This window comes from Pedobacter sp. 01N310 (assembly GCF_056399805.1).
The window spans coordinates 461,372-517,853 of record NZ_JBFTSB010000002.1; the positions used below are offsets into that span (position 1 = coordinate 461,372).

The following is a 56,482-nucleotide window of genomic DNA, read 5'->3' on the forward strand; positions in this document are numbered from 1 at the left end:
CCAATATTGCAAAGCTCACAACATTGGTGGTGGATTATGATGAGGCGAAACACGAAATCCTGATCAAAGAATCGAACAAAATATGGCCTGATCAGAAATTTCCGGTAAACACTCTTATTCCGGTACAAAGATTGGCCCTAACTGGCATGCTGATCGAAATTGATGCTACGGCTATTGGCTAATTTACAAACTGATGTTGTGTGTTTTTGGAAATGAAGGGTTCCGTTCTCTTGGAGGTTTTCAGTCCCGCTTTCCGTTCAAAGTCCTCGCTGCGCTGCGGGCTTCCGCTTCAATCGGGTTTAGAAACATCGCTTCGATGCCTTGGCACCATGCTAGGAGCAGACCTTTCATCCTAAACCTGATAGTAGCGGGCATCCCGATTCTTCATCGGGATAAAGCGGATGGCAGGGCTGCATTTGCCAAGAACCATTGCACGTTTGTTTCCAAAAAAATATAGCTATAATTAATTTGATGTTGCTAAAGCATTAATAATAAATTGAAAAAATTATACAGATGGAAAAAGGAGAACGCAAAAATGTTTATAAGGCTTACAATAAGATGGGTAAATGGTTTGCCGAAAACCGCTATGCTGGTTTAGAAGAGAAAACCTATTTGGACGATTTACTTAAGCGAGTGCCTCTAAATGCAAGTATTTTAGATTTGGGCTGCGGCAGCGGAAAACCTATATTGGAATATCTGATCAGCCAAAATGTAAACGTTCTCGGAATCGATGCCAGTACACAGATGCTAGAATTGGCCAGACTAAATTTTCCAGACACAAAGTTTATGCTGAAAGATATGCGTAAACTTGATTTAGATGAAAGATTCGATGCAATAATTGCCTGGCACAGTTTTTTTCATCTCCCGGCAGCCGATCAGCCTGGTATGTTCAGTATTTTTAGACGTCACCTTAAACCAAATGGCATTTTGTTGTTTACCTCGGGAACGGATAGAGGAGAGGTTTGGGGGTTGAACGGTGGTGAAAACTTATTCCATGATTCTTTAGACACAGATGAATATCGATCATTGCTTGAATCCAATCACTTTGAAGTGCTTAGCCATATCATAAACGACCCTGATTGTGGCGGTGCAAATGTTTGGATGACACAATATAAACCCCGATAATTTTGCCTTAACTTTGCAGCATGGCCGAACAGCAAAAAAACAATCCCTTACACGGTATCACCTTAGAAAAAATTGTAACCGATCTTCAGCTACACTACGGCTGGGAAAAACTGGGATCACTGATCAGGATCGATTGTTTTAACAACAACCAAACGATAAAATCGAGCTTAAAATTTTTAAGAAGAATGCCCTGGGCGCGTAAAAAGGTAGAAGAATTATATCTTGATACGTTTCATAAATAAGATCTAATGTGCTAGTGATCAAACTCAACATTTGTTCAGTTCATTCTAACATTCAACCATTCTGTCATTCAATAATTATCTCACCTTGCAGCCTTTCCTTTAAAACGCTCAATAATCAAAGCCCTCAGACTTCAGAAGTTTCAAAGGTCGGTGTAGGAGCGAACTTCGGAAGGCGGCCTGCCTAAGGGTTATTTAGAAAAAAAATATTTTTTCTGTCACACTTTTCAGTTTTTGGTGTCTTATAGTTGAAACCTTAAAAAGGGCTAATCAAACAAACCAACAAAAAAGACAATCTTAACTATGAAAACCTATTTATGGATATTGCTGTGCGTATTATCTACGAAAGTATTCGCACAACAGACGGGTAATATAAATGGAAAAATCATTGATGCGAAAACCGATCAACCTATTGAATATGTGGGCATTATTTTGTCCGGTAAAACTGATTCGACCAAAAAAGTAGGTGTAATAACCAACAAAGCCGGAGAATTTTCTTTTAATGCGGTTGCCAATGGCGACTATAAAATCAGGATTTCGGCCTTAGGATATAATTCCATCACCAAAAACATTAATTTGAACGGAAAGGCTGTTAACATTGGCACTTTAAAATTAGTAGAAGATGCCATTACCTTAAAAGATGTAGCTGTAAGTGGCCGTTATGCTACAGCCACTGTAAAAAAAGATACCATAGAATTTAATGCCGATGCTTATAAAACCAGGCCAAATGCAGCGGTAGAAGATTTATTGAAGAAGCTTCCAGGTGTAACCGTTGATAAAGATGGAAGTATTTTGGTGCAGGGACAAAAAGTTACCCGCTTAACTGTCGATGGTAAGGATTTCTTTGGCACTGACCCTAAAACGGCAACAAAAAACCTCCCTGCAGATGCGATTGCCAAAGTACAGTTGATTGACAGCAAAACGCTGGAAGCGAAAGCCACTGGCATTGACGACGGTCAGCGCGAAAAAGTATTGAACCTCACCATTAAAGAAGATAAGAAAAAGGGCTGGTTCGGTAACGCCAATCTTGCAGGAGGAACAACCGATAAATATGGAAGTTACTTAAGTGCCAACCACTTTAACAAAAACCTGCAGTTTGCTGTTCTGGGCATGAGCAACAATACCAATGATGCGAGTTTCGGTTACGATGACCTGAGTAGTTTCAGCGGTGGAAATATCGGAAATATTTTTGCCCCACCTGCGGGGGGAAGTTTCTCCATCAATAACAATAACGGCAAAACAACCATTGGCGGCAGTGGGGTTTTTGATAACAATGCCATTGGACTCTACACCACACATAGTGGAGGCGTAAACTACAGTAATTCCTGGGGCAAAAACAATAAACTGTCCATCAGTGGAAGTTATTTTACCTATTTTTCTTCGGGTTTAGGTAATAAATTATCCAATATCCAGGACTTAAGCGCTGGCGATATTTTACGCACCCTGGATAATACCGACCGCAATAGCAATAATCAAGCACACCGCTTTAATTTTAAGGCAGAATACCACCCTGATTCGTTAACCGATATGGTATTCCGGCCAAATGTGATCCTCAACAGTAACACCAACATCAACAACCGTACATTCAAGGCTAATTTTGATGCTACAGGAAAAGCAAATGATGGAAGCCAGTATTACAATCAGCATAATTTCACCCCATCCTTATTTGGCGAGTTTACCGTGCTGAGGAGATTGGCCAATAAAAAAGGCTCGGTTTCGCTCCGGTTAAATGGTACACAGAATACCTTTAATTCTGACTGGTTAAATCAATCGCTGCTTCATCAATATGTAAATGGTGATACTGCCGTTACCAATATCAATCAGCTAGCGAATCAGGAAAATGCCTCAAAAACCTATACCATCAACGGAAATTATGCCCGGCCATTAAATCAAAAATGGAGTGCCAATCTTGCTTACGGTTATACAAGAAGCATTGTTGATGCGCAGCAGATTACCTTTGATTATAATCCGACTACCGATCGCTACGAAAGCATTGTGCCATCCTTAACCAATATTTTCGATAACCATAACAGCCAACAAGTTGCAGGTTTAGGGTTTATCTACACCGGAAAGGATTGGACCTATAATTTCGGTTTCAATGCACAGGAAAGTTTGTTAAATGCCAATGTATTTAATAATGTAGGTGCCAATATTGGCAATATTGAAAAATCGTATTACAACTTATTGCCGCGTTTAACGGTCAATTTTAAAAATAAAGCGAATCAAACCATTGCTATCAATTACCGGGCAAGCGTTAATCTGCCTTCAGTTACCGATCTGCAGCCTGTACAGAACAATACCAATCCATTATATCAAAGAATCGGAAACCCTGATCTCGAAGGCCGGAAAAACCATCGCCTATCGGTAAACTTTAATACCTTTAGTCCAGATAATAACCGCTATTGGAATGGATATTTCCTCTACAACTTATCTTTTGATGATACCGGAAATGATATTACCTATAACAATGGTATCCAAACGGTGAAGCCGATTAACGTAAATGGTAATTATTACCTGCGAGCCGGAACATTTTTTGGGATGCCATCAAAACTTAAAGGTTTAAGGACTAATTATGGTGCAAATTTCTTCACTGAACATAGAACAAACTTTATCAGCGGCGCTAAAAACATTACCAACAGGTTCGAAATTGGACCAAATATTAACTGGAGCTACGATATTGATGATAAATTTAATGCTGGTATTTTTGCTTATGTTGCCTATACCAAAATAAATAATTCGGCCGAATTGGCGATCGACAATAAATATTTTACGCTAAATAACACCTTAAATCTAAGTTACGAGTTCATTAAAGATTTACGGATAGAAGCTGATTTGAATCATATCGGTTCAGCTGGCCGCGCTGATGGGTTTAATAACAATTACTTTTTACTTAACGCGGGCATAAACAAATATTTAATGAAACGAAGGGTAACACTGAGTTTAAAAGGTTTTGATATCCTGAACCAGAATACCAGCATAGATAGAGTTGTAAATAGCAGCCGGATTGAAGATGTAAGGTACAACAACATCACCCGGTATTTTTATTTATCGCTAAATTACAAGTTAACCAAAGTGGGCGCAAACAACCAAAGGAGCAACCCACGTAATACGGTAAATTAGCAAAATCTTTTAGGTTTAATAAGGCCGCTGACAATTACTTCTGATAAGTAAATGTTAGGGGCTTTGTGTTAGGTAATTATTAAAGAATCTCCACAAACTTTTGTCGATATTTTCTTTGTGTTAAATTAAGGCATTTTAAGGCGCAAATTTCTTAACGCCCATAGGAAAACATAAGGTAAGGATTAACTCACATCATCCGCAGAGTTTGTTTTTTAACATTTCATGTTGTTCTGATATGAAAATGATAAATTTCATGGTTTAATCAAACGTTTGCGTTGTGTTTAAGTGGTTTATGCATTCAAAATCGCATAAATTAGGTTCTTAAACAAAAAAGCAATAGCCAGGCAGGCCTTTTTTGAAATCTGACTCACGCTTATTGCGCAAAAATTAATGGTATATTGTTTAAGCATTCTAGTTAATCTTAAAAAGAAGATGGAGTTATCAGTAGCAGGCGATATAACCAAAGAAAAAACAACACTTAAATATCTTTTCTTCACCTTTCTTAAAATTGGCTGTGTAAGCTTTGGCGGACATATGGCTTTGGTCTCGCTGATTCAGCGCATTATGGTTGAGCAGGATAAAACCATTAATAATGAAGATGTACTAAACAGCGTAACAGTAGCTTCTTTTATGCCTGGTCCTATGGCCGTAAATGTTGTGGCCAATATTGGTTATTCTTTAAAAGGTAAACTAGGTGCTGCGGTGAGTATGTTCGCTGTTTTGCTACCGGCAAGTATTTTAATGCTTTGTTTGGCTTATGTTTATTACTCAAATGGGCTCAATATATCCTGGAGCTTGATGATGCAATATGTAGGGGCAATTGTAAGTATGATCATTTTGTCGACAGGATTACAGTTGTTTAAAAAAGAAATTTCCCTTAATTACGGTAAAATCTTTCTTTTTTTGATAGCTATAACGCTCGATCTGATTAAAGGGAATTACCTCGTAACAATTGTTCTTATAATCATTGGAGCCGTTGCTGGGCTGGTTTTTGATCAGAAAGAAAACAACTATACTGAGGCGATAACTAGTTTTAAGCGGAAGTTTAAACTTAGGTTAAAGTCATTTTCGTTTATTGCCGTTACTGTTTTGTTCATCAACCAGGTTTTATTTATTACTGGTGCATTTAAATCTTATCAAAGCATCTATTTTAAGATCGGAACCATTTTTTCAGGCATTAGCATTTCCTTATTTGGAGGTGGATACCTCGTTATCCCCATTATGCAGTCGTTACTGGTAAAAGATATGAAGTGGTTGAGCGCAAGGGAATTGATAGATGTAATCGCTTTTAGTCAGGTTACACCCGGGCCAATTCTGGTGAGCTCAACATTCATTGGTTTTAAGTTAGCCGGTTTTTTAGGTGCACTGGTTGCTACCTGTAGTATGTTTGTTCCATCTGCTATTTTAATGATTGTTGTTTCAAAAATCTTTAATAAAACCAAAGATCACCCCTTGATCAAAAGTATGATATCGGGAATTAAGGTGGTGGTAATCGGCCTGATCATATCATCAGCTATAAAAATATTATTATTGCAGCCACGAACACTTTTGGTTGGAGCAATGTGTGTAGTTTCATTAATATTAAGCTATAAGTATAAATTAAGCCCGGTATATTTAATACTCGGCGCTATTTTTTTGGGAACAGTATCGATTTTATATAATGGAAAGCTTTTTTAAACCAGATGGTATCCAGATCATCGGAACGCAAAGATCTGGTTCCAACTTACTCAGGGTAATATTAGACCAATCTAATCAGATTGCCTCTCCGCACCCACCTCATATTTTGGTCACTTTTGTGCCATTGTTAGAATTATATGGTTTTTTAACCGAAGCAAAATATAAGATATTAATTAACGATGTTGTAAATTATGTTAGGGCTAATCCTGTGCCATGGGATGGCGTTGAGCTGGATGAAGCTTGGATTTATGAAAATTCAAAAACTTACAGCCTTTTTGAGATTAACCGATTGGTATATGAAACTGCCGCAATAGCAAAAAAAGCTAAATATTGGTGCTGTAAGAGTATGGCCAATGTACACTATGCTGCTGATTTGGAAATGCATTCGCCTAATCTGAAATATATTTATTTATACCGTGATGGGAGAGATGTTGCCCTTTCTTTTAAAAAAGCAATTGTAGGCGAAAAGCATATTTATCATTTAGCTAAACAATGGCATAAAGATCAAAGTGCCTGTATCGAACTTTCGAAAAAGATCAGCAACGATCGTTTTTTCTCTTTAAATTATGAGGAGTTAATTGCAGATCCGGCAAAGCTTATTCAAAGTTTATGTAGGTTTTTGGCAATTGATTACGCTGAAACAATGCTCGATTTTCACAACTCAAAAGAATCGCTAGCCACCGCTAATGCCGGCGAAATGTGGGAAAATCTGGCTAAACCGATTATCAAAGATAATAGTGGTAAATTTCGGAGAGAATTGAGTACAGCAGAAATCGACATATTCGAATGTATTAATCACCAAACCTTAACCGATTTGGGCTATGTTTTAGATCGCCCTGAGAATAAAAATAAACTAATTTCTGGTGAAGAGGTAGAGCAGTATGGTGTTGAAAATGAACTTCTTAGGAAAGACGTCCTGTTAAGTGCCCGTCAATCTGATCTTGATAACAGAGGACCTCAACTGGAGATATTAAAAGAAATTAAGGCTAAGAATTTAGCCGTAAAAGTTTAGCGTAAAATGATAGGTACCATTGATATAAATGCCATACTAAGAATAGCTGTTGAGGCGGGGAAGGCAATTTTAACCGTTTACAATCATGATGAAGATTTTGAGGTATCAGCCAAAAGCGATTCTTCTCCTTTAACTAAGGCTGATAAAATTGCAAACGATATGATATGTCGCGACCTGAAACGGTTATATCCAGCCATCCCAATTATATCTGAAGAAGGAAAAAATATTCCTTACGAAGAGCGGAAAAACTGGGAAGTATATTGGTGCGTAGATCCGTTGGATGGAACCAAAGAGTTTATTAAACGAAATGGTGAGTTTACTGTAAATATTGCTTTAATCCGTGATGGGTTACCTGTGCTGGGGGTAATTTATATCCCGGTACAAAATTTATTGTATTATGGTGAGGCGTCTTCTGGAAGCTGGAAACAGATCCCCGGCGAAGATCCAATTCAAATTAAAGCGGTTAAGAAGAACAATGAATGGACAGCTGCGATAAGCAGATCACATGCAGATGGAGAAGAAAAAGCAATTCTCAGCAAATATCCGATAGTCAATTTTATTTCGGTAGGCAGCTCTCTTAAATTCTGTTTGTTAGCAGAAGGTAAGGCACAGATTTATTTACGCACCGGACCAACCATGGAATGGGATACTGCTGCCGGCCATGCCATTATTTTATTTAGCGGATGTAATATCAATACATTATCTGGTCGTGAAATGTTATACAACAAGGAATCTTTGCTAAACGAAGGCTTTTTGTGTAAGGTTGATTAATTTTAATAAAACTATGCCGCTTCAAACTACAACTCAAAATGGTTATGTAATTCCCAGTCAAAGAGGAATAGTAGTTTGGCTATTTGGATTATCGGGCTCCGGAAAAACAACTATTTCTACTTTATTAAAGGAAAAGCTCGAAGAAGAAGGCTTTTTCGCTATAACATTAGATGGAGATGTACTTCGGGAAGGTATTAATAAAGATTTGGGCTTTAGCGAAGCCGATAGGGCAGAAAACATTAGAAGGGCGGCGGAAATAGCTAAAATTATGATGATGAGCAATATCATTACGATTTGTTCATTCATCACCCCTCTTGAGCAATATCGGGCATTGGCCGCTCAAATTATTGGAGAACTGTATTTTGAAGTCTTTTTAGATTGCCCATTGGCAATATGCAAAGAAAGAGATGTAAAAGGTTTATACAAAGATGCTGACCAAAACCTAATCTCAAATTTTACAGGAGTTAGCGCCAGGTTCGAGCCTGCATTAAACGCCAATCTCATTATCAGAACCAATACAGAAAGTCCGATTCAAAGTAGAGATAAGCTATTTCTGGAGATCATTTCCAAAATCAGTTCCATGCCTTAATCACCTATTCTTAATTATCATGGCTTAATTTATATTGGTTTAATTCTAATCTACGTGGTTTTAGTACATCCAGGGTGTTTAGTCAATCGATTGCGCAGTGTTTTTGCATATAAATACACGCTTTAATTCCTAATATTATCCTACTAAGAATTAAAAGTCATTTTATCCTTTTAGCAACAATCAGCTATAACCAAAACCGCTATGATTAAAATTTACAAACCAACAAATGGGAATTGTAGGACATCTGTTCCTATACTAAGCCGCTCATTTTTTAATGCTCTTTTTAAATTTATTTATTGTTCTTTATTTATTATGATCCCCATTGCAGCCAGTGCGCAGACGGTTGTTACCGGGACGGTGAAAGATGAAAAAGGACTGCCGGCTGTTGGAACATCAGTAACAGAAACTGATGTGAAAAACGGAACATCGGTTGATGCTAACGGTAAGTTTACCATCACCTTAAAGGGCAAATTAAGGGTGTTAAACTTTACACTTGTAGGTTATAAAACACAACGGGTTACCATAGGTGCTTCAAATGTAGTAACGGTAAACCTGGAAGAAGATTTAAATAAGCTAAACGAAGTTGTGGTTGTGGGCTATGGTACACAACGTAAAACAGATTTGACAGGTTCAATCAGTTCTATCAAGAGCGACGATTTAAATCTTGGTGGTACTACATCAAATATTGGTCAAGCCATTCAGGGTAAGGCTGCAGGTGTACAGGTGCAACAAACAAGTTTTGCGCCAGGAGCCGGAATGTCGATAACTGTAAGGGGAGGTAATTCCATCAATACAACCAATAGCCCGCTTTATGTTGTGGATGGATTTATCTCAGATAATGGTAGTACCATTAACCCGAATGATATTGAGGATATCCAGATTTTAAAAGATGCTTCATCAGCAGCTATTTATGGTGCAAGAGGAGGTAACGGTGTGGTTTTAATTACCACCAAAAAAGGTAAGGCTGGTAGGGTAGCTATTGATTTAGATTTATCCAATGGTAATCAGTTTTTAACTTATAAGCCTGCATTGTTAAACGGCCAACAATACACTGCGATTCAAAATGCAACAGCTATTGAAGATAGTAAACCCGCGCCTTTTCCACCTTCTTTTGCAATCGCAAATACCAATTGGCTGGATGAAGCTACTCAAAATGCTTCGGTACATAACCGAAGTTTGAGCATTAGCAGTGGTGATCAGAATTCGAAAATTTATGTGTCAGGAAACTACATTAATCAGAAAGGTGTTTTAAAAGGCACAGGACTAGAGAAATATACAGCCAGAATTGGTGCTGAGAAAACCCTTAACGAACGTTTAAAGTTGGGCGCTAACTTTTATGGCTCAAGTTCGAAAGTATTGCAACAATCGTACTCGGCAGATATTACCGCACCATTATTTAGTTTATTAACCGCATTGCCAAATATTCCGGTTTACAATGCCGATGGAAGTTATTATCGTTATCAGGGTAAAGATAATGCATTGGCCAGTTTGTTAGAACCCACCAATACGAGTACCAATAAATTAGTAAATGGAAATATTTCTTTGGACTATCAAATTATTAAAGGTTTAACTTATCATTTAGGTACCGGTGCAGAGTATACCAACCTTAATGAGGGACAATACATACCTAGAACGTTAAGTGCAGGAGCAAAAAACGGCGGTATCGCAGCACAAAAAAGTTCAACCACATTTAGATGGTTGGTAGAGAACTACTTAACCTATAAATATAAAACTGGTAATCATGATTTTACAGCCTTGGTCGGTACATCTAGTCAAAAGGATGTGAATGATTTTCTTGCCGCAGGTAGTAAAGGTTTCGGAACAGACGAGTTCTTATTTTATAATTTAAGTGCTGGTGCATTACCTAATGGTACAGCTGTAACTATAAGCAATCTTGCGGGTGGTTACAATAGCTTTAAAGAACAAGCTACTTTTAATTCATTGTATGGAAGATTGAATTATGCTTATAATGATAAATTGTTAGCATCTTTTACTTTAAGGAGAGATGGATCTTCCAAATTTGGGGAAAATTTTAGATATGGATATTTTCCATCAGGAGCGATTGCCTATAAATTTACTGATGAAGAATTTATTAAAAACCTGAATACTTTTTCTAATTTAAAATTGAGAGCAAGTTTTGGTGTTACCGGTAATGATCGTATTCCTAATTACCTCTATTTATCAACCTTTACCAATTACAGTACTGTCCTTAATCCAGGTAGCCCTTTACAAATCGGAACTGAGCCTAAAACCCTACCAAATCCAAACTTAAAATGGGAAAGCACAACTCAGTTTAATGTGGGGCTAGACATGGGTTTTTTAAATGGACGTATAAATGCTAGTATTGATCTTTATGCTAAGAAAACTACCGATTTATTACTTAATATCCCAATTGAACAGTATTGGGGCTTTAATTCGCAATTGGTAAATGCTGGCTCGATTCAAAACCGCGGGATTGAATTTATGGTGAATACAGTAAATGTTCGTAATGATGATTTTACGTGGAATACTAATTTTAATATTGCGATGAACAGGCAAAAAGTATTGTCTTTAGGCCCAGTTAACCAAATTTCTGTAAATACGGCAAACCCAAGTGGCACGGTGTCTGGTCGTGAGTTTTCAAGAATGATGCCGGGTAGAGAACTTGGTGAATTATTTGGGTACGTTTACGCAGGTGTAATTAAAACAGGGGAGACTTATGCCCCACAACCTGGTTCTAAAGCCGGCGATCCAAAATATCAGGATACCAATGGTGATGGTAAAATTACACCAGATGATATGACCTATTTGGGAAATTCGACTCCCCGTTTTACCATGGGTTTTGGAAACGATTTTCATTATAAAGGTTTCGACTTAAATATTTTCTTCCAAAGTTCGTTCGGTTATTCATTATATAATATGAACAGATTGGTATTAGAATCTACTACTGGGGCAGATGCATTAAATAGATTTGTTGCAGGAGTTAACGAAAATACCGAAATACCTCGTGAGGGATATTTTTTAACAACGTTTGGTAGTTACGTAAACTCTCGTTTTGTAGAAGATGCGTCTTATTTGCGATTAAAATCTGTATCGTTTGGTTATAATGTGCCAACCAAATTGTTAGATCACATCAAAGTGATTAAAGGTTTAAGGGTGTATGCTGAGGCGCAAAATTTATTTACGATTACCAATTATACAGGAACAGATCCAGAGGTGAATTCGCATTCAGGTAGTAACTTTGGAGGAGGAATAGATTTTAATGCGTTTCCGGCATTCAGAACATTCTCTGCGGGTATAAAGTTAACCATCAATTAGTAATACTTTCCTGATTAATAGGATTAATAAAGATAAAAAGATGAAAAGATATAAGATTATTCTGGCAATTACTGCAGTTGTACTTTTGCAGTTTTCTTGTAAAAAAGATTTAGACCCAGTAGTGTATAGCAGCTTAACCAGTCTCAATGCCTTCAAAACAAAATCTGACGCCATTGCAGCCGTAAATGCTGTTTATGCCAGGTTAAAAGGGCCCGCAGTAGGCGATAACTTTGATTATTGGACGGTAAGGCATTTTGCCCTGACCGATTTAACAACTGATGTTGGGCATTGTAGCAAAGGAGGAGATCCAGGGCAACTTTCAAACGTGCAGTGGAATTCAGCAAATGGACTGATTGCTGAAGATTGGAGACAGATCTATAAATTGATTTCGAACGCCAATAACGCAATTTATAATCTCTCTAAAATGACTGCCATAACAGCCGAAGAAAAAAGCCAGTTTCTATCAGAGATTAAGTTTTTAAGGGCTGTAGCTTATATGGATTTAACCGATGCATGGGGCCCTGTAGTTTTAGCCACAGAAAAAGATTTAGAAAATCCAAAGTATACCGAAGCAGCCGCTTTAACACCACTTGACCAGATCGAAGCTTTTTTAATAAACGATTTACAAGGGATTGCTTCAACTCTGCCAGTTAATTATGCCAATAATAAATTCTATTCTGCTAATGATGTTGGCCGTGCCACAAAAGGTGCTGCGCTTAGCTTGTTGGCTAAATTGTACCTGCGCCAGCACCAATGGCAAAAAGTACTTGATGTAACCAAACAGGTAATGGATTTAAAGGTTTATTCACTTTTTCCAAGTTATGAAGGACTTTTTGCTGAAAGTAATCAATGGTGTTCAGAAAATATTTTCTCAGTATTAAGCGATGCAAATGTTAACGGAACGGAACTGTTGAACCACTTTGGTCCAGAAGAGCATCCTGTTTTAACCGATAGGTGGCAATATTATGCTGTAACCTGGGATTTTTACAACAGTTTTGACGATGCAGATGACCGGAAAAAACTTTTCTTCCCTGAATATCTGGGTGTTGATAAACTAATACACAAGCAAGCGCCCTCGCTTGGAGCAACCCCTCCGGCAGGTACTCTTTATATGCAGGATGTGGCTACGGCAAAGTATGCAGACCCTAAAGGTGCAAATACCTATTACGATGGGCATAGTGTTAACATTCTCCGCTATGCAGATGTGTTATTAAGTAGAGCCGAAGCGATAAATGAATTAAGTGGCCCTAATGCTGAGTGTATAGATCTTATTAACCAGGTAAAAGGAAGATCACATGCTAAACTATTGGTAGCTGCAAACTATACCCAAACCACACTTAAAGATGCACTTTTGCAGGAACGTGGCTGGGAATTATTTTATGAAGGAAAAAGAAGAGCCGATTTAATGCGGTTTGGCAAGTATGAGGCTGTTGTAAATGGATATTTAAAGCGTACCAGCCAAACACCAACGGTTGTGATGCCACGGGATCAATTTTTCCCATATCCTTTAAACCAGGTGAATATAAATCCAAATTTAAATAACGCTGGCAGACAATAATTTCATAATTTATTATGCTCAAAAAGAATATGTAGTTTTAACTGCATATTCTTTTTTATTTAAAAACTATCGCATCCAACCTTTTAATATTTTCAATTTTATGAAGTGCTTTTTAAAACTCGTCGTTTTACTGCTAATGTTTACTTTTTATGGATGTTATACGGGCGATAGCATCAAAGAAATAAAGGTAGGACTGCATAACAACAATGTATTAAAAATACAGATCGATGTAATTGCTAATTCGGCTTTAGATGCCTATGTAGAATACTGGCCTAACAAACTTGCCGATGCTAAAAAAGAAAGTACTGTGCTATCTAAAAATAAAAGCAATCACAAATTTGTACTGTGCAATATTATTCCCCAAACAAGTTATAGCTACCAAATTATTACCGTAAAAAACGGAGCAAAGAAAACGAGTAAAGCTTATACATTTGTTTCTAACGATTTACCGGAATGGCTTAAAGACCAGTTTAAAGCAAAAAGTGCCGATGATAAACTAATTCCTAAAGAACTTAAGAACGGATTAATTCTGGTTAATAAGCGGTATGCACCAGGAATGGCCTATCTCGTAGACTATAAGGGTAGATTGAGGTGGTACCATATGGTTGATAATGTAGGTTTCAAAGTAATCAATTTTACAAAAGACAAAACCTTACTTTCTATTTTGGGTGGCAATGATGAGCCAACAAGCTACGGTAGCCAGATATTGGAGATCAATTTAGAAGGAGATACTATTTTACACTTAAAAAAAGGCCAGGGAGATTTTAAACAGACCATTCACCACGAAATTTTAAAAAACCAAAAAGGGGCGTTAGTTACACTTTTTGTTGATCAGAAAATAACCGATTTGAGCCACATAGGTGGGAGTAAACAGGATACTATAAATGGAGATGGTATCTTGGTGATGGATAAAAAAGGAAAACAGATCTGGAAATGGAGCGTATTCGATAGTCTTGATCCTTTTAGTGATAAGGCTTTATTAAAAACAAAGAAAGATTGGATGCATGCCAATAGCTTAAACTACGATAAAGACGGGAACTACATCATTTCTTTTTACAACAACGGGCAAATTTGGAAAATTGATGCCAAAACAGGTAAGGTAATCTGGAAATTTGGCAAGGGAGGTAACATCAAAATGCCAGCCAATACCAATTTTTCGCAAGCGCATGCCGTACACATCAATGCAGAAGGTAATTTAATGTTTTTTGATAACGGAATAGAAAAACATCGGTCAGGAGCTTATGCTTTTAAGCTAAATGAGCAGACGCAAAGTGCAAGTTTAAATATGCATATTCAGCTGCCTCCTCAGATCTATAACGACCGCATGGGGAGCGCTTACATGATTAATAAGGATAACATATTATGCTGCAGTTCTAAAAGACATATTGTTGTACTCACTGATAGAAAAGGTGTATTATTGTGGACAATGGAAGCTTCTGTACCCGCATATAGAGGGATATTTGTAACTTCGGAGCAATTAAGTCCTTATCTTAAACCTTAACACATGAAAAAAACTTTACCGTTCATTTTTACAATTTTAATAATGCTGTCTTTTTCGGCCTGTAAAAAAGGCGACATTAAAACCTTAAACAGTATTGGTTATGGATCATCATTTGGCATGTGTGTAGGCTATTGTTCCAATAATTTACTCATTAGCGACCTGAAACTTACTTTTTCTAAATCAAAAAACGGGCAAACAGCTGACACCAAAACCTGTAGCAAAACAATCTCCGAAGCTGATATAAACGCAATCAAAAAAGAATTGAATTTGGAGAAGATTTCGGCCCTGCCAGAAGTAATTGGCTGCCCTGATTGTGCTGATGGAGGTGCAGAGTGGATTGCTATTAATGCCGATGGCAAACAGTATAAAATTACTTACGAGTATGGTAAAGCACCAAAAGAATTAGAAGCTGCAGTTGCACAGTTGAAGGTTCTGAAAGATAGTTTTAAGGATTGTAATTAAGACTTAGCTTTTATCACCTTGCTTTAATAATAGCACTTCTGATTTCGGTTCCTTCAAAGTTTATTCGTTTATCCCGTGTGCTTACCAGTTCGGAGAGCTCATATACATTTCTATACCCATAGCCATATAGATTAATATAAGTAGGAATATTTAAGGCCAATGAAATTGGGGCTATTTTTTTCTTTATTAAAACAGGCACAACTACTTTACTGGCAAAATTTGCCTGATCATCTATAAAATTATTATTGCAATAAATTAATATTTTGGCATCCGCATTTGGTATAATCCTTAACAGGTTTTGTTGTGTGAAATCAGAAAAATTTAGATGAATGGCACCCTTAACATGTTTGCGTTTAAATAGACTATCAGAACGTGTATCTAAGATAATGGTGCCTTTCTCTTCAGCCATTTTTAAAAATGTTGGTAAATCTACTAGCTTACCTTTACGATGGGCTTTAACCTCGGGTATGAGCTTTTCGTAAGCATCAAAATCTACATTAGCCTTTCTTTTAATAGTTGACGAAGTTTGTGCATTACATAGGCATGCAATGTTACAGAACACGATCGTGATGATTTTTATTTTCATTTTTCGAACCTTTAAAAGATTAATTAATTTCCACCTAAAATAATTGGCGCGCTTTTGCCATTACCCATAATAATAACTTTGGTGTTGGCCGATTTTGCAATTTCTTTTTGTGCCAATATCGATTCGTATTGGAGCTGGCGATCGCTTAAGCCTGTTGAAAGGATCCGTTGGTAATCGGCAATTCCTTGTGCTTCTACTCTTTTCCGTTCGGCTTCCTGGCGTTCTTTTTGAAGTACAAAAGTCATCTTTTGCGCATCTTGTTCTGCATTTATTTTCGATTCGATACTTGCTTTTACCGATGCAGGCAAGGTAATATTGCGCACTAAAAGCTGTTCTAATTCTAAACCTCTTTTCGCAAAACTTTTATTTATAGTTGCAAATATTTTAGCTTGAAATTCGTCCCGTTTGCTTGAATATAAAGCTACGGCATCATACGAAACTGCATTATCTCTTATTGCGGTTCTGGAAACTGGGCGAACAATTTTCTGCAGATAATCTGTCCCGATTTCCCGGAGTATATTTGGCGCTGAACTTGCCTTAACCCGAAATAGTACAGAAAGGTCTATCACTACTTCCAAGCCATCGGCAGATAATACCCGAAGTGCGTCATCACCTTCTTTATTCCCTTCATCATGAACACCAGACATGGTGTAGTTTTGAGTTTTAACATCAAAAGGTGTAACCTCAGCAATTGGGTTAATTACATTTAAACCGCTGTATAAAACTTCGTTGTCTACTTTTCCAAAAACGGTTTTAACGCCAACTTCACCAGCATCAATAACTTTAAACATAGAGAAAGATAAGCCGATAATGACCAGTACTACACCAATAATTTTGGTGATATTGCTGTAGCGGCCAATAACGTTATTTTGGTTTGATACCGCAAAACCAACAAAAATGATAATAATTCCAACGATACTTAAGAACATATAATTTAGATTTTTATTAAAGATAGGTATTTAATGCAACCTTTTATGGAATTAAAGCATGTGTGGTTTTAGGCTTTTTAAAGCATATAGAAATGGGCTGGGGAAAATTAGAACGTTAATAGAATCGGTTTACTTTGCTAACTAAACCCGATATACGTGGAAAGCGAATTCTTCACGAGCTTGTAACATTGGCGGGGCCGAACCCAGCCTAAGAATTGCTGAAACTGCTTTCCAAATAACAGTTTATAATTATGGAATGATGCTAAGAGGGCCCGAATATTATGGCGAGAAAGATTGCTTCACGCCATCGCCATTTCTTCCGCTTCGGTTCGCAATGACGATGATCAGAAAGAAAATTTGCAACTCCTTAATCTTCAACTGAAAACTGATAATTGCCAACTGAAAACTTTTTACGCTAACCCCTTGATTTTTAAAAAGAATTGTTCTACTTTTGCAGTCCGTTTTATGGGCTATCTGCAAGGATGCCGGGGGAGCGGTAAATTTTTTAATAAAAAAACATAAAAAAGCACAATGCCAACCATTCAACAATTAGTTAGAAAAGGTAGAGTAGCACTGGAGTTCAAGAGTAAGTCTCCAGCGTTGGACAGCTGTCCACAGCGAAGAGGTGTATGTACACGTGTGTACACCACTACCCCTAAAAAACCAAACTCAGCAATGCGTAAAGTAGCCCGTGTTCGTTTAACGAACGGTAAAGAGGTGAATGCTTACATTCCTGGGGAAGGTCACAACTTACAGGAGCACTCAATCGTATTGATCCGTGGTGGTCGTGTTAAAGATTTACCAGGTGTACGTTACCACATTATCCGTGGTGCATTAGATACATCAGGTGTAGCTGGTCGTAACCAACGTCGTTCTAAATATGGTACTAAACGTCCTAAACCAGGACAGGTAGTTGCGGCACCAACAAAAGGTAAAAAGAAATAATCGGGAGGAAATAAGAAATGAGAAAGTCAAAACCAAAAAAGAGAATTATTCTTCCTGATCCAAAATTTAATGATGTTCAGGTAACTCGTTTTGTAAACAATATGATGTACGATGGAAAAAAATCTATCGCTTATTCAATTTTTTACGATGCTGTTGAAATTGCTGAGAAAAAAGCAGGTGAAAACGGTTTAGAGATCTTTAAACGTGCTTTAACTAACATTATGCCAGCTGTAGAGGTTAAATCTCGTCGTGTTGGTGGTGCTAACTTCCAGGTTCCAACTGAGGTTAGACCAGAGCGTAAAACAGCTTTAGGTATGAAATGGTTAATTTTATATGCTCGTAAACGTGGCGAAAAAACCATGAAAGAGAAATTAGCTGGTGAAATCGTAGCTGCTGCTAAAGGTGAAGGTGCTGCTGTTAAGAAGAAAGAAGATACGCACAAAATGGCTGAGGCTAACAAAGCGTTCTCTCACTTCAGATTCTAATTTAGAATTAACAGATTAGTAAGATTACACAGATTTAATTAGAAGATTATACTGATTAGATAAATTACACCGATTTGTTTTAACATAATCGGTGTAATCATTTAAAATCAGATAAATCAAAAACATAACATGGCAAGAGATTTAAAATTTACAAGAAATATTGGAATCGCGGCTCACATTGATGCAGGTAAAACTACAACAACCGAGCGTATTCTTTATTATGCTGGTGTAAGTCATAAAATTGGTGAAGTGCACGAAGGTGCTGCAACAATGGACTGGATGGCACAAGAGCAAGAGCGTGGTATCACGATCACTTCTGCTGCAACTACGGTTGAGTGGAAATACAGAGGTCAGGCTTACCACATGAACATTATCGATACACCAGGACACGTGGATTTTACCGTAGAGGTAAACCGTTCGTTACGTGTATTAGATGGTTTAGTGTTCTTGTTTTCTGCAGTTGATGGTGTTGAGCCTCAATCAGAAACCAACTGGCGTTTGGCTAACAACTATAATGTTGCCCGTATCGGTTTCGTTAACAAAATGGACCGTTCTGGAGCAGACTTCTTAAAAGTTGTTAAACAAGTTAAAGATATGTTAGGTAGTAATGCAGTTCCATTGCAATTACCTATCGGTGCTGAAGACGGATTTAAAGGTGTGGTTGATTTGATCAACAACCGTGGTATCGTTTGGAATGAGCATGATAAAGGTATGACCTTTACTGAAGTGCCAATCCCAGAAGATATGTTAGATGAGGTTGCTGAGTGGAGAGAGAAATTATTAGAATCAGTTGCTGATTATGATGAGTCTTTAATGGAGAAATTCTTTGAAGATCCAAACTCAATCACTGAGCGCGAAATTTTAGATGCTTTACGTGCAGCTGTTTTAGATGCTAAAATCGTTCCTATGGTTTGTGGTTCATCTTTCAAAAACAAAGGTGTTCAAACCATGTTGGATTACGTGATGGAATTATTGCCTTCACCTCTTGATTCAGAAGGTGTAACAGGTACTAACCCAGATACAGGTGCTGAAGTTTTATTAAAACCAAGCATTAATGAGCCATTTGCAGCTTTAGCATTTAAAATTGCAACTGACCCATTCGTAGGCCGTTTATGTTTTATCCGTGTTTATTCGGGTAACTTAGAAGCTGGTTCTTACGTGTATAACACACGTTCAGAAAGTAAAGAGCGTATTTCTCGTATCTTCCAAATGCATGCTAACAAGCAAAACCCTGTGCCTAATGTGGCTGCTGGTGATATTGCTGCGGTAGTAGGATTTAAAGATATCAAAACTGGTGATACACTTTGTGAAGAGAAAAACCCAATCATTCTTGAGTCTATGAACTTCCCTGAGCCAGTTATCGGTTTAGCTATTGAGCCTAAAACTCAAGCTGATGTTGATAAATTAGGTATGGGCTTAGCTAAATTAGCTGAAGAAGATCCTACATTCAGAGTTCAAACTGATCAGGAAACTGGTCAAACGGTTATCTCTGGTATGGGTGAGTTACACTTAGATATTTTAATTGACCGTTTAAAACGCGAATTTAAAGTAGAGGTTAACCAAGGTGCGCCGCAAGTAGCTTACAAAGAAGCAATTTTTGGTACGACTCAACACCGTGAAACTTATAAAAAACAATCTGGTGGTCGTGGTAAATTTGCCGATATCCAAGTTATTATTTCACCAATTGATGCTGATTTTGAAAAAGGTGGTTTACAGTTCGTAAACGAAATTACAGGTGGTTCAATTCCACGTGAGTTTATCCCTTCAGTAGAAAAAGGATTTGCTGCTGCAATGGCTAATGGTGTATTAGCTGGTTATCCGCTTCCTGATATGAAAGTACGTTTGATTGATGGTTCATTCCACGCAGTCGATTCAGATGCTTTATCATTCGAGCTTGCTGCCCGTATGGCATATCGTGAAGCTTTACCTAAATGTAAACCTACTTTGATGGAGCCAATCATGAAAATCGAAATCTTAACCCCTGAAGAAAACATGGGTGATGTTATCGGTGATATGAACCGTCGTCGTGGTCAATTATTAGGTATGGATACCCGTAATGGATCTCAAGTAATTAAAGCTACTGTGCCGCTTTCTGAAATGTTTGGTTATGTAACGCAGTTACGTACAATCACTTCAGGCCGTGCAACTTCTACAATGGAATTTGACCACTATGAAGCTGCGCCTAAAAACGTACAGGATGAAGTAGTTGCTAAATCTAAAGGAAGAGTAAAATCTGAAGACTAATTAGTATTAAGATAAAGGTATCAAGTATCAAGATGGATTATCAGTCTTGATACCCGATACTAAATACTTGCTACTAAAAAGATAAATCCGGTTTCTGTTGTTAATAGCTCTAACAGGAAACCACAATTAAAAATAAGATGAGCCAAAGAATCAGAATTAAATTAAAATCTTACGATTACAACTTAGTAGATAAATCTGCTGAGAAAATCGTAAAAACTGTTAAGCCTACGGGTGCAGTTGTAAGTGGACCAATTCCACTTCCTACAGAGAAAAAAATCTTTACTGTTTTACGTTCTCCACACGTAAACAAAAAAGCTAGAGAGCAGTTCCAATTATGCGCTTACAAACGTTTATTGGATATTTATAGCTCTAACTCTAAAACAGTTGATGCTTTAATGAAACTTGAATTACCTAGCGGTGTTGAAGTTGAAATCAAAGTTTAATTGATTTTAAAAGAACAGAAAAGGTCTCGATGCAAGTCGAGGCCTTTTTTTATGCATTCAAATTTCAAAACAAAAGCAACGTTAGCTGGTTGTACTGATATGGCTAAGGAAGATAAAACGCACCAAGGATTACCAGTTGAAGGACAGGATTTTGCGGATCCTAAAGAAAAATTGAAAGAAAACCCCTCTTCACATGGGGAAGTGGCCAATCAAAAAGGCGGTGATTTTTCTGAACTGGAAGAAAGCAGAATGGAAAATCCGCCAAAGCATCGTGATGAAAATGGATCGACCAAAGATGATTTGGATAGTAGCACAGAGATAGATCAAAGTAAAGGTGTACAGTAGCCGCAAATGGATGCTAGGGTTCGGTTAAAGAGACAATAGGCTGCGATTTATATATTAATGTCGGAAGTAAACTTTTTTATTGTACCAATTGTTTAAATAAGAGGTATCTACAAAAAAAATGGCTATGGAAATGAATGAAAATAAAAATGTCGATCCTAATTCGGAGATTAACCGGAATGAGGAGGGTATTGAATGGGATAATGGAGAGGCTACTTATGGACATAAACGTGCCGATTTTAAGCGTAAAGATCAGCCAGATGAGTCGCATTTATTGAAAACAGAAAATGATCCTACACACGCCGTAAATGAAAATTTAAATAATTCGAATTTAAGTCAGGGTGAAGACATTGGAAACAGAAACAAGAATAACGAGAAAGGTTTGATGGGAAAAGATTTATAATCCAATTATAAAGAGATTATCCATACAGAATAATCCCTTTATAAAATTTATGCATTTTCCGGTAGATGGAAATTAATTAGGATTCCACAACTGAAATGCGTTAATCAAGAAGCAAATGCTCTTAAATCGTTAGTCTCTGATTTTTTTAGTTAATCTTTGTCGCGAATCCTACAGCGCTGCAAATTTCAAGAACTTATCGCCAATTTACAAGACGTCCTGCATTAATATATTGATATATGTCAATTTAATGTGTATTTCTACACTCAATTAATTGTCAGTATAAATCACTTGTCTGACGATAATCCTGTTTTATTTTTTCAGAATAATCCTTAATCCTATCTACATATTCTGGAGCTTTTTCCTTAAAGTCATCAATCAACGATTTACCATCAGTTATCCGCTTTTTTGTAGCATACTTAAAACCATACACAGCTGCTGCGCCTAAAATGGCATATTTTAATAGTCCCATAATTATCTGTTTATATTCCTGTATTTAAAGCATGGTTTTCATCAGCCTCATTAATGCTGGTTTTTGTCTTAAAATCGTCAGATGAACTTCCGGTATGACTTTCGGCACTCTGTATGGTTGGGTTTTTATCCGAACTGTTGTAGGCGTCATCACTAAGAGAATCTTTACCTTGCGTGCCAGAGTTATCCCGGCCGTCTTTGGCTAAAGGATTTCCCTTAATCAGTTCGCTTGGTTCTTTGCCATAACTGGTTACTACATCGGTGTCGTTACCTGCTTCGTAAGCTTTTTGTACATCAGATTTTTCTGATTGTTCATCACCTGATCCTACATAACCTTCAATATGCTCTTCCTTGTTATATATGTTCGTTTTCATAGTATTATAGCTTTATGAATAAACAGAACGCAGACTAAATAGTTTGAATCAGGATAAATGAAAAAATAGGCAGTAACAAAAAAGGCAGATATTTCTATCTGCCTTCGTTTTAACTTTTATATGGGAAATTCCGTGATATTTTTCGCATCATCCGTTCTACCATATCATCTGTAGAGCTCATAATGGAATCGTCCATTGTTTTAAAGAAACGCCACATTAACTCTCCATCAGCTCCGTTGTTTATGGTTAAGAACATGGTGCCTGTTCCAGATTTTCCACCAAAGCCACCAAATAAAACAGCAGAGGCGATTGCACCAGCTTCAGATTTCGTTTGCTCAGTTTCAAAACGCCCACCGATAACAGCATCAACACCAAGTATTTTGGCTAGTTCATCTTTAGTTGTTTCGTCTAACTTACCTAAAACACCTGCTTTTTTTAATAAGATGTTTGTTTTGTCAACATCCTGGAAAGTTACGGTATAATCAGAAGCTTTCCTTAACAAAAAAGTGTACATACTGGCCTGTATTGATCTTGCCATCGACTCTTCCTGGCTTTTGTTTCCTTCTGCACTGAAGTTTTTTGGTTGTTTCCGGTAAGAAATTTTTACCTCGAAAGGTAAGATGGCTACAATTTTTTGTGTTTTGATTGTCTCCTTTAGTTTCGGACTTTCGAAAATTTGCTTCGAGCCTTCAAATTGTGCTTTGGTTAAGACCGTAAAGCAGCATAAGATAGCGAGCGTTAATAAGATTTTTTTCATTATTTGTTTGTTTAATTTTCTGGCGAATATAAAAATATCTTTTAATTAATGTAATTTAAATTTTACCTGAGGCTTTATGCTTAACCATTTTCGCGTTTTGTTTAACTTGCGCCAAATTTTAAATGCAAACGGGATAAATGGAGTGGAAATATTTACTTTCGAATAAGAGATACGGACAAGAACAATATGGTGCCAGCACAGATCGGGCACGGTCTGATTTTCAGCGTGATTATGACCGGTTGATTTTTTCGTCTCCTTTTAGAAGGTTGCAGAACAAAACCCAGGTTTTCCCATTGCCAGGAAGTGTTTTTGTACATAACCGTTTAACGCATAGTTTAGAGGTTGCCAGTGTGGCCCGCTCCATGGCCAATATTTTTTTAAAAAGTGTAGAAGAGCAACAACCGCAACTGATTAAAGATGTTCCTTTAATTAACGAAGTGGGTAATATCGTGGCTGCCGCTGCACTGGCGCATGATTTGGGAAACCCAGCCTTTGGGCACTCAGGAGAAGCAGCTATTTCACGATATTTTACCGATGGCGATGGGAAAGTTTATCAGAAAGAAATGAAGGAATCGCAGTGGCACGATTTAATTAATTTTGAAGGTAATGCAAATGCCATCCGGATCCTTACCCATCCGCTAAAAGGAAAAGGCAACGATGCTTATGCGTTAACCTATTCTACTTTGGCTTCGATTGCAAAATACCCTTGCGCCTCAATTGCGGGTAAACAAAAGGGGGTGCTGCACCGTAAGAAATACGGTTTCTTTCAATCAGAAGAAGAAACTTTTAAAAAGATCGCAGAAGAGCTCAATTTGGAGAAAGAAGAAGGCGAATACCTCATTTACAAACGACATCCTTTGGTTTATCTGGTTGAGGCTGCAGATGATATCTGTTACAGCATCATCGATTTGGAAGATGCACACCGCTTAAAGATACTTTCCTATGAGGAGGTAAAGAGTTATCTGTTGCCTTTTGCCAATTCTACCACCATCGAAGATCGTTTAAAAAATGATTATGAAGACGACGATGCAAAAATCGGTCTGTTGAGGGCAAAAGCAATTAATACGTTAACCAACCAATGTGCAGGTATATTTTTTAGGGAACAAGAAAAATTATTGAAAGGCGAGCTTAATCAAAGTTTAACCGATTTATTGCCCGAGCCCTATATTTCTGCCTGGAAAGCCGTAGAAAAAATTTCTGTAGAGCGTATCTACAATTTCTCGTCGGTTATACAGAAAGAGGTTGCCGGTTATAAAATTATGGCCGGTTTATTAGAAGAGTTTGTTCCTGCACTTATTCATAACAATACACACTATTATAAAAAACTGGTTAAACTTATTCCCAAACAATATCATACCGATTTAACTGATATTTATTCTATCATACAGAGCGTATTGGATTTCGTTTCGGGTATGACCGATTTGTACGCAGTTGATCTATACCGCAATATAAAGGGAATATCTTTTCCTTCGGAAACCTAAAGATAACTTTCTGGCTTTACTTTTTATGTTCGATTAATTGCTGATTCATCCTGTTTTTCTTCTGATTTAGAGGGTTAAATCGGTCTTAAATTGGGTGTTTGTGTAAAACTGTGAAATTAAATTTTATTTAAGTGGTTGATTTGTAGTTCTTTAAAATCGTTTTAGTATTTGTAATTAGCGTTTCGTGTAAAGCGAATTGAGCAGCTTGTACTAATTGTTAGATTTGATCGTTAGGCTCTCTTATTTTTACGCCTGATGCTTTAGATCTCATCCCGATTCATGAAAAAACTTTTACTAATTGCTTTGTTAAGCATAGGGTTCACCTTAGCTATTAAAGCGCAGACACCCCAACAATTTAATTATCAAGGAGCGGCAAGAAATGCCAATGGCACCCCGCTGGCCAATAAAAATATAGCCCTGCGGATTAGTATTTTAGATGGATCTTCAACTGGAACCGTTCAATATTCGGAAGTAAGAAATGTAACGACAAATACTTTAGGTTTATATACATTAGCTATCGGGGCTACTGGTGCAAGTTCGGTTAACGGTACAATTGCTGGGGTAACTTGGGCGAGTGGATTAAAGTTTGTTAAGGTCGAAATCGATCCTGATAATGGTACAAATTTTAGTTTGGCCGGAACCGCACAATTGCTAAGTGTTCCATATGCCCTTTATGCTGCCAATGGGCCAACCGGACCCAAAGGAGATCCGGGTGTAGCTGGCCCTGCTGGTGCACAAGGTATTGCGGGCGTTGCAGGTCCGCAAGGACCTGCAGGAGCAACTGGTGCTCAGGGGCCAATTGGCTTAACTGGTGCTGCCGGTGCACAAGGAGCAGTAGGCGCAATAGGTCTACAAGGAGCGAAAGGAGATACAGGTGCAACGGGAGCTACCGGATTACAAGGTTTGCAGGGCATACCTGGCATAAAAGGGGATAAAGGTGACATAGGCCCAGTTGGCCCTTCAACAGGAGTAGCTGGCGGTGATTTAACAGGGAATTATCCAAATCCTACATTAGCTAATCTTCAGGGAAAGACATTAAATGCCACTTCACCAATCAACAATCAGGTGCTTCTATTTGATGGCACTGCATGGAAACCAGTAACATTGGATGTGAGTCAACTATCAGGCGCTAAGGCATTAACCTCAACTGATTTGAGTATTAGTGCTAATGGCGCTACGGCTTTATTGAAAGATGTAGTAATTGATATAAACACGGCGGCTGTTAGCACGCTTAAACTGGCAGATGGGGCAGTAACAACGGCAAAATTAGCCGACGCTGCAGTAACCGCTGTAAAAATTGGAAGTAAAGAAGTTAAAAACGTTAATATCGATGATGCCGCAGTAAATACACTACAGCTCGCTGATGGGTCGGTAACTACAGCAAAGCTTGCTGATGCTTCGGTTACGGTGGCTAAATTAACTACTGATGGGCTGAGTGATGCAAACAAAGTGTATATCACCAACGCAACAACCGGGAAACCCGAATTAATCAGCAGGACATTATTTGCAAATGCAAATGCCTGGGCATTAAAAGGAAATACGGGCAGCACCGATCAAAACAATAATTTCCTAGGTAATACAGATGATGTGGCCATCAACTTTCTGGTTAACGGTTTAAAATCTGGCCGTTTAGGCAATTCATCCGAAAACAATATTTCTTACGGTTATAAAACACTTACCGCGAATGTATCTGGCTTTTACAACAGTGCATTTGGTCGCGAAGCATTATCTGTTAACATTTCAGGTTACGAAAACAGCGCTTTTGGTTACCTGGTGTTGCAGCGCAGTTTTAGTGCTATCAACAACAGCGGCTTTGGCTCGCAGGCATTAGCGATTAATACGGTAGGCTCCAATAATACTGCAATTGGCACGCATGCGCTAATGGCCAATAGAACTGGTATATCAAACACAGCTATTGGAAGTTTGGCGCTTGAAGCCAGTAATGGCGACAATAATACGGCACTAGGTTATGCTGCCGGTTCGAAAAACAATGGGGCAGGGAATGTTTTCATCGGAAGCAATGCTGCCGCTAACAGCACAAATTCAAATAATACTTTGGTAGTAGCTAACTCTAGTACCTCATACCCGCTAATCGCTGGCGATTTTGCAGCAAATGGTGGCGCATTAACCATTAATGGAACTGCCGCTGCATCTTCTGTAGCTTATGCCCCAGCAAATGCAAGTACTTTAAACATCAATGGTTCTGTTGCAGCAAGTGTTTTAATCTATACTACAGCCGGGGCCTTAACACTCGATGCCAGTCATTACACAGTCAGGATAAAAAATGCAGGTTTGGCGGTAAGTGTTAATCTCCCAACGGCCTCTAGCTGTAAAGGAAGGATTTATGTAATTGTGAAAGCTTTATCATCAGGTGATGTTACGTTAAACAATCCTGTTTTGTTGAATGATGATTCTGATGTAACCACCATTACCGGTGCAAAAACTTTCACCATTCAAAGCGATGGGGCGGCTTGGATCTCTTTAAACTAAACACAATGAGAAGAATATCCTATTTGCTTGTTTTCTTAACCATAGTGTTTTTCTGGGGAAACGCAAACGCACAAAGTTTGCCGTATGTGGTTAATTCGGCTAGTGGCAACGGTAAGATTAATAATCAATTATACGATTTTAGTATTGGTGAAATGGTACTGGTGCAAACTTTACAGGCTGCCAACACTACATTGACCCAAGGGTTTTTACAGCCTTTTCTGATCATACAGACCACGGCCGACGTAGCCATTGTAAATAATATCCTTACTCCAAACGGAGACGGGACAAACGATTTTTTTGTAGTTAAAGGCTTAGAAAAGTATCCGAATAACAAACTATCCATTTTTGATAGGGGAGGAAGGTTGATTTATACTACCCAAGGTTATCAAAACAACTGGGAAGGCTATTTTAACGGAAAGCCACTTACCGAAGATACTTATTATTATATGCTCGATTTAGGGGGAGATGGTTCTATTAAAGGTTTTATATCAATCTTATATAAAAAATAACAGCGTGAAAAAAATGAAATGTTATATGGCGGGGCTGTTGTTTTTGTTTGTTACGCCAGCATTTGCCCAGCTTAACCCCATGGGTAGCATCTACTATCAGAACCAGTTTTTGGCTAACCCGGCAATGGCAGGTTTAGAAACCGGACTAAATTTAAATGCAGCATTTAAAACGCAATGGACGGGGGTAGATGGTGCACCAAAGATTCAGTATTTAACTGGCGACTATGGTTTGACTAATAATAAAGTAGGTTTGGGTATTCTTTTTTACAATGAAGGTGCAGGCGCCATTAACCGTACCAGGGCAACTGTAACTTATGCTTATCATTTGCCTTTAAATGGGGGGACCAACTTCTTGGATTTTGGTTTGTCTGCCGGCATTATGAATGAATGGATTGATTTTGGTAAAGCCAAAGGCGATTTAGACGACGATGTACTCAATAGCTTTAACGATCGTAGATTATATTTGGATGGCGATTTTGGAGTAGCTTACCGCTCCGATAAATTGACACTACAGGCTGCTTTGCCTAATCTTAAACGGTTTTTTAAAAGAGATGTACTGCGAAACGTGGTAGACCGATCGATTTATTTTATCGCAGCCGGTTATAAATTCACAACTGATAAAGTAATCAACAGTATTGAACCGAAATTGGTGTATAGAGGGGTGCAGAATTATGATGGTATTTTTGATGCCGGTGTAAATCTTCAGTTTTTAGAGAATAAGTTGATGCTTAACGGCATATATCATAGCACCAACAGTTTTACAGCTGGTTTTGGTGCAAACTACAAAAACCAATTTTCGGTTTTATTCCAGTACACTACCAATACTTCAAAAATGCAGAGTTATAGCAATGGCGAATTTGAGGTGGGTTTGAAGTATAGCATCAAAAATTAAGCGTGTTATCGTCATTTCGACTGAATGCAACGGAATGGAGAAATCTACTGTTAAATGTATTTGCAGATTTCTCGAATAATTTAATCATTTTTTTAATTCAGTTATTTGTTTGGAAAGCAGTTCCGCTCCCGCTTCTGCCGATGAAATATCGGCATCTCGCTTTGATCGGGTTTAGGGGGCCAAATAGTGCTGCTATAATTGGAATAAACCCGACAGTAGCGGACACTGAACGCAGTGAGGTAAAGCGAATGGCGGGGCTAGTGGAACCGAAGCACTACTAGCCCTGCTTTTCTAAAAAAAAAGTTAAGTTTTTTCAATTAATTAAAAAGTCTTCGACTATCTTCCCCGGCCATCATCCCATTTATTACGCTCGTCCTGCAGCTCACGGGCAAGTCTCATTTCTTTATCCTTTGCTTTTACTTTGTGTGCCTGAAATTCATCGGCCACTTCCTGGTAAAGCTCGGTTCTGTACTTCGCTTCGTGCCTTAATTTGCCGGATTGGAAAATTACAAAGGCCAAACCTACCCCAAGTACAATAATAATGGCCCAAACAATGGTATTATAGGTGCCTTTATTGAAGGATATGCCTAAAAATTTAATTTCATTAACAGCAGCGTTGGCATTGGCCAAGGAACTTTCTTTTCCATTTACTTCGCCTTTTAAGCTTGAAATGTTATCGGCTTGTGCTTTAATTTCCTGACGGGCTTCCTGCAGCTGCTTGCGTTCTTTTCTGAGCGTATCACTAACACTTTTCCATAAGGATGATAAACGTGACGGATTGATCAGCCTTGCGCCGTTGAAGCTTTTAGATTTCTTTAACATGAACTGATACTGCCCATTTAGAGATGGGTCGGTATTTTTCGTAGTATCAGGTAAAGTTTGCCCAAAGGCAACGTTTAAAAATAGCATAGCGCCTAAAAACAATAGGGTGTGTTTAATTTTCTGCATAGTTTAAATATAGGTGTTAGAATGTAAAACTACATTTTTATCTATTTTTCCGGTTAATAAAATTTGTTTAAGGTTTTGGCAAATCGATAAAATTGTTCTGGTTTAACATTCTAAATAACAATTTTATCTAAGTTTTATTATAAATTTATTTGCGATAGGTTACATTTGTTTCATGCAAATAGGAATTATTGGTTTGGGCGATATGGGCAAATTGTATGCACTATCGTTCATAAACGCTGGTTATAAGGTATGTGGGGCAGATATGCCCTTACGTTTTACAGATTTAAAAAATGAGCTGGAACCTAAAGGAATCGAGGTTTTAATCGATGGCCATGAGGTTGCCCGTAAATCAGACTTTATTATCTATTGCGTTGAAGCCGAAAAAATTGATGAGGTGGTAGCTGCTTTTGCCCGCTCAACAAAATATGGTGCCATAGTTGCCGGACAAACCTCGGTTAAACATCCCGAAATTGCTGCTTTCGAAAAACACCTTCCAGAGGATACCCAGATTGTAACCTGTCATTCTTTGCATGGTCCGGCATTTAGTCCGGAAGGGCAAACACTTGTGGTAGTGCGTCACCGTGCTACCGATGCTGTTTATGCCAAAGCCTTAGAAATTTATAAATCTTTAAAATCGAACATTATTGAAATGGACGATTATAGGGAGCACGACCGCATTGTGGCCGATACACAGGCGGTAACACACATGGGGTTCGAAAGCATGGGCTCGGCATGGAAAAATGCGGGTTTTTTCCCCTGGGATAATCCGGCATATGCGGGTGGAATCGATAACGTGAAAATTTTGACCACGCTGAGAATTTTTAGTTACAAATCGCACATTTATGCTGGTTTGGCCATTTTAAATCCTTATGCCCAGAAACAGGTAAAATATTATGCGCAGGCCGAATCGGAACTGTTTAAGCTGATGATATGTGAAAATGAGGCGGAGTTTAGGGAAAAGATTTATGCGGCCCGCGATTTCGTTTTTCACGAAAGCCGTTCGCTTTTACTGTTGGATGATAACATCATGAAAGAATTCAGCCTATCGGATGCCAGCCATAAACAGAAACCAAATTCGCATTTAAGTTTGCTGAGCATGGTATATGCCTGGTATAAAATGGGCGTAAACCCTTACGATAACCTGATCTGCCAAACGCCACCTTTTAAATTGAGGCTGGGCATTGCCGAATATCTTTTCAAAAATGAAGCAATGTTAGAGGAGTCGATTAATACTGCTTTGTATGATAAATCTATCCGTGGCGATGATTTAGAATTCCACACCGCGGTGCACGAATGGGCATCGATTATTGGCTATGGCGATTTAAAAGGTTACAAAGAACATTTCGAAGCGGCCAAATCATTCTTCGCCAACCGTTTAAATGATGGAAGAGATTTAAGTGCGGAAATGATTAAGCGATTAGGCAAGTAACTATTAGGGATGAAGATCATTCTGAATAAACCTGATCTGGTTTCGTTGTTGCAACAACAATTAATAGAGATAGAAATACTTTGTGGGGAGTACGATAAAGGAACTGATGTTGTTATTCCATCAATTGCCGAAAAAATCGTCGTGATTTTTCATAACTCCGATCAAGCAAAAGCATTGGTGAGCCAGCTTAAATTAAATCATCTCGATATGTATTGCAGTTCGGAGATTTATGATTTCAAGAGCCTTACTAATTTTATCGGCTTGTTGAAACTGGCACATCGTACTGGAAAGGGATGGGCGTATGTTGCTGGGTTAGACCGTTCTGTTTTAATAAGGGTATCGCAAGAAAACTGGTGGAACAATAAAAAAGTGATTGTTGATTCGGACGGGATTGCTTTTACGAGGGCTAAAATAATTAAATCATTAGCCAGTACTGAGCCTTTGGTGCTAAATACTTCAGGCTGGACGGTTAAAGATGCCGAAGGCAACAAATCAACTATCGACCCAATACCCGAAACTGTTCGGCAAATTGCTTTCGAAGTACTTGAAAGTTTTCGGGGTGTTGATTTGAATAAGGAAAGTAAACTTTATTACAAGTCATAGTTAATGATTGAATTTTGAATGAGAGAATGATTGAATGAGCAGATGCTATATTCACTCATTCAATCATTGCTTCAAAATTCTATTTATCCATATAACATATAGACTTTATTTTATTCCCTTAATTCTTCGTTTACCCAAAAAGAGTGCATTATATTTGCCCGCATGTCGGTATTGCTGTTTACCATTATCATTTTATTAGGTGCTTTTTTAGCCGGATTATTGGGTTCGCTGACGGGCTTGGGTGGGGGAGTAATTATTATTCCATTGCTCACTTTAGCTTTAGGGGTTGATATCCATTATGCTATAGGTGCATCAATTGTTTCTGTTATTGCAACCTCTTCGGGTTCGGCAGCAGCTTATGTAAAAGAAGGGATTACCAATATCCGAATTGGAATGTTTTTAGAAATCGCTACCACAATAGGTGCGGTGTGCGGTGCAATTGTAGCCGTTTATCTCAATGCCAATTATATTGCTATTCTATTTGGCTGTATCCTGATTTTTTCGGCCATCATGACGCTAAAGAAAAAGGTAGATCATACTACTTTAGATAATACCGATAAATGGGCCAATTTTTTTAAACTCAATGGATCTTATCCAGATAAAGGTGTAGATCATCCATATGCGGTAAAACATGTTCCGGGAGGTTTTTTAATGATGCTTTTTGCCGGAACATTATCGGGTTTGCTCGGTATTGGGAGTGGGGCATTAAAAGTAATCGCGATGGATAACATTATGCGTTTGCCATTTAAGGTATCAACAACAACCAGTAATTTTATGATGGGGGTTACTGCTGCTGCCAGTGCGGTGGTTTACTTACATCGTGGCCAGATCGATCCGGGCATTGCCATGCCAGTATGTATCGGCGTTTTAACTGGCGCAACTATTGGCTCAAAAATTTTGTTAAGAGCCAAAACCGATAAGCTCAAAATGATATTTGCCGTAGTTGTTGTATTCTTGGCATTACAGATGATTTATAAAGGAATAAGCGGATTATAATGCGTACAACAGGAAAAGAAAACCTAAACGATAAGGATATTCAGGTAATTTTGGGTACGCTTCTGCGTGCGGGTGTAATTATTTCGATGAGCATTGTATTAATAGGTGGTGCCATTTTTCTAATCCATAATAGTGGAGCCATTACCGACTATAAAGTTTTTAAACCCGAGCTGAGCAAGTTTTCTTCTATAGTGGCCATATTTAAGGGGGTATCTACTTTTCAGGGCGATGCCATTGTGCAATTTGGTATCCTGATGCTCATTTTTACGCCAATTGCACGTATTGTTTTTGCTATTTTCAGCTTTTTAATCGAGCGAGATTACCTATATGTACTCATCGGATTTATCATTTTGGCCATTATAACCATCAGTTTAAATGGCGGTTTGGCACATTAACATCTCTTTTTTAGTTAAATCCCATCATATCAGCAATTTATTTGAAAAAATATTTGGCTAACTATTTGAAAATTAATATTTCTTGCCTATCTTTGCCGTCCCTTTCGGGGGATGTACAACCACCTTGAACGAAGCCCTACTGCTTCGATGGGTGTTAAAAAGAAAAGATAAAATGTCAGGAATTATTGGAAAAAAAGTAGGAATGACCAGTATCTTTGATGCCGAAGGAAGAAACATTCCTTGTACGGTAATCGAGGCTGGACCTTGTGTAGTTACACAGGTAAAAACCGAAGAAGTAGATGGTTATTCATCAATCCAGTTGGGTTACGATGAGAAAAAAGAGAAAAACACAACTCAACCATTGAAAGGCCATTTCGCGAAAGCAAACACAACTCCGAAACGCAAGCTGGTAGAATTTGATTCGTTTACAACTTCACTTAATTTAGGTGATGTAGTAACGGTTGATTCTTTCGCAGAAGGCGATTTTGTTGATGTTGTAGGTACCTCAAAAGGTAAAGGTTTTCAAGGTGTTGTAAAACGCCACGGATTTGCCGGTGTTGGTATGCAGACTCACGGTCAGCATAACCGTTTACGTGCCCCAGGTTCATTGGGAGCATCGTCATTCCCTTCACGTGTATTCAAAGGAATGCGCATGGCTGGAAGAACAGGTGGAGACAGGGTAAAAGTTCAGAACTTACAAGTTTTGAAAGTTTATGCTGAGCAAAACTTATTAGTAGTTAGTGGTTCCATTCCAGGAGCTAAAGGTTCTTACGTAATCTTAGACAAGTAATCAGATGGAAGTTAAAGTATTAAACATTTCAGGTAAAGAAACAGGTGCCAAGGTGCAACTTCCTGAATCGGTATTTGGTATCGAGCCTAACGACCACGCGATTTATTTAGATGTAAAACAGTATTTGGCTAACCAACGTCAAGGTACTCACAAATCTAAACAACGTAATGAGATTGCTGGTTCAACTCGTAAACTATACAAACAAAAAGGTACAGGTGGTGCCCGTGCTGGTAGCATTAAATCTCCGTTATTTAACGGTGGTGGTCGTGTTTTCGGTCCTCAGCCACGTGATTATAGCTTTAAATTGAACAAGAAATTAAAATCATTAGCACGTAAATCTGCTTTAGCTTATAAAGCAAAAGATAACAACGTGGTAGTTTTAGAAGATTTCAACTTCGATACAGCTAAAACTAAAAACTATACAAGTTTATTGGCTGCGTTAAACGTAGGTACTCAAAAAACTTTATTGGTTTTACCTGCGCAAAATAATAATATCTATTTATCAAGCAGAAACATTCAGAAAACTAAAGTAATCTCGGCAGCAGATTTAAATACTTATGATGTATTAAACGCTGGTGTACTTGTGTTAACTGCTGATTCTGTTAAAACTTTGGAGGAGGCGTTTGCCAAATAATATGGAAATTTTAAAAAAACCAATATTAACCGAAAAAGCTTCAGCTTTAACTGAGAAATCTAACCGTTTCACATTTAGCGTTAACCACAAGGCTAACAAAATCCAGATTAAACAAGCAATTGAGAAATTGTACGGTGTAACCATCGTTGCAGTTAACACAATGGTTGTTGATGGAAAAGCTAAATCTCGTTACACTAAAGCAGGTTTTGTATCTGGCCGTAGCCCGAAATACAAAAAAGCAATCGTAACGTTAAAAGACGGCGAAACAATAGATTATTACGCAACCCTTTAATTTAATAATTCATTATAACTATGGGCTTAAGAAAATTTAAACCAGTTACTCCAGGTACCCGCTTCAGAGTTGGTGCTAGTTTTACGGAGATTACAGCAACCAAGCCCGAAAAATCATTGGTTGTATCATCAAAAAAGTCTGGTGGACGTAACAACACAGGAAAAATGACTATGCGCTACATGGGCGGTGGTCACAAAAAATCATATCGTTTAATCGACTTCAAACGCGATAAATTCGATATTCCTGCAACAGTAGCTACTGTTGAATACGATCCAAACCGTACTGCCCGCATCGCATTATTACACTATGCAGATGGCGAGAAGCGTTATATCATCGCTCCTGAAGGATTGCAAGTTGGTTCGGTATTATTATCGGGCGACAAAGCAGCACCAGAAGTAGGTAACACTTTAAAATTATCGAACATTCCATTAGGTTCTATCGTACACAACGTAGAGATCCATCCTGGAAAAGGAGCACAATTAGCTCGTAGTGCAGGTGCTTACGCACAATTAGCTGCCCGCGATGGTAAATATGCTACTTTAAAAATGCCTTCAGGCGAAACCCGTTTAATCTTGACTACTTGTCTTGCTACTATCGGTGCTGTATCTAACTCAGATCATGCAAACGAAGTATTAGGTAAAGCTGGTCGTAAACGTTGGTTGGGCCGTCGTCCGAGAACTAGACCGGTAGCGATGAACCCTGTCGATCACCCAATGGGTGGTGGTGAAGGTAGATCATCAGGTGGTCACCCACGTTCAAGAAATGGTGTTTTAGCTAAAGGCTTCAAAACCAGAGAACTTAAAAAATATTCTAATCGTTACATCATAGAGAGAAGGAAGAAATAATGGCTCGTTCGATAAAAAAAGGACCTTATATTGACCATAACGTAGAGAAAAAAGTAAACTCTATGAATGATTCAGGCAAAAAGTCTGTAATCAAAACTTGGTCTCGCAGATCAATGATATCACCAGATTTCGTGAATCATACATTTGCTGTACACAACGGAAATAAATTTATCCCTGTGTACGTAACAGAAAACATGGTTGGTCACAAGTTGGGAGAATTTGCTCCAACCAGAACATTCAGAGGACACGCTGAAAAGAAAAAATAATTAGACAATGGAAGCAATAGCAAAATTAAACAATTGTCCAACCTCACCGCGTAAGATGCGTTTGGTTGTAGATCTTATCAGAGGTGAACGTGTAGAAAAAGCATTAAGCATTTTAAAGTTTACCAATAAAGAAGCAGCAATAAGAGTTGAGAAATTATTATTATCTGCTATCAAAAACTGGGAATCTAAAAATGAAGGTGCTCGCCCTGAAGAAAACCAACTTTTTGTAAAAACAGTTATGGTTGATGGTGGCCGTCAGTTGAAACGCTTACGTCCAGCTCCTCAAGGCCGTGGATATAGAATTCGTAAACGTTCTAACCACGTAACGCTGATTGTAGATAGTAAAAGTACAGAAACAACTCAAAACTAATTTTAGGAAATGGGACAAAAAGCAAATCCAATAGGTAACAGGTTAGGTATCATCAAAGGATGGGATTCTAACTGGTTCGGTGGCAACAACTACTCCGATAAATTAGTTGAAGATGAGAAAATAAGAAAATACCTTTCTGCCCGTATCGCTAAAGGCGGTGTTGCAAAAGTAGTAATCGAGCGTACGTTAAAACGTATCACGGTAACTATCCACACAGCTCGTCCAGGTATCGTAATCGGTAAAGCAGGTGCTGAGGTTGATAAAATTAAAGAAGAGTTAAAGAAATTAACTAAAAAGGAAATTCAAATTAACATCTTCGAAATTAAACGCCCAGAGCTTGATGCACAATTAGTTGCAGAAGGTGTTGCAAAACAATTAGAAGCAAGGATCTCATTCCGTAGAGCAATGAAATCTTCTATCGCATCAACCATGCGTATGGGTGCTGAAGGTATCAAAATCATGACTTCTGGTCGTTTAGGTGGTGCTGAGATGGCACGTACTGAGCAGTACAAAGAAGGAAGAGTGCCTTTGCATACATTCCGTGCTGATATCGACTACGCTTTAGCTGAAGCCTTAACTACTTATGGTAAAATAGGTGTTAAAGTTTGGATCTGTAAAGGTGAGGTTTATGGAAAACGTGATTTGTCTCCAAACATTGGTGCAACAAACAACGGTCCAAAAGGCGCATCAGATAAACCAGCTTTTGGTGGAAGAGATAACCGTGGTGGTGGAAGAGATAACCGTGGCGGTGGTAACGACAGACGTGGTGGAAACCAAGGCGGTGGTCGTGGTCCAGGCCAAGGTGGTGCAAACAGAGGTGGTGGCGCAGGCGCTAACAGAGGTCCTCGTAAATAATTGATTTATTAACATCGTTTAACGATTAGAACAAAATAAAATGTTACAGCCAAAAAGAACGAAGTTCAGGAAGATGCAAAAAGGCAGAATGAAGGGTTTAGCTTCTCGTGGAGCTGAGTTAGCATTCGGATCTTTCGGTATCAAATCTCTAGAAGCTACTTGGATCACAAGTCGTCAGATAGAGGCTGCCCGTATTGCCGTAACTCGTTTCATGAAACGTGAAGGCCAAGTATGGATCAGGATCTTCCCGGACAAACCGGTAACTAAAAAACCTGCTGAGGTACGTATGGGTAAAGGTAAAGGTGCTCCTGAGTATTGGGTAGCAGTTGTAAGACCAGGACGTGTAATTTTCGAAGCTGAAGGTGTGCCTTTAGAAGTTGCTAAAGAAGCATTGCGTTTAGCAGCTCAGAAATTACCGATCCAAACCAAATTCGTAGTACGTAGAGATTACGTAGAAGCATAGTAAAGTGTTGAGGTGAATGTTGTAAATACTTGTTTATTATAACCGCTACACTCAACGTAAAAGAAAAAGAAAAATGAAAAATTCAGAAATCACAGGGCTTTCAAAAGAAGAATTAGTAGCTAAGATTGCGGAAGAAAAAGAGAACTTATCAAAATTGAAGTTCGCTCACACTATTTCAGCTATCGAAAATCCTTCACGCATTGCAAAAGTAAGGAAAGACATAGCCCGTTTAAACACTGAGTTGACTAAAGTGAAAAACACTGAGTCAGCTACTGAAACTAAATAATTTGAGAGTCGACATGGAAAGACAATTAAGAAAAACAAGAACCGGGTTAGTGGTAAGCAACAAGATGGATAAATCTGTTGTAGTGAGCGTGGAACGTAAAGTAAAACACCCGATTTATGGTAAGTTCGTAAAGAAAACTACCAAATTTATGGCTCACGACGAGAAAAACGAATGCGGTATCGGTGATACAGTATTAATTATGGAAACTCGTCCTTTGAGTAAAAACAAGAACTGGAGATTGGTACAAATTTTAGAAAGAGCTAAATAAGATGGTACAACAGGAATCGAGATTAAACGTTGCTGATAACAGCGGCGCAAAAGAAGTATTAGTAATTCGCGTGCTAGGTGGAACCGGCAAACGTTATGCTTCAATTGGTGATAAAGTAGTTGTTACCGTAAAAAGCGCGTTACCTTCTGGTAACATTAAAAAAGGTACAGTTTCTAAAGCAGTTGTTGTAAGAACTAAAAAAGAAATCCGTCGTAAAGATGGTTCTTATATCCGTTTTGACGATAATGCTGCTGTATTATTGAACGCACAGGATGAGCCAAGAGGTACACGTATCTTTGGCCCGGTTGCGAGAGAACTACGTGAAAAACAATTCATGAAAATTGTATCATTAGCACCGGAGGTATTATAAAATGGGAAACAAAGTAAATACACCATCAAAACTTAAAATCCGCACAGGAGATTTAGTTAAAGTCATTGCTGGCGATTCAAAAGGTCAACAAGGAAAAGTACTTTCAGTACTTATAGATAAAAACAGAGCCATTGTGGAAGGCATTAACTTAGTATCTAAACATACTAAACCAAATGCTGCTAATCCAAACGGTGGTATTATTAAAAAAGAAGCTGCTCTTCACATTTCTAACTTGATGTTGGTTGATCCAAAATCTGGTAAAGCTACCCGCGTAGGTCGTAAACTTAACGCAGATGGTAAATTAGTTAGAGTTGCTAAAATTTCAGGAGAGGAGATTAAATAATGGCTACACCTAGATTAAAAAGCAAATACAAAGAAGAAGTTGTAAATGCACTAAAAGAAAAATTTCAGTACAAAACTGTAATGCAGGTTCCTAAATTGGAAAAAATCTGTATCAATCAGGGTGTTGGTCGTTTTTCTGTTACTGATAAGAAAATTATGGATACCACTATCGTTGAGTTGACTACCATTACTGGTCAACAAGCGGTTCCGGCTAATTCAAAGAAAGATATCTCTAACTTTAAATTACGTAAAGGTATGCCAGTAGGTGTACGTGTTACATTACGCGATAACAACATGTACGAGTTCTTAGATCGTTTGATCTCTGTAGCTTTGCCTCGTATCCGCGATTTCAAAGGTATTAATGATAAAGGATTTGATGGAAAAGGTAACTATACATTAGGTGTTACTGAGCAAATCATCTTCCCTGAGATTAATATCGATAAAATCAATAAAATTTTAGGTATGGATATAACTTTCGTAACTTCGGCAAAATCTGACGTTGAGGCTCTTGAGTTATTGAAACAATTCGGATTACCATTTAAAAATCAAAAAACAGCAGAATAATGGCAAAAGAAGGTGTAAAAGCACGCGAAGTTAAGCGCCAAAAATTGGTAGCTAGATACGCTGAAAAACGTGCAGTATTAAAAGCTGCAGGAGATTTCGAGGGTTTAGATAAATTACCTAAAAACTCATCTCCAGTACGTTTACACAACCGTTGTAAATTAACTGGTCGTCCTCGTGGATATATGCGTACCTTTGGTATTTCAAGGGTAACATTCCGCCAGATGGCACTAGACGGTAAAATACCAGGTGTTAAAAAAGCATCTTGGTAATATAGCTTAAAGCTGAAAGCTCAAAGTCTAAAGCGATACATGTCGCTTTAGTCTTTGTGCTTTAGTCTTTTTGCTTTTAAAAGAATTTTAACCGGTAGCAGGTCCCACAGCTGGGTAGCAGAAGGAAACCACTATCAAAAACAATAAAAAATGAATACAGATCCAATAGCAGATTATTTAACAAGAGTAAGGAATGCCATTAAGGCCAACCACCGTGTTGTAGAAATTCCTGCATCAAACCTTAAAAAAGAAATTACTAAAGTTCTTTTTGACAAAGGTTACATCGCGAACTACAAGTTTGAAGATACTACAGTTCAAGGCACAATTAAAATTGCTTTGAAATACAATCCAATTACTAAAGTTCCTGCTATTCGTACATTAGTGCGAGTAAGTAAACCAGGTTTGAGAAACTATGCTGGTGTTGAAAATATGCCAAGAGTATTAAACGGTTTAGGTATCGCAATCTTATCTACTTCTAAAGGTGTAATGACCGATAAAGAAGCAGCCAAATTAAACATTGGTGGTGAGGTATTGTGTCACGTTTATTAATATTAGGAGAACAGCACAATGTCAAGAATAGGAAAAGCCCCAATTACAATCCCTGCAGGTGTTACAATTACCGTATCAAAAGATAACGTAGTAAGTGTAAAAGGTCCTAAAGGTGAATTAACACAAGCAGTAGATTCAGATATCACTGTAAGTCAGGAAGACGGAATTTTAACAGTTCAACGTCCTTCAGAACAAAAGAAACACAAAGCATTACACGGTTTATATCGCTCATTGCTTAACAACATGGTTGTTGGTGTTACAGAAGGTTATAAATTAACTCAAGAATTAGTAGGTGTTGGTTACCGTGCTACAAACCAAGGTAACACACTAGATCTAGTTTTAGGTTATTCTCACCACTATGTATTCCAGTTACCAGAAGAGATTAAAGTAACTACATCTTCAGAAAAAGGTCAGACTCCTAAAATCATTTTAGAAAGTATTGACAAACAATTGATCGGTCAAGTAGCAGCGAAAATCCGTTCGTTACGTGCACCAGAGCCATATAAAGGTAAAGGTATCAAGTTTGTAGGTGAAGTGTTAAGAAGAAAAGCAGGTAAATCAGCATCTAAAAAATAGTAATCATGGCAGGTAAAAAATTATCAAGAAGAGATCGTATTAAAAAAGGGATCAGAAAAAGACTTACCGGTTCGGAAGAACGTCCAAGGTTATCTGTATATAGAAGCAATAAAGGGATTTATGCGCAGGTAATTAACGATGTAACCGGTAAAACAATAGCATCAGCATCATCATTATCGAAAGATTTTACTGGTACTGGAAACAAAAGCGATCAGTCGGTTGCAGTAGGCAAATTAGTTGCCGAAAAAGCAATCGCTGCAGGTGTTAAAGAAGTTGTTTTCGATAGAAATGGCTATTTATACCACGGTCGTGTAAAATCGTTGGCAGAGGGTGCCCGCGAAGCTGGTTTAGTATTTTAATCTGAAGAAAAAGTAAGATGTCAACTATTAATATAAAAAGAGTAAAAACCACCGATATCGAATTAAAGGATCGTTTGGTTAGTATACAACGCGTTGCCAAAGTAACCAAAGGTGGCCGTACTTTCAGCTTCTCAGCAATTGTTGTTGTAGGTGATGAAAACGGTGTTGTTGGTTTCGGTTTAGGTAAAGCGAAAGAGGTAACTGAAGCAATCGCTAAAGGTGTGGATGATGCTAAAAAGAACTTGGTAAAAGTTCCAATTTTAAACGGTACTGTTCCTCACGAGCAAATCGGTAAATTCTCAGGTGGTTTTGTTTTAATCAAACCAGCTGCAGTAGGTACCGGAGTAATTGCTGGTGGTGCGATGCGTGCTGTATTAGAGAGTGCTGGCGTGCATAACGTATTGGCAAAATCTAAAGGATCATCTAACCCACACAACGTAGTAAAAGCAACTGTTGATGCATTAACTAAAATGCGTGATGCTTATACAGTAGCTCAAACTCGTGGTATAGATTTAAACAAAGTATTTAACGGATAATATCATGGCTAAGATCAAAATAACACAAGTAAAAAGCGTTATCGACAGAAGCGAGCGCCAAAAAAGAACCGTTCAGGCTTTGGGTTTATCTAAAATGAACCAAAGTGTTGAGGTTGAAGCTACTCCGCAAATTATCGGTATGGTTCGCAAAGTGAACCATTTGGTAGCAATCGAAGCAATCTAGTAAAAGTTTTAAAGGTAGTATGGGTAAAAGCCGTACTACCTTTATATATGTTTAATCGTTGTACCTGTTTAGTGAAAGCGAAGGGCAACACAAATTCAAAAAAATGAATTTAAGTAATTTAAAACCTGCAGTAGGTTCTACAAAAAACAGCAAAAGAATTGGTCGTGGTACAGGTTCTGGTCGTGGCGGTACTTCAACTCGTGGTCACAAAGGTGCGGGTTCTCGTTCAGGTCACAAAACCAAAATCGGTTTCGAAGGTGGTCAAATGCCTTTACAACGTCGTGTGCCTAAAGTTGGTTTCAAACCAATCAACCGTACAGAATATGTTGGCGTAAACTTAGATGTTTTACAAGCTTTAGCTGAAAAACACAGCTTAACAACTATCGATTTCGCTGCTTTACAAGCACATGGTTTAGCTTCTAAAAATGACTTAGTTAAAATTTTAGGTCGTGGTGAAGTTAAAGCAAAGCTAGAAATTACAGCACATGCGTTCTCTGCAACCGCACAAAAAGCTATTGAAGCCGCAGGTGGTTCTATTGTAAAATTGTAATTATTAAATGAAGAAGCTATTTACTACTTTAAGTAATATCTGGAAAATTCAGGAATTAAAAGAGCGTATATTGTTTACGCTCTTAATTCTTTTGGTATACCGTTTCGTATCTCACGTGGTTTTACCAGGTGTAGATCCAACTGCTTTAGGCAATAACGAAAAATCAGGAATCTTAGGCTTACTAGATATGTTTGCCGGAGGTTCTTTCTCTCGTGTGTCTATTTTAGCGTTGGGGGTAATGCCTTATATCTCTGCATCGATTGTGGTGCAACTATTGGGTATTGCTGTTCCTTCTTTCCAAAAAATGCAGAAAGAGGGCGAAAGTGGTAGAAAGAAAATGAACCAGATTACCCGTTACCTAACGGTAGCGATCACAATCGTTCAATCTGTTGGTTACGTTAAAACGCAAGTTCCCGCAGAAGCTATTTTATTGCCAAATACTTTATTCTTAGTGTTATCTACGTTTGTATTAACAGCAGGTACATTATTTGTAATGTGGTTGGGCGAAAAAATTACTGATAAAGGTATTGGTAACGGTACATCACTAATCATTATGGTTGGTATTATTGCCCGTTTACCAGTTGCAATTTCTCAAGAATTTAGTGCACGTGTAGGCTCATCTAGTGAAGGTGGAGGCCCGGTGGCATTGGTTTTAGAGATCGTTGCATTATTTGCTGTGGTAATGTTTACCATTTTAATTGTTCAAGGTGTACGTAAAGTACCTGTACAGTACGCAAAGAAAATAGTTGGTAACCGCCAGTTTGGTGGTGTCCGTCAGTACATTCCTTTAAAGGTAAATGCTGCTGGTGTTATGCCGATCATTTTCGCTCAGGCGTTAATGTTTATTCCAGGTGCTTTAATGCAGTTTGTTCCTTCATTACAAGGTTCTTGGTTAATCCAGTTCAGTAACACAACTTCGTTGGCTTATAGCTTAACGTTCGCATTTTTAATTATCGCATTTACTTTCTTCTATACTGCAATTACAGTTAATCCAACTCAAATGAGTGATGATATGAAGAAAAACGGTGGTTTTATCCCAGGTGTTAAACCGGGTTTTGCAACATCAACTTTTATTGATGATGTAATTTCTAAAATCACTTTCCCAGGTGCAGTATTTTTAGCGATCATTGCTATTTTACCTTCGTTAGCGGTTAAGTTCGGCATTAAACAAGAGTTTGCGCACTTCTTCGGTGGTACTTCTTTATTGATTTTAGTTGGTGTTGTATTGGATACTTTACAGCAGATCGAAAGTTATTTATTGATGCGCCATTACGATGGTTTGATGAAAACGGGTAGAGTTACTGGCAGAACAGGTGTTCCTGCTGCAAGTAGCAACGCAGCGTTGTAGTGTAACGAATGTCTAAAATTTATTACAAATCTCTTGAGGAGATCGAGTTAATAAGAGAAAGTTCCATGCTTGTTTCTAAAACTTTGGCCGAAGTGGCCAAGGTGATAAAAGCAGGCATGACTACTATTCAGTTAGATAAACTAGCCTACGAGTTTATAAGTGACCATGGAGCGATTCCGGCATTTTTAAACTATAATGGTTTCCCTAATTCTTTATGTATTTCGCCAAATGAACAGGTTGTTCATGGTTTTCCAAGCGAATACGTAATCCAGGAGGGCGACTTAATTTCAGTTGATTGTGGGGTTATTAAAAACAATTATTTTGGCGATTCGGCCTATACTTTCTCTATCGGGGAAATTGATGCCGAAAAACAGAAATTGATTGAGGTTACTAAACGTTGCCTGGAATTGGGGATAGAAAAAGCTGTTGTTGGTATGCGTATCGGTGATATCGGTTTCGCTGTTCAGCAGTATGCAGAAGCTAATGGATTTGGTGTAGTAAGAGAGCTTGTTGGGCACGGTGTTGGTGTAAAACTTCATGAGAAACCAGAAGTTCCGAATTATGGGAAACGTGGTGCAGGGCCAAAACTTGAAGAAGGAATGGTAATTGCGATAGAACCCATGATCAATGCAGGCGTAGCCGGTGTTAAATTCCATAACGATGGATGGACGGTAACCAGTAAAGACAATAAACCATCGGCACATTTTGAACACACAGTAGCCGTAAAAAAGGGCAAAGCAGATGTTTTATCAACGTTTTCTATAATAGAAGAAGTTTTACAACAAAAAAAATAAATAATTAAAATTTTTTATTTAATTTTGCAACCCTGTTTAGAAGCAGCTAATTAAGTAACAATCAATAAAATATGGCTAAACAAGCCTCAATTGAACAAGACGGAGTAATAAGAGAAGCATTATCCAATGCGATGTTCCGGGTAGAACTCGAGAACGGGCATGAGATTATTGCGCATATTTCAGGTAAGATGAGGATGCACTACATCAAAATTCTTCCTGGAGATAAAGTTAAATTGGAAATGTCTCCTTATGATTTAACAAAGGGACGCATTACTTATAGATACAAATAAAATGAAAGTTAGATCATCAATTAAAAAACGTAGCGCTGATTGTAAGATTATTCGCCGTAAAGGTAAACTTTACGTAATCAACAAGAAAAATCCTAAATACAAGCAACGTCAAGGGTAATTAAAAATATTGTAATGAACCGCACAACGGTGGCCCGCCGTTCGGAGTTACTCAAAAAATAAATAAATATGGCAAGGATTTCAGGTATTGATTTACCAAGAAACAAAAGAGGAGAGATCGGTTTAACGTATATCTACGGAATTGGCAGAACAACTGCACAACGTATATTAACTACAGCAGGTATCGACTTGAACAAAAAAGTACAAGACTGGTCTGATGATGAGTTATCAGCTATCCGTACAATGATTAACGATGAGATTAAAGTAGAAGGTGCTTTACGCTCAGAGGTTCAGTTAAACATCAAACGTTTAATGGATATTGGTTGTTACCGTGGTTTACGTCACAGAAAAGGTTTACCTTCTCGTGGTCAGCGTACTAAAAACAACTCACGTACTCGTAAGGGTAAGAGAAAAACAGTTGCTAACAAGAAAAAAGCTACTAAGTAATAGATAGATATGAGATATGAGATTTTAGATGTGAGCACCATATCTTTAAAATCTGCTCAAATCTGGAATAAAAGATAAAAAGTAGGATACTGAGTGTCGGGGTAGAGAAAGTCTCATATCTCAAGTCTCATATCTAAAATCTAAAAGATAAAATGGCTAAGAGTAAAAAAGTAACAAAAAAACGTATCGTTGTAATTGAGTCTGTTGGTCAGGCGCATATCAATGCTACCTTCAACAACATTATCGTTACCTTAACAAACAACAATGGACAGACTATTTCATGGTCTTCTGCTGGTAAAATGGGCTTTAAAGGTTCTAAAAAGAACACACCATATGCGGCTGGTCAAGCAGCTTCAGATTGTGGTAAAGTTGCGTTTGATTTAGGTTTGCGTAAAGTTGAAGTATTTGTAAAAGGTCCGGGTTCAGGTCGTGAATCTGCAATCAGAACTTTGCAAGTAGCAGGTATCGAAGTAACATCTATTAAAGATATTACTCCACTTCCTCACAACGGATGTCGTCCTCCTAAAAAGAGAAGAGTTTAATTAATTTTAAAGCTAAGAATCTCAGGTTACAGATCTGACGATACTTTAAAACAGAAAAAAAAATGGCAAGATATACAGGCCCAAAATCAAAAATCGCCCGTAAATTCAGAGAACCAATCTTCGGTCCTGATAAGGTGTTAGACAGAAAAAATTATCCTCCTGGGCAACATGGCTCATCAAAAAGAAGAGGAAAACAATCTGAATATGCTATCCAGTTAATGGAGAAACAAAAAGTAAAATATACTTATGGTGTATTAGAAAAACAATTCAGTAACTTGTTTAAAAAAGCATCTTCTCGTGCTGGTATTACCGGTGATAACTTACTTCAGTTATTAGAAGCACGTTTAGATAACACAGTTTACCGTTTAGGTATTTCAACAACCCGTTCTGGTGCACGCCAGTTAGTTAGCCATAAACACGTTACCGTGAATGGTGAAGTTGTAAATATCCCTTCATATCAGTTAAAAGCTGGTGATGTGGTTGCTGTTCGTGAGAAATCTAAATCTTTAGAATCAATTAGTAACTCAGTTGCAGGTAGAACTATTAATAAGTTTGCTTGGTTAGAGTGGAACGCTAGTGAATTAACTGGTAAATTCTTAACCTACCCTCAACGTGATGAGATTCCTGAAAACATCAAGGAAAACTTAATCATCGAGTTGTACTCAAAGTAATAAATGAACTAGTTAATTACCTCAGAAGGGTAATTAACTTTTTTCATGTTACTATATATTCAATAACGAATTTAAAAAATTATAAATGGCAATTTTAGCATTTCAGAAACCAGACAAAGTGATCATGCAGAAATCAACCGATTTCGATGGCACATTTGAATTTCGTCCTTTAGAGCCCGGTTTCGGTGTAACAATTGGTAATGCCTTAAGAAGAATTTTACTTTCTTCATTAGAAGGTTATGCTATTACTACTATTCGTTTTTCAGGCGTATCTCACGAGTTTTCTACCATGAAAGGTGTTGTAGAAGATTTAACTGATATTATCTTAAACTTAAAACAAGTTCGTTTTAAGAAAACAGGTGATTCAGGTGATTCTGAAAAAGTTTTCATCATCGTTAATGGTCAAGATCAGTTTAAAGCTGGTGATATCACTAAATTCTCTAACAACTTTACAGTTTTAAATCCTGAGCATGTAATTTGCAATATGGATAAATCTGTTACTTTGGAAGTGGAATTAACCATCAATAAAGGACGTGGTTATGTACCTGCTGAAGAAAATAAAGTTGCTGATGCTGTTGTAGGTGTAATCGCAATCGATTCGATTTATACTCCAATGAAAAATGTAAAATACACGATCGAAAACTTTCGTGTTGAGCAAAAAACGGATTATGAAAAATTGGTTTTAGATATCTCTACTGACGGTTCAATTCATCCAGAAGAAGCATTAAAAGAAGCGGCTAAGATCCTTATCCAACACTTTATGTTATTCTCTGATGAGAATTTAGTATTAGAATCTCAAGCTAAAGAAGAAACTAAAGAAGTTGATGAGGAAATTTTACACATGCGTAAAATCCTTAAAACTGAATTGGTAGACATGGATCTTTCAGTTAGAGCATTAAACTGCTTAAAAGCTGCTGATATCCGTACTTTAGCTGATTTAGTTTCTTACGATGTTGCTGATATGTTAAAATTCAGAAACTTCGGTAAAAAATCTTTAACAGAGATCCAAGAATTAGTAAAATCAAAAGGTTTATCATTTGGTATGAACCTGTCTAAATTTAAATTAGACGAAGAATAAACGCATTGCGCCATGCGCTTAGCGCTGAATAAATTATTATTTCACAGTGTATAATTCCCTCAGCTTAATTGCAACGAGACGGTATACACTCAATTAAAAAACAATGAGACACGGTAAAAAAGTAAACCACTTAGGTAGAACCGCAAGCCACAGAAAGGCGATGTTAGCTAACATGGCTTCATCACTTATTTTGCACAAAAGAATTACAACAACTTTAGCTAAAGCTAAAGCTTTACGTACTTATGTTGAGCCAATTATCACTAAATCAAAAAATGATACTACTCACTCACGTCGTACAGTATTTGCTTATTTACAAGATAAAGAAGTAGTAACAATCTTATTCCGCGAAATTGCTGAGAAAGTTGCAAACCGTCCAGGTGGTTACACTCGTATCATTAAATTAAACAACCGTTTAGGTGATAACGCTGAAATGGCTTTAATTGAATTGGTAGACTATAATACAGTTTACGGTAAAGATGCAGAGGTTAAAGAAGAGAAGAAAACAACTCGTCGTGGTAGAAGTAAAGCTACTGCTGCACCTAAAGCTGCTGAAGCGAAAGCTGAAGTTGCTGAAGAAGTTGCGCCTGCTGAAGAAGCTCCTGCTACTGAAGAACCAAAAGGAGAATAATTTTATTCACCTTAAGATTAAAAAAGTCCTGTTCGAAAGAGCAGGACTTTTTTTGTGCCGTTTTGTGCTGTCAGATGTTATTCTGTGGCGTCAGATGTTACCATCTGACAGTTTGTTAAAAATAAATTAGATCTTAAGAATTTCTTCTATGTGTCAGATGGCAACATCTGACACCACTATGAATCTATGGCATAACTCCATTAGGCACATGATAGCCACTAATGAACTATTGACCAATGAACTATTGAACTATTGAACCAAATAAATCAAACGTTTGTCTCATTTTTTCATTACATAGCTTTATTTTAGCTAGGTATCTATAAATTAGCCGAAAACAAATTTGAAATGAAATTCAGGCTTTTTCTATTACTCTGTCTTTTCGGACAGCTATCTCTTAATGCACAAACATTAAAATACACCAATGGTAACAATGACTGGAATCCCGATTCTTTAGGTAACCATAGAGTTGTGGTGCAGTTTGCTGGTACAGGCCAAATTGCCCATGCTAAAATCGATTGGCGCCGGAGAGATGAACATCCAGAACTAAAAGGAATCATCGTACAAGATGCCAGTGGTAAAACTGTTTCGGTAGTGGGCACAGATAAATTGACAAGAGAAAGTGCTGATATTTATTTCGAAGCACCTGGAGCTGGAAAATATTATGTTTACTACCTCGCTTATAAAAATGAGGGAAGAAGTAATTATCCGAAAGGAGTTTACTTAAAGCCTAAACAGGCTGACCAGGCATGGTTAAGGGCGGCAAAACAGGTTAAAGTGAATACATCTGTTGTAGAGATCCAGTCTATCGATGCTTTCAACTCTTTTTACCCAATGGAAGTAATTGCCACTGGCAAAGAAACGGCTGCAATAAAGGCCAAATATGCTTCAGAAGCTTTTGTCGTTTTTCCAGAGGACAGAATGTTTCCGATCAAAATGCAGAACGATTTACCTTATCGCTGGGTGCAAAAAGGCGCTGCAAATACTTTTACAGGATCGGCTGGCAAAGGTGAAAACTATGCTTTTCAATTAGGCGTATTTGCTTTAAAAGATCTGAAAAATGTAGTGGTTAGCTTCGGTGATTTAAAAAATTCAGCCGGAAAAGTAATTTCTTCAAAATACATTAACTGCTTAAATACCAATGGAACAAGTTATGATAACAAACCTTTGGTCGAAAATGTAAATGTAGCCTCTGGCAAAATTCAGCCGATGTGGATTACGGTCAACATTCCTAAAAATACTGCTGCAGGTATTTATGCTGGAAAATTTACAGTTAAAGCCAATGGGAAATCGAAAGTAATCGATGCCAAAATTACAGTAGGCAACGAAGTTTTGGCCGATGCTGGGGTAGGAACCCCAGATAAACAGACTCGCTTAACCTGGCTAAATTCTACTTTAGCACAAGCGAATACGGTTGTAGCACCATATACGCCACTAACAGTTGATGGGAATGTAATCTCGCTTTTAGGTAGAAAGTTCGAAATTAATACCGATGGTTTTCCTAAGCAGATTCAAACGCTCTTTAATGCAGAGATGACGGCTTATAGCGAAAAACCTAATAATATCCTTGCAGAACCTATCCACTTTCACTTTTTTAATACGCCAAAAACGCAGGAGAAATTTGTACCTAGTAATTTTCAGATCACCAGTAAAGAAGCTGGAACCGTAAAGTGGACGGCCACCAATACTTCTGAAAACCTGAGAATGGATTTAGAAGGTGCTTTAGAGTTTGATGGCTATGTACATTATGTAGTTAAGGTAACCGCGTTAATGGATGTTGAATTTAGTAATGTCGATTTTCATATCCCATTTGATAAGGGCTCTACTAAATATTTGATGGGCCTAGGTGAAAAAGGTGGTGTTAGACCAGATACTGTAAAATGGAAATGGGATGTAGCGAGTAAAAACCAGGATGCCGTTTGGATCGGGAACGTAAATGCAGGCCTGTATTACAACTTAAGAGATGAAAACTATGTTCGCCCGCTTAATACTAATTTCTATCTTCAAAAGCCCTTATTATTGCCTAAATCGTGGGGTAATGGTAATAAAGGCGGCATCCAGATTAATGTTAAAGGAAGTTCGATGCTTGCCGACAATTTTACTGGTGCTAGAAGCATGAAAAAGGGTGATGTGTTATACTACAATTTCAATTTACTGATCACACCTTTCCATTTACTTAACACCGATTTTCAATGGGACAATCGTTTTTACCATAAATATGGCGATTTAGATACGATCAAAGCTAAAGGTGCAACGGTGGTGAACATTCACCATGCCACGCCGATCAACCCTTGGATCAATTATCCATTTATCGAATGGAAAAAGATGAAAGATTATATCGGTAAAGCACACTCAAAAGGATTAAAAGTTAAAATTTATAATACGGTTCGCGAACTTTCTAACCATGCATATGAGTGGCCGGCTTTAAGGAGTTTAGGTACTGAAGTATACTCTCCTGGTAAAGGAGGAGGCTTTAGCTGGCTACAGGAACATTTAGATTCCAATTATATTGCTGCCTGGTTTGTTCCTGAAATAAAAGACGCGGCCGTAATTAACAGCGGAATGAACCGTTGGCACAACTATTACGTAGAAGGAATGAATTGGTTGGTAAACAACGTTGGGATTGATGGTGTATACTTGGATGATGTGGCATTTGACCGTGTAACCATGAAGCGTATAAAACGTGTATTGACACAGGATAACCACCCGGGGATTATCGACTTGCACTCTGCGAATCAATACAATAAAAGTGATGGCTTTAACAATAGTGCCATTTTATACCTGGAACATTTCCCTTATTTAAACCGTTTATGGTTTGGCGAATATTTCGATTACCAAAAAAACAATCCCGATTTCTTTTTAACAGAGGTAAGCGGAATACCTTTTGGATTAATGGGAGAGATGTTACAGGATGATGGAAACCCTTGGCGTGGTATGATTTATGGCATGACAAGCCGCTTGGGATGGTCTGACAAAAGTGACCCAAAACCATTATGGAAAGCCTGGGATAATTTCGGCATAAAAGGATCTGAGATGATCGGTTACTGGAGCGAAAACTGTCCGGTTAAAACCGATAACCCTAAAGTATTGGCAACTGTTTATAAACAAAAAGGTAAAACAATGATTTCATTGGCAAGTTGGGCAGAAGCAGATATAAAGGTTAATTTAACTATCGATTGGGCGAAGCTGGGGTTAGATGCCGGGAAAGTAAAAATAGCAGCTCCTGCAATTGACAAGTTTCAAACTTCGGGAAGTTATCCTGATGGAAAATTTATTCCTGTTGAAAAAGGAAAAGGTTTGATTTTGATTGTAGAGTAATATTTTATTGGCCGTCACCCTGAACTTGTTTCAGGGTCTTTATTACAATAAATAAAAGAAGTCAAGTTTTTTAAACTTGACTTCTTTGGTATAAGATTATATTTTCCATGTACTGTGGTTCGGAATCTTCACAAACCGCGTAATTCACAACGGTCGTCATTGCGAGGAGGAACGACGAAGCAATCTTACAACGATCGCTACTAGCTGGCGCATTAAGACTGCTTCGTGCCTCGCAAAGATGATTTTTTTTGCAATTATACTTTCACATTCTCCATTCCGTACTGTTTCAGTACATCTGCTGGAACACCAGCCCACTGGTTTGGCGCATTGCCTACATAACCAATATCTTTTACACCAATTTCTGTAGTGTAAAAACCTGATGCTGTTAAGTTTCTCATTCTATTGAAAAAAGTTACACCCGCCTGCATTTCCGGTCTGGCTTTTTTAGGGTATGCAATTTCATCTACAATCGAAATTTGTTGATCCTTTGATGCCTCAACAAATGATTTTTGGAATTTATTAAAGCTATATACATCCAGCCATTTCAGGCCGCCACGCATCGGTACTTTATGTTCAGGAATATCTTTTACAATAAATTCGATAAATTCTGGCACTTTAGCATCAGATGCACTGCCCGATACATCATCTTTAGGAATAATAATGTCGGCAAGAACTGTAATGGTAGCCATTTCATGTTTAGTGAAAAAGGTTTCAGCTTTTAATTTCTTATCACGGTCTATTTCCCATTGTTCTCTTCCGGCTTCCTTTGCGGTTTCTTCAGGTGCGGCTACTTCTGTTTTTGTTTCAGGTTGTTTACAGGCCTCTAACAATACCGCAGTACTAACAGCTGTTAAACCTAATGCTTTTATGGAATCACGTCTATTCATATGGTAATTCTTTAAATGTTTTGTTTTTTCTTTTGAGCTAAAATATATTCGGCTGTACGCATCGAAAGCGCTAAAATCGTCCAGGTGGCATTTTTATCACCTTGTTGAACAAACGGACCCGCATCAACCACAAATAGGTTTTTACAGTCGTGTGCCTGGCAATATTTATTCAAAGCCGATTTTTTAGGATCGTCGCCCATGCGGATGGTTCCAACTTCGTGAATAATTTTTCCGGGGTTGAGTAAACCGTAATTGGTATCTGCGCCCTGAATTTCGGAAGTAACCACCGCACCCATTTCTTTCATTATCGAAAGGAAAGTTTCTTGCATGTGTTTTGCTTGTAGGATTTCATCTTTGTCCCATTTGTAGTTAAACCTTAAAACCGGAATACCATATTTATCCACCGTGTTCGGATCAATTTCGCAGTAGTTGGCTTCTCTGGCAATTGCTGTTCCACGACCAGCCATGCCAACACCAGTTCCATAGAAACGGCGATAATCATCCTTTAACGATTTTCCATAACCTCCCGCTTCTTTCATTTTTCCATCTCTGCCAGGTACCATTCCATTCATTTGGGCTACACCGCCGCCAAAGCCATATGCAGGCATACCCATGCCACCCCAATATTCGATATGGTAACCACGCGGGAAGTTTAGTTTACGATTATCTAACCACCAGGGCGAATAGATGTGCACACTGCCCAAACCATCTTCATTGTAACGTTTTCTGTCCATTAACTGTGGAAGAAAGCCCGAAACACTTGCTCCGGTAGAATCGTGCAGGTATTTTCCAACCACGCCACTACTATTGGCCAGGCCATTTGGGTGAGAAGCTGATTTTGAATTTAATAATATACGGGCCGATTCACAGGCACTGGCACCTAAAATAACCAGTTTGCCATTTACCTGGTATTCTTGCAGGTCTTTACGGTTTACGTAAGAAACTCCTTTTGCAGTACCGTCTTTATCGGTGATTACTTCGCGTACCATGGCATCGGTAATTACAGTAAGGTTTCCTGTTTTTACTGCAGGATTCACCAAACATGACGATGATGAAAAATCACCATACACTTTACAGCTTCTTCCGCACTGACCACAGTAGAAACAAGGTGCACGGTCGTTGTTATTAGGTAAGGCTTCGGTAAGTACAGACCCACGGCCGGTAATTACTTTTACACCCGCTTTTTCTGCACCTTTTTTGATGAAAAGTTCGTTTAATCTTGGTTTTGGCGGTTTCATAAAGATTCCGTCTGGCTCATTCTCTAAACCTTCTGCCGTTCCATAAATACCGATCATACGGTCAACTTTATCGTAGAACGGTTTTACATCTGCGTAAGTAATAGGCCAGGCATCGGTTAAACCATCTTTAGGTTTAAAATCGTCCGGACCCATCCGTAAAGAAATTCGTCCCCAGTGATTGGTACGGCCACCGAGCATCCGCGAACGGAACCATTCGAATTCGCTTTTGTTTTTCTGGGTATAAGGTTCGCCTTCTAATTCCCATCCTCCATACGAAGCATCAAAATCACCAAATGGACGCGTTGTACTTGCACCACGACGGGGAGATTCCCAAGGCCATTTTAATTGATGTGAATCTAATCGCGGATCGAAATTTTGACCAGCTTCGAGCATTAAAACCTTTTGACCTGCATGTGCCAGAACATATGCAGCCATTCCACCGCCCGCACCTGAGCCAACAACAATGGCATCATAAACGGTAGGCGATTTTTTTATCTGAAAGTCACTCATGAATTGTGGTTAGCTATTTTTATATAATCTAATCTAAAGCTTAATTTTTTGAAATAAAAGTGTTCGGCTATTTTGGAATCAATATAGATAATATTGCCCATGCATATTTCTAAATCGTATTACGTCAGCGCTGGATTAGCCGTTTTTAATCAAATAAATCTTAAAATGGTCGCTCTATTGTTACATTATCACGGATATGTTCTGCTCCGGATAAACTTGATTATCTTTGTTGTTAAAATTATCGATGCCAGTGTTAGAATATATAGAACAATTTACCATAGCTTTAAAAGAAAGCCTAAATACAGCAAGTTTTGTAAAGGTATCTTTAGGGAACTATAAAGGAGAAGAGGAAGCATTAAAGCAGATTCTTATCCGCAAAGTGGTGATTAAACGTGAAGATAAACTGGCCTTTACTTATCGCTATAAAACCCGCGATGTGGTGAAAAACTATGCAGTTGATGAAGCAATAGGCTTGATTATCGATTATCTTGAAAAAGGTTTTAAAATCGGTACTTTGTTTACCACCGAAAAGGATCTGATTTTGGAGGAACTGAACAATGGCAAGATTGTTTTTAGGGAAAGCAAAGCATCAAGTTCAGCAGCGCCATCGGTCAACCACGATAAAGAAAAAGCCAGGTTGATTAAACCAGAGGCGAAGTCTTATTTAACGGAATTGAAAATCACCGATGCAGAAGGGAAGGTTTTCAAAAATGCGCAGGATAAATTCCGCCAGATTAACCATTATATCGAAATTTTAAGTTCTTTAATTAAAGAGCTGCCAGAAGGAACCATTAAAAAGGTTGCTGATATGGGTTCAGGTAAAGGTTATTTAACTTTTGCGCTTTACGATTATCTTCATTCGGTTTTAAAGCTCGAAACTGAAGTTATAGGCGTGGAATATAGGCAGGATATGGTTAATTTGTGTAATCAGGTTACGGTTAAATCTGCTTTCGATAAATTAAACTTTGTTCAGGGAACGATTGAGGATTACAAGGCTGATGATGTGAATCTCTTAATTGCGTTACATGCCTGCGACACCGCTACAGACGATGCCATTTTTAAAGGGATTAAAGCCAATGCCGAACTGATTGTTGTTGCGCCTTGTTGCCACAAACAGATCCGTAGAGAGATTGAGCAACATAAAGTAAAAAATGATGTTTCGTTTTTAACTAAATATGGCATCTTTTTAGAACGCCAGGCCGAAATGGTTACCGATGGAATCCGTGCCCTGATCTTAGAATATTTCGGATATAAAACCAAAGTTTTCGAATTCATCTCGGATGCACATACACCTAAAAATGTGCTTGTGGTGGGGGTAAAGGGCAAGGAGCATGGAACAGAGAAGAAAGCAGATATTTTACAGAAAATTAAAGCAAGTAAGGAATACTTTGGAATTGGCTATCATCATTTAGAAAGATTGTTGGAATTATAGATTTTCTAATGCGGTCGTCATGCTGAATTTATTTCAGCATCTATCCTACATCTAGAAAAAATAGGGCGTTATCGATCAGTGAGACGCAGGCCCGATAAGATCAATCCCTCTTGCAAACTAGGTCGTGAAACAAGTTCAGGGTGACGACAGCTAAATATATATCCAAAGCAGCACAGGTTTTTTCCTGGTTTTGAGCAACGCATCAATCTTTCGCATGGTACCGTTTGACAAAACGGGGCAGCCAGCACTTTGTCCGAATAAAGTTTGGGGATAAATTTCCTGGTTGGGAACTGGCGTGTAGGAATGTAAAACCACAATCCGTTTAAAAGCATTATTATTCGTTTTTTCTAAACCGTACATTTTATAATGCACATTAATCCCCCAATTGCTGTATGAGCGGCCTTTAACTTTGTATTTGCCTAAAGAGGTGCAATAACTTCCTTCTTTGTTGCTGAAAACCGGTTTTGTTGGCGTACTGCCGCCTCCAACACCATGGGAACAAAGACCTTCGATGGTGATCTCTTTTTGTTTAAAATCGTAAACAAAAATTCTGTTTTTGCCGGAATGGATACTCATATCAATCATAATGGCGATTGAAGTATCCATCTTATTTTTCTGGCAGAAGGCCAATGCTTCCTTAATTCTGTCTGCACTTACGTAGTGATTAGCCCTGGGTTTAAAACCGAACAACGTAAACAAGATAAGAAGAGCGGATAGCTTATGCATATTATGTTGATGGCGCTAGGA

At 38.1% G+C, this 56,482-nt stretch carries 66 protein-coding genes (1 of these 66 only partly in view); 57 read left to right on the forward strand and 9 right to left on the reverse strand.

The window, feature by feature from the left end:
* The 12 genes from AC1DNH_RS07425 to AC1DNH_RS07480 all read left to right on the forward strand — a co-directional run.
* Positions 1-182: the final stretch of a RidA family protein gene (locus AC1DNH_RS07425; protein WP_477581527.1), read on the forward strand. It extends 226 nt beyond the left edge of the window; only the last 182 of its 408 coding nucleotides appear in the window; its start codon lies beyond the left edge, outside the window; it ends in the stop codon at positions 180-182.
* Between the two features lie 331 nt (positions 183-513).
* Entirely contained in the window at positions 514-1,125 is a 612-nt protein-coding gene (locus AC1DNH_RS07430) for a class I SAM-dependent methyltransferase (protein WP_477581529.1), read from the forward strand.
* A gap of 20 nt (positions 1,126-1,145) precedes the next feature.
* Positions 1,146-1,367: a VF530 family protein gene (locus AC1DNH_RS07435; protein WP_230144600.1), complete on the forward strand. Its 222-nt coding sequence runs from the start codon at positions 1,146-1,148 to the stop codon at positions 1,365-1,367.
* 300 nt (positions 1,368-1,667) lie between these two features.
* Positions 1,668-4,484 (forward strand): TonB-dependent receptor, encoded by a 2,817-nt coding sequence (locus AC1DNH_RS07440; protein WP_477608958.1) that lies wholly within the window; start codon positions 1,668-1,670, stop codon positions 4,482-4,484.
* Positions 4,485-4,916: 432 nt separating this feature from the next.
* Entirely contained in the window at positions 4,917-6,161 is a 1,245-nt protein-coding gene (gene chrA, locus AC1DNH_RS07445) for a chromate efflux transporter (protein ID WP_477625287.1), read from the forward strand.
* Positions 6,145-7,173: a sulfotransferase family protein gene (locus AC1DNH_RS07450; RefSeq protein ID WP_477581535.1), complete on the forward strand. Its 1,029-nt coding sequence runs from the start codon at positions 6,145-6,147 to the stop codon at positions 7,171-7,173. Before chrA ends, AC1DNH_RS07450 begins: the two co-directional genes overlap by 17 nt.
* Before the next feature lie 6 nt (positions 7,174-7,179).
* Positions 7,180-7,944, forward strand: a complete 765-nt coding sequence (gene cysQ / locus AC1DNH_RS07455) for a 3'(2'),5'-bisphosphate nucleotidase CysQ (RefSeq protein ID WP_477581536.1) — start codon at positions 7,180-7,182, stop codon at positions 7,942-7,944.
* Positions 7,945-7,957: 13 nt separating this feature from the next.
* Positions 7,958-8,533: an adenylyl-sulfate kinase gene (gene cysC, locus AC1DNH_RS07460; protein WP_477609858.1), complete on the forward strand. Its 576-nt coding sequence runs from the start codon at positions 7,958-7,960 to the stop codon at positions 8,531-8,533.
* A 312-nt stretch (positions 8,534-8,845) separates the two neighbouring features.
* Positions 8,846-11,830, forward strand: a complete 2,985-nt coding sequence (locus AC1DNH_RS07465; RefSeq protein WP_477609860.1) for a SusC/RagA family TonB-linked outer membrane protein — start codon at positions 8,846-8,848, stop codon at positions 11,828-11,830.
* 40 nt (positions 11,831-11,870) lie between these two features.
* The gene (locus AC1DNH_RS07470) at positions 11,871-13,388 is read left to right on the forward strand and encodes a RagB/SusD family nutrient uptake outer membrane protein (RefSeq protein WP_477579657.1); all 1,518 of its coding nucleotides are present in this window, start codon (positions 11,871-11,873) and stop codon (positions 13,386-13,388) included.
* Positions 13,389-13,488: 100 nt separating this feature from the next.
* Positions 13,489-14,889, forward strand: a complete 1,401-nt coding sequence (locus AC1DNH_RS07475) for an aryl-sulfate sulfotransferase (RefSeq protein ID WP_477608652.1) — start codon at positions 13,489-13,491, stop codon at positions 14,887-14,889.
* A 3-nt stretch (positions 14,890-14,892) separates the two neighbouring features.
* Positions 14,893-15,351: a hypothetical protein gene (locus AC1DNH_RS07480; RefSeq protein ID WP_477579654.1), complete on the forward strand. Its 459-nt coding sequence runs from the start codon at positions 14,893-14,895 to the stop codon at positions 15,349-15,351.
* Positions 15,352-15,364: 13 nt separating this feature from the next.
* Here the strand turns inward: AC1DNH_RS07480 and AC1DNH_RS07485 are convergent, their stop codons facing one another.
* Positions 15,365-15,937 carry a rhodanese-like domain-containing protein gene (locus tag AC1DNH_RS07485; protein WP_477579652.1) on the reverse strand — a complete coding sequence of 191 codons (573 nt, stop codon included), beginning with the start codon at positions 15,935-15,937 and terminating at the stop codon, positions 15,365-15,367.
* Between the two features lie 23 nt (positions 15,938-15,960).
* The gene (locus AC1DNH_RS07490; protein WP_477579650.1) at positions 15,961-16,866 is read right to left on the reverse strand and encodes a prohibitin family protein; all 906 of its coding nucleotides are present in this window, start codon (positions 16,864-16,866) and stop codon (positions 15,961-15,963) included.
* A 531-nt stretch (positions 16,867-17,397) separates the two neighbouring features.
* Between AC1DNH_RS07490 and rpsL the strand changes: the two genes are divergently transcribed.
* The 6 genes from rpsL (at position 17,398) to AC1DNH_RS07520 (ending at position 21,728) form a co-directional block, all read left to right on the forward strand.
* Positions 17,398-17,811, forward strand: a complete 414-nt coding sequence (gene rpsL / locus AC1DNH_RS07495) for a 30S ribosomal protein S12 (RefSeq protein WP_029278631.1) — start codon at positions 17,398-17,400, stop codon at positions 17,809-17,811.
* Between the two features lie 17 nt (positions 17,812-17,828).
* Positions 17,829-18,296, forward strand: coding sequence for a 30S ribosomal protein S7 (gene rpsG, locus AC1DNH_RS07500; protein WP_029278632.1), 468 nt, complete (start codon positions 17,829-17,831; stop codon positions 18,294-18,296).
* 129 nt (positions 18,297-18,425) lie between these two features.
* Positions 18,426-20,540, forward strand: coding sequence for an elongation factor G (gene fusA / locus AC1DNH_RS07505; RefSeq protein ID WP_029278633.1), 2,115 nt, complete (start codon positions 18,426-18,428; stop codon positions 20,538-20,540).
* 137 nt (positions 20,541-20,677) lie between these two features.
* Positions 20,678-20,983, forward strand: a complete 306-nt coding sequence (gene rpsJ / locus AC1DNH_RS07510; RefSeq protein ID WP_008244591.1) for a 30S ribosomal protein S10 — start codon at positions 20,678-20,680, stop codon at positions 20,981-20,983.
* A 51-nt stretch (positions 20,984-21,034) separates the two neighbouring features.
* Complete coding sequence (locus tag AC1DNH_RS07515; RefSeq protein ID WP_477608654.1) at positions 21,035-21,328, forward strand: hypothetical protein; 294 nt, start codon at positions 21,035-21,037, stop codon at positions 21,326-21,328.
* Between the two features lie 124 nt (positions 21,329-21,452).
* The gene (locus tag AC1DNH_RS07520; RefSeq protein ID WP_477586376.1) at positions 21,453-21,728 is read left to right on the forward strand and encodes a hypothetical protein; all 276 of its coding nucleotides are present in this window, start codon (positions 21,453-21,455) and stop codon (positions 21,726-21,728) included.
* Positions 21,729-22,002: 274 nt separating this feature from the next.
* Here the strand turns inward: AC1DNH_RS07520 and AC1DNH_RS07525 are convergent, their stop codons facing one another.
* The 3 genes from AC1DNH_RS07525 to AC1DNH_RS07535 all read right to left on the reverse strand — a co-directional run bounded on the left by AC1DNH_RS07525 (position 22,003) and on the right by AC1DNH_RS07535 (position 23,327).
* Positions 22,003-22,197 (reverse strand): YtxH domain-containing protein, encoded by a 195-nt coding sequence (locus AC1DNH_RS07525; protein WP_477625288.1) that lies wholly within the window; start codon positions 22,195-22,197, stop codon positions 22,003-22,005.
* Positions 22,198-22,207: 10 nt separating this feature from the next.
* Positions 22,208-22,570: a hypothetical protein gene (locus tag AC1DNH_RS07530; RefSeq protein ID WP_477582522.1), complete on the reverse strand. Its 363-nt coding sequence runs from the start codon at positions 22,568-22,570 to the stop codon at positions 22,208-22,210.
* 109 nt (positions 22,571-22,679) lie between these two features.
* Positions 22,680-23,327 carry a hypothetical protein gene (locus AC1DNH_RS07535; RefSeq protein ID WP_477582523.1) on the reverse strand — a complete coding sequence of 216 codons (648 nt, stop codon included), beginning with the start codon at positions 23,325-23,327 and terminating at the stop codon, positions 22,680-22,682.
* A 137-nt stretch (positions 23,328-23,464) separates the two neighbouring features.
* On the opposite strand from AC1DNH_RS07535, the gene AC1DNH_RS07540 reads away from it, so the two are divergent.
* From AC1DNH_RS07540 to AC1DNH_RS07555, 4 genes are all read left to right on the forward strand, one after another.
* Positions 23,465-24,808: a deoxyguanosinetriphosphate triphosphohydrolase gene (locus tag AC1DNH_RS07540; protein ID WP_215124806.1), complete on the forward strand. Its 1,344-nt coding sequence runs from the start codon at positions 23,465-23,467 to the stop codon at positions 24,806-24,808.
* 279 nt (positions 24,809-25,087) lie between these two features.
* Positions 25,088-27,298 (forward strand): beta strand repeat-containing protein, encoded by a 2,211-nt coding sequence (locus AC1DNH_RS07545; RefSeq protein ID WP_477582525.1) that lies wholly within the window; start codon positions 25,088-25,090, stop codon positions 27,296-27,298.
* Positions 27,299-27,303: 5 nt separating this feature from the next.
* A complete protein-coding gene (locus AC1DNH_RS07550) occupies positions 27,304-27,807 on the forward strand; it encodes a gliding motility-associated C-terminal domain-containing protein (RefSeq protein ID WP_477582527.1) in 504 nt (167 codons plus the stop codon).
* 13 nt (positions 27,808-27,820) lie between these two features.
* On the forward strand, positions 27,821-28,699 hold the full coding sequence (locus AC1DNH_RS07555) for a PorP/SprF family type IX secretion system membrane protein (RefSeq protein WP_477582531.1): 879 nt from the start codon (positions 27,821-27,823) through the stop codon (positions 28,697-28,699).
* Between the two features lie 336 nt (positions 28,700-29,035).
* Here the strand turns inward: AC1DNH_RS07555 and AC1DNH_RS07560 are convergent, their stop codons facing one another.
* The gene (locus AC1DNH_RS07560) at positions 29,036-29,647 is read right to left on the reverse strand and encodes a hypothetical protein (protein ID WP_215124803.1); all 612 of its coding nucleotides are present in this window, start codon (positions 29,645-29,647) and stop codon (positions 29,036-29,038) included.
* 172 nt (positions 29,648-29,819) lie between these two features.
* On the opposite strand from AC1DNH_RS07560, the gene AC1DNH_RS07565 reads away from it, so the two are divergent.
* From AC1DNH_RS07565 to AC1DNH_RS07730, 34 genes are all read left to right on the forward strand, one after another.
* Complete coding sequence (locus AC1DNH_RS07565) at positions 29,820-31,076, forward strand: prephenate dehydrogenase (RefSeq protein WP_029278641.1); 1,257 nt, start codon at positions 29,820-29,822, stop codon at positions 31,074-31,076.
* Between the two features lie 9 nt (positions 31,077-31,085).
* Positions 31,086-31,679 carry a hypothetical protein gene (locus AC1DNH_RS07570; RefSeq protein ID WP_477610329.1) on the forward strand — a complete coding sequence of 198 codons (594 nt, stop codon included), beginning with the start codon at positions 31,086-31,088 and terminating at the stop codon, positions 31,677-31,679.
* A 162-nt stretch (positions 31,680-31,841) separates the two neighbouring features.
* On the forward strand, positions 31,842-32,675 hold the full coding sequence (locus AC1DNH_RS07575; RefSeq protein ID WP_477610330.1) for a sulfite exporter TauE/SafE family protein: 834 nt from the start codon (positions 31,842-31,844) through the stop codon (positions 32,673-32,675).
* Complete coding sequence (locus tag AC1DNH_RS07580; RefSeq protein WP_215124797.1) at positions 32,675-33,070, forward strand: DUF1634 domain-containing protein; 396 nt, start codon at positions 32,675-32,677, stop codon at positions 33,068-33,070. The genes AC1DNH_RS07575 and AC1DNH_RS07580 overlap by 1 nt, the downstream gene beginning before the upstream one ends.
* 172 nt (positions 33,071-33,242) lie before the next feature.
* Positions 33,243-33,860: a 50S ribosomal protein L3 gene (gene rplC / locus AC1DNH_RS07585; protein WP_029278646.1), complete on the forward strand. Its 618-nt coding sequence runs from the start codon at positions 33,243-33,245 to the stop codon at positions 33,858-33,860.
* Positions 33,861-33,864: 4 nt separating this feature from the next.
* Positions 33,865-34,494: a 50S ribosomal protein L4 gene (gene rplD, locus AC1DNH_RS07590; protein ID WP_029278647.1), complete on the forward strand. Its 630-nt coding sequence runs from the start codon at positions 33,865-33,867 to the stop codon at positions 34,492-34,494.
* A gap of 1 nt (position 34,495) precedes the next feature.
* Complete coding sequence (gene rplW, locus AC1DNH_RS07595) at positions 34,496-34,786, forward strand: 50S ribosomal protein L23 (protein ID WP_029278648.1); 291 nt, start codon at positions 34,496-34,498, stop codon at positions 34,784-34,786.
* 20 nt (positions 34,787-34,806) lie between these two features.
* Entirely contained in the window at positions 34,807-35,631 is an 825-nt protein-coding gene (rplB, locus tag AC1DNH_RS07600) for a 50S ribosomal protein L2 (protein WP_057932151.1), read from the forward strand.
* Complete coding sequence (gene rpsS / locus AC1DNH_RS07605) at positions 35,631-35,897, forward strand: 30S ribosomal protein S19 (RefSeq protein WP_010599906.1); 267 nt, start codon at positions 35,631-35,633, stop codon at positions 35,895-35,897. Before rplB ends, rpsS begins: the two co-directional genes overlap by 1 nt.
* Positions 35,898-35,904: 7 nt before the next feature.
* Positions 35,905-36,267 carry a 50S ribosomal protein L22 gene (rplV, locus tag AC1DNH_RS07610; RefSeq protein WP_029278650.1) on the forward strand — a complete coding sequence of 121 codons (363 nt, stop codon included), beginning with the start codon at positions 35,905-35,907 and terminating at the stop codon, positions 36,265-36,267.
* Positions 36,268-36,276: 9 nt separating this feature from the next.
* Positions 36,277-37,122, forward strand: coding sequence for a 30S ribosomal protein S3 (gene rpsC / locus AC1DNH_RS07615; RefSeq protein ID WP_029278651.1), 846 nt, complete (start codon positions 36,277-36,279; stop codon positions 37,120-37,122).
* Between the two features lie 40 nt (positions 37,123-37,162).
* Positions 37,163-37,585, forward strand: coding sequence for a 50S ribosomal protein L16 (rplP, locus tag AC1DNH_RS07620; RefSeq protein ID WP_010599903.1), 423 nt, complete (start codon positions 37,163-37,165; stop codon positions 37,583-37,585).
* A 73-nt stretch (positions 37,586-37,658) separates the two neighbouring features.
* Positions 37,659-37,871: a 50S ribosomal protein L29 gene (gene rpmC, locus AC1DNH_RS07625; protein ID WP_025145217.1), complete on the forward strand. Its 213-nt coding sequence runs from the start codon at positions 37,659-37,661 to the stop codon at positions 37,869-37,871.
* A 13-nt stretch (positions 37,872-37,884) separates the two neighbouring features.
* Positions 37,885-38,139 carry a 30S ribosomal protein S17 gene (gene rpsQ, locus AC1DNH_RS07630; RefSeq protein WP_010599901.1) on the forward strand — a complete coding sequence of 85 codons (255 nt, stop codon included), beginning with the start codon at positions 37,885-37,887 and terminating at the stop codon, positions 38,137-38,139.
* Between the two features lies 1 nt (position 38,140).
* Complete coding sequence (gene rplN / locus AC1DNH_RS07635) at positions 38,141-38,509, forward strand: 50S ribosomal protein L14 (RefSeq protein WP_010599900.1); 369 nt, start codon at positions 38,141-38,143, stop codon at positions 38,507-38,509.
* Position 38,510: 1 nt separating this feature from the next.
* Positions 38,511-38,852, forward strand: coding sequence for a 50S ribosomal protein L24 (gene rplX / locus AC1DNH_RS07640; RefSeq protein ID WP_029278653.1), 342 nt, complete (start codon positions 38,511-38,513; stop codon positions 38,850-38,852).
* The gene (gene rplE, locus AC1DNH_RS07645) at positions 38,849-39,415 is read left to right on the forward strand and encodes a 50S ribosomal protein L5 (RefSeq protein ID WP_086547740.1); all 567 of its coding nucleotides are present in this window, start codon (positions 38,849-38,851) and stop codon (positions 39,413-39,415) included. Before rplX ends, rplE begins: the two co-directional genes overlap by 4 nt.
* Positions 39,415-39,684 carry a 30S ribosomal protein S14 gene (gene rpsN / locus AC1DNH_RS07650; RefSeq protein WP_025145214.1) on the forward strand — a complete coding sequence of 90 codons (270 nt, stop codon included), beginning with the start codon at positions 39,415-39,417 and terminating at the stop codon, positions 39,682-39,684. The genes rplE and rpsN overlap by 1 nt, the downstream gene beginning before the upstream one ends.
* 150 nt (positions 39,685-39,834) lie before the next feature.
* Positions 39,835-40,233, forward strand: coding sequence for a 30S ribosomal protein S8 (rpsH, locus tag AC1DNH_RS07655; RefSeq protein WP_010599896.1), 399 nt, complete (start codon positions 39,835-39,837; stop codon positions 40,231-40,233).
* An 18-nt stretch (positions 40,234-40,251) separates the two neighbouring features.
* Complete coding sequence (rplF, locus tag AC1DNH_RS07660; protein WP_056848531.1) at positions 40,252-40,809, forward strand: 50S ribosomal protein L6; 558 nt, start codon at positions 40,252-40,254, stop codon at positions 40,807-40,809.
* Between the two features lie 5 nt (positions 40,810-40,814).
* Entirely contained in the window at positions 40,815-41,168 is a 354-nt protein-coding gene (rplR, locus tag AC1DNH_RS07665; RefSeq protein WP_029278655.1) for a 50S ribosomal protein L18, read from the forward strand.
* A gap of 17 nt (positions 41,169-41,185) precedes the next feature.
* Entirely contained in the window at positions 41,186-41,704 is a 519-nt protein-coding gene (gene rpsE / locus AC1DNH_RS07670) for a 30S ribosomal protein S5 (RefSeq protein ID WP_010599893.1), read from the forward strand.
* A 4-nt stretch (positions 41,705-41,708) separates the two neighbouring features.
* Positions 41,709-41,888, forward strand: coding sequence for a 50S ribosomal protein L30 (gene rpmD, locus AC1DNH_RS07675; protein ID WP_010599892.1), 180 nt, complete (start codon positions 41,709-41,711; stop codon positions 41,886-41,888).
* A gap of 103 nt (positions 41,889-41,991) precedes the next feature.
* Positions 41,992-42,438 (forward strand): 50S ribosomal protein L15, encoded by a 447-nt coding sequence (rplO, locus tag AC1DNH_RS07680; protein WP_025145210.1) that lies wholly within the window; start codon positions 41,992-41,994, stop codon positions 42,436-42,438.
* Between the two features lie 7 nt (positions 42,439-42,445).
* A complete protein-coding gene (secY, locus tag AC1DNH_RS07685; RefSeq protein WP_029278656.1) occupies positions 42,446-43,786 on the forward strand; it encodes a preprotein translocase subunit SecY in 1,341 nt (446 codons plus the stop codon).
* Positions 43,787-43,794: 8 nt separating this feature from the next.
* The gene (map, locus tag AC1DNH_RS07690; RefSeq protein ID WP_057932148.1) at positions 43,795-44,580 is read left to right on the forward strand and encodes a type I methionyl aminopeptidase; all 786 of its coding nucleotides are present in this window, start codon (positions 43,795-43,797) and stop codon (positions 44,578-44,580) included.
* A gap of 71 nt (positions 44,581-44,651) precedes the next feature.
* Complete coding sequence (gene infA, locus AC1DNH_RS07695; RefSeq protein ID WP_010599888.1) at positions 44,652-44,870, forward strand: translation initiation factor IF-1; 219 nt, start codon at positions 44,652-44,654, stop codon at positions 44,868-44,870.
* 1 nt (position 44,871) lies between these two features.
* The gene (rpmJ, locus tag AC1DNH_RS07700) at positions 44,872-44,988 is read left to right on the forward strand and encodes a 50S ribosomal protein L36 (protein ID WP_010599887.1); all 117 of its coding nucleotides are present in this window, start codon (positions 44,872-44,874) and stop codon (positions 44,986-44,988) included.
* Positions 44,989-45,056: 68 nt separating this feature from the next.
* A complete protein-coding gene (gene rpsM / locus AC1DNH_RS07705; RefSeq protein WP_010599886.1) occupies positions 45,057-45,434 on the forward strand; it encodes a 30S ribosomal protein S13 in 378 nt (125 codons plus the stop codon).
* 152 nt (positions 45,435-45,586) lie between these two features.
* On the forward strand, positions 45,587-45,976 hold the full coding sequence (gene rpsK / locus AC1DNH_RS07710; RefSeq protein WP_025145207.1) for a 30S ribosomal protein S11: 390 nt from the start codon (positions 45,587-45,589) through the stop codon (positions 45,974-45,976).
* Between the two features lie 62 nt (positions 45,977-46,038).
* The gene (rpsD, locus tag AC1DNH_RS07715) at positions 46,039-46,647 is read left to right on the forward strand and encodes a 30S ribosomal protein S4 (protein WP_029282720.1); all 609 of its coding nucleotides are present in this window, start codon (positions 46,039-46,041) and stop codon (positions 46,645-46,647) included.
* Between the two features lie 85 nt (positions 46,648-46,732).
* The gene (locus AC1DNH_RS07720; RefSeq protein WP_025145205.1) at positions 46,733-47,725 is read left to right on the forward strand and encodes a DNA-directed RNA polymerase subunit alpha; all 993 of its coding nucleotides are present in this window, start codon (positions 46,733-46,735) and stop codon (positions 47,723-47,725) included.
* Positions 47,726-47,828: 103 nt separating this feature from the next.
* Complete coding sequence (gene rplQ, locus AC1DNH_RS07725; protein WP_029278659.1) at positions 47,829-48,353, forward strand: 50S ribosomal protein L17; 525 nt, start codon at positions 47,829-47,831, stop codon at positions 48,351-48,353.
* Positions 48,354-48,698: 345 nt separating this feature from the next.
* A complete protein-coding gene (locus AC1DNH_RS07730; protein ID WP_477608885.1) occupies positions 48,699-51,668 on the forward strand; it encodes a glycoside hydrolase domain-containing protein in 2,970 nt (989 codons plus the stop codon).
* 254 nt (positions 51,669-51,922) lie between these two features.
* Here the strand turns inward: AC1DNH_RS07730 and AC1DNH_RS07735 are convergent, their stop codons facing one another.
* Together AC1DNH_RS07735 and AC1DNH_RS07740 are read right to left on the reverse strand one after the other, a co-directional pair.
* Complete coding sequence (locus tag AC1DNH_RS07735; RefSeq protein WP_477583880.1) at positions 51,923-52,555, reverse strand: gluconate 2-dehydrogenase subunit 3 family protein; 633 nt, start codon at positions 52,553-52,555, stop codon at positions 51,923-51,925.
* A gap of 11 nt (positions 52,556-52,566) precedes the next feature.
* A complete protein-coding gene (locus AC1DNH_RS07740) occupies positions 52,567-54,303 on the reverse strand; it encodes a GMC family oxidoreductase (RefSeq protein ID WP_477583882.1) in 1,737 nt (578 codons plus the stop codon).
* Positions 54,304-54,553: 250 nt separating this feature from the next.
* Between AC1DNH_RS07740 and AC1DNH_RS07745 the strand changes: the two genes are divergently transcribed.
* Positions 54,554-55,735, forward strand: coding sequence for a class I SAM-dependent methyltransferase (locus AC1DNH_RS07745; RefSeq protein ID WP_477610527.1), 1,182 nt, complete (start codon positions 54,554-54,556; stop codon positions 55,733-55,735).
* A 150-nt stretch (positions 55,736-55,885) separates the two neighbouring features.
* Here the strand turns inward: AC1DNH_RS07745 and AC1DNH_RS07750 are convergent, their stop codons facing one another.
* Entirely contained in the window at positions 55,886-56,461 is a 576-nt protein-coding gene (locus AC1DNH_RS07750; RefSeq protein WP_477579150.1) for a murein L,D-transpeptidase catalytic domain-containing protein, read from the reverse strand.
* Positions 56,462-56,482 lie beyond the last annotated feature (21 nt).

Excerpts from the sequence above, each read along its gene's own strand:
- AC1DNH_RS07430 (WP_477581529.1), top strand. The coding sequence starts at position 514 with ATGGAAAAAGGAGAACGCAAAAATGTTTATAAGGCTTACAATAAGATG.
- AC1DNH_RS07435 (WP_230144600.1), top strand. The coding sequence starts at position 1,146 with ATGGCCGAACAGCAAAAAAACAATCCCTTACACGGTATCACCTTAGAA.
- AC1DNH_RS07440 (WP_477608958.1), top strand. The coding sequence starts at position 1,668 with ATGAAAACCTATTTATGGATATTGCTGTGCGTATTATCTACGAAAGTA.
- chrA (WP_477625287.1), top strand. The coding sequence starts at position 4,917 with ATGGAGTTATCAGTAGCAGGCGATATAACCAAAGAAAAAACAACACTT.
- AC1DNH_RS07450 (WP_477581535.1), top strand. The coding sequence starts at position 6,145 with ATGGAAAGCTTTTTTAAACCAGATGGTATCCAGATCATCGGAACGCAA.
- cysQ (WP_477581536.1), top strand. The coding sequence starts at position 7,180 with ATGATAGGTACCATTGATATAAATGCCATACTAAGAATAGCTGTTGAG.
- cysC (WP_477609858.1), top strand. The coding sequence starts at position 7,958 with ATGCCGCTTCAAACTACAACTCAAAATGGTTATGTAATTCCCAGTCAA.
- AC1DNH_RS07465 (WP_477609860.1), top strand. The coding sequence starts at position 8,846 with ATGATCCCCATTGCAGCCAGTGCGCAGACGGTTGTTACCGGGACGGTG.
- AC1DNH_RS07470 (WP_477579657.1), top strand. The coding sequence starts at position 11,871 with ATGAAAAGATATAAGATTATTCTGGCAATTACTGCAGTTGTACTTTTG.
- AC1DNH_RS07475 (WP_477608652.1), top strand. The coding sequence starts at position 13,489 with ATGAAGTGCTTTTTAAAACTCGTCGTTTTACTGCTAATGTTTACTTTT.
- AC1DNH_RS07480 (WP_477579654.1), top strand. The coding sequence starts at position 14,893 with ATGAAAAAAACTTTACCGTTCATTTTTACAATTTTAATAATGCTGTCT.
- AC1DNH_RS07485 (WP_477579652.1), bottom strand. The coding sequence starts at position 15,937 with ATGAAAATAAAAATCATCACGATCGTGTTCTGTAACATTGCATGCCTA.
- AC1DNH_RS07490 (WP_477579650.1), bottom strand. The coding sequence starts at position 16,866 with ATGTTCTTAAGTATCGTTGGAATTATTATCATTTTTGTTGGTTTTGCG.
- rpsL (WP_029278631.1), top strand. The coding sequence starts at position 17,398 with ATGCCAACCATTCAACAATTAGTTAGAAAAGGTAGAGTAGCACTGGAG.
- rpsG (WP_029278632.1), top strand. The coding sequence starts at position 17,829 with ATGAGAAAGTCAAAACCAAAAAAGAGAATTATTCTTCCTGATCCAAAA.
- fusA (WP_029278633.1), top strand. The coding sequence starts at position 18,426 with ATGGCAAGAGATTTAAAATTTACAAGAAATATTGGAATCGCGGCTCAC.
- rpsJ (WP_008244591.1), top strand. The coding sequence starts at position 20,678 with ATGAGCCAAAGAATCAGAATTAAATTAAAATCTTACGATTACAACTTA.
- AC1DNH_RS07515 (WP_477608654.1), top strand. The coding sequence starts at position 21,035 with ATGCATTCAAATTTCAAAACAAAAGCAACGTTAGCTGGTTGTACTGAT.
- AC1DNH_RS07520 (WP_477586376.1), top strand. The coding sequence starts at position 21,453 with ATGGAAATGAATGAAAATAAAAATGTCGATCCTAATTCGGAGATTAAC.
- AC1DNH_RS07525 (WP_477625288.1), bottom strand. The coding sequence starts at position 22,197 with ATGGGACTATTAAAATATGCCATTTTAGGCGCAGCAGCTGTGTATGGT.
- AC1DNH_RS07530 (WP_477582522.1), bottom strand. The coding sequence starts at position 22,570 with ATGAAAACGAACATATATAACAAGGAAGAGCATATTGAAGGTTATGTA.
- AC1DNH_RS07535 (WP_477582523.1), bottom strand. The coding sequence starts at position 23,327 with ATGAAAAAAATCTTATTAACGCTCGCTATCTTATGCTGCTTTACGGTC.
- AC1DNH_RS07540 (WP_215124806.1), top strand. The coding sequence starts at position 23,465 with ATGGAGTGGAAATATTTACTTTCGAATAAGAGATACGGACAAGAACAA.
- AC1DNH_RS07545 (WP_477582525.1), top strand. The coding sequence starts at position 25,088 with ATGAAAAAACTTTTACTAATTGCTTTGTTAAGCATAGGGTTCACCTTA.
- AC1DNH_RS07550 (WP_477582527.1), top strand. The coding sequence starts at position 27,304 with ATGAGAAGAATATCCTATTTGCTTGTTTTCTTAACCATAGTGTTTTTC.
- AC1DNH_RS07555 (WP_477582531.1), top strand. The coding sequence starts at position 27,821 with ATGAAATGTTATATGGCGGGGCTGTTGTTTTTGTTTGTTACGCCAGCA.
- AC1DNH_RS07560 (WP_215124803.1), bottom strand. The coding sequence starts at position 29,647 with ATGCAGAAAATTAAACACACCCTATTGTTTTTAGGCGCTATGCTATTT.
- AC1DNH_RS07565 (WP_029278641.1), top strand. The coding sequence starts at position 29,820 with ATGCAAATAGGAATTATTGGTTTGGGCGATATGGGCAAATTGTATGCA.
- AC1DNH_RS07570 (WP_477610329.1), top strand. The coding sequence starts at position 31,086 with ATGAAGATCATTCTGAATAAACCTGATCTGGTTTCGTTGTTGCAACAA.
- AC1DNH_RS07575 (WP_477610330.1), top strand. The coding sequence starts at position 31,842 with ATGTCGGTATTGCTGTTTACCATTATCATTTTATTAGGTGCTTTTTTA.
- AC1DNH_RS07580 (WP_215124797.1), top strand. The coding sequence starts at position 32,675 with ATGCGTACAACAGGAAAAGAAAACCTAAACGATAAGGATATTCAGGTA.
- rplC (WP_029278646.1), top strand. The coding sequence starts at position 33,243 with ATGTCAGGAATTATTGGAAAAAAAGTAGGAATGACCAGTATCTTTGAT.
- rplD (WP_029278647.1), top strand. The coding sequence starts at position 33,865 with ATGGAAGTTAAAGTATTAAACATTTCAGGTAAAGAAACAGGTGCCAAG.
- rplW (WP_029278648.1), top strand. The coding sequence starts at position 34,496 with ATGGAAATTTTAAAAAAACCAATATTAACCGAAAAAGCTTCAGCTTTA.
- rplB (WP_057932151.1), top strand. The coding sequence starts at position 34,807 with ATGGGCTTAAGAAAATTTAAACCAGTTACTCCAGGTACCCGCTTCAGA.
- rpsS (WP_010599906.1), top strand. The coding sequence starts at position 35,631 with ATGGCTCGTTCGATAAAAAAAGGACCTTATATTGACCATAACGTAGAG.
- rplV (WP_029278650.1), top strand. The coding sequence starts at position 35,905 with ATGGAAGCAATAGCAAAATTAAACAATTGTCCAACCTCACCGCGTAAG.
- rpsC (WP_029278651.1), top strand. The coding sequence starts at position 36,277 with ATGGGACAAAAAGCAAATCCAATAGGTAACAGGTTAGGTATCATCAAA.
- rplP (WP_010599903.1), top strand. The coding sequence starts at position 37,163 with ATGTTACAGCCAAAAAGAACGAAGTTCAGGAAGATGCAAAAAGGCAGA.
- rpmC (WP_025145217.1), top strand. The coding sequence starts at position 37,659 with ATGAAAAATTCAGAAATCACAGGGCTTTCAAAAGAAGAATTAGTAGCT.
- rpsQ (WP_010599901.1), top strand. The coding sequence starts at position 37,885 with ATGGAAAGACAATTAAGAAAAACAAGAACCGGGTTAGTGGTAAGCAAC.
- rplN (WP_010599900.1), top strand. The coding sequence starts at position 38,141 with ATGGTACAACAGGAATCGAGATTAAACGTTGCTGATAACAGCGGCGCA.
- rplX (WP_029278653.1), top strand. The coding sequence starts at position 38,511 with ATGGGAAACAAAGTAAATACACCATCAAAACTTAAAATCCGCACAGGA.
- rpsN (WP_025145214.1), top strand. The coding sequence starts at position 39,415 with ATGGCAAAAGAAGGTGTAAAAGCACGCGAAGTTAAGCGCCAAAAATTG.
- rpsH (WP_010599896.1), top strand. The coding sequence starts at position 39,835 with ATGAATACAGATCCAATAGCAGATTATTTAACAAGAGTAAGGAATGCC.
- rplF (WP_056848531.1), top strand. The coding sequence starts at position 40,252 with ATGTCAAGAATAGGAAAAGCCCCAATTACAATCCCTGCAGGTGTTACA.
- rplR (WP_029278655.1), top strand. The coding sequence starts at position 40,815 with ATGGCAGGTAAAAAATTATCAAGAAGAGATCGTATTAAAAAAGGGATC.
- rpsE (WP_010599893.1), top strand. The coding sequence starts at position 41,186 with ATGTCAACTATTAATATAAAAAGAGTAAAAACCACCGATATCGAATTA.
- rpmD (WP_010599892.1), top strand. The coding sequence starts at position 41,709 with ATGGCTAAGATCAAAATAACACAAGTAAAAAGCGTTATCGACAGAAGC.
- rplO (WP_025145210.1), top strand. The coding sequence starts at position 41,992 with ATGAATTTAAGTAATTTAAAACCTGCAGTAGGTTCTACAAAAAACAGC.
- secY (WP_029278656.1), top strand. The coding sequence starts at position 42,446 with ATGAAGAAGCTATTTACTACTTTAAGTAATATCTGGAAAATTCAGGAA.
- map (WP_057932148.1), top strand. The coding sequence starts at position 43,795 with ATGTCTAAAATTTATTACAAATCTCTTGAGGAGATCGAGTTAATAAGA.
- infA (WP_010599888.1), top strand. The coding sequence starts at position 44,652 with ATGGCTAAACAAGCCTCAATTGAACAAGACGGAGTAATAAGAGAAGCA.
- rpmJ (WP_010599887.1), top strand. The coding sequence starts at position 44,872 with ATGAAAGTTAGATCATCAATTAAAAAACGTAGCGCTGATTGTAAGATT.
- rpsM (WP_010599886.1), top strand. The coding sequence starts at position 45,057 with ATGGCAAGGATTTCAGGTATTGATTTACCAAGAAACAAAAGAGGAGAG.
- rpsK (WP_025145207.1), top strand. The coding sequence starts at position 45,587 with ATGGCTAAGAGTAAAAAAGTAACAAAAAAACGTATCGTTGTAATTGAG.
- rpsD (WP_029282720.1), top strand. The coding sequence starts at position 46,039 with ATGGCAAGATATACAGGCCCAAAATCAAAAATCGCCCGTAAATTCAGA.
- AC1DNH_RS07720 (WP_025145205.1), top strand. The coding sequence starts at position 46,733 with ATGGCAATTTTAGCATTTCAGAAACCAGACAAAGTGATCATGCAGAAA.
- rplQ (WP_029278659.1), top strand. The coding sequence starts at position 47,829 with ATGAGACACGGTAAAAAAGTAAACCACTTAGGTAGAACCGCAAGCCAC.
- AC1DNH_RS07730 (WP_477608885.1), top strand. The coding sequence starts at position 48,699 with ATGAAATTCAGGCTTTTTCTATTACTCTGTCTTTTCGGACAGCTATCT.
- AC1DNH_RS07735 (WP_477583880.1), bottom strand. The coding sequence starts at position 52,555 with ATGAATAGACGTGATTCCATAAAAGCATTAGGTTTAACAGCTGTTAGT.
- AC1DNH_RS07740 (WP_477583882.1), bottom strand. The coding sequence starts at position 54,303 with ATGAGTGACTTTCAGATAAAAAAATCGCCTACCGTTTATGATGCCATT.
- AC1DNH_RS07750 (WP_477579150.1), bottom strand. The coding sequence starts at position 56,461 with ATGCATAAGCTATCCGCTCTTCTTATCTTGTTTACGTTGTTCGGTTTT.